Here is a 56,236-nt window from a genome sequence, read left to right as displayed (position 1 = left end):
AGATATCGGGCGGATCGGCGGCCAATACGGTCGCCGGCATCGCCGGGCTGGGCGGGCGGACGGCCTATGTCGGCAAGGTGCGGGATGACCAGCTCGGCGCGATCTTCGCCCACGATCTGCGGGCGCAGGGTGCCGATTACGACACGCCGCTCGCCCCCGCCGGTTCTCTGCAGGAGACGGGCCGCTGCATCGTGCTGGTGACGCCGGATGGCGAGCGGTCGATGAACACATACCTTGGCATGTCGGAATTCCTAACGCCTGCTGATATCGACCAAGGCCAGATGGCGGCGGCGGACTGGATCTATCTGGAAGGCTACCGTTTCGATGGGCCGGAGAGCATGGAAGCCTTCGCCAAGGCGATCCGGGCGACGAAAGGGGCGGGGGGCCGCGTGTCTCTGACCCTGTCGGACCCGTTCTGCGTGGATCGTCACCGCGATGCCTTCCGGCAGATGATCCGGGAGGATCTGGACCTGCTCTTTGCCAACCGGGCGGAGATCGTCTCCATGTATGGCGGCACGTTCGAGGAGGCGATGGCCGCGGCGGCGGCAGAGCTGGAGATCGCCGTGGTGACGGATTCGGAGAACGGCGCCCATGTGATGCAGGGCGGTCAGCACTGGCATGTTCCGGCGGTAAAAACCGCGATCGTGGATGCGACCGGCGCGGGAGATCTGTTTGCTGGCGCCTTCCTCTGGGGGCTGTCGGAGGGTTATGAGCCGGAAATCTGCGGCCGGATGGGCTGTCTGGCTGCGGCGGAGGTCATCTCGCATATCGGGGCGCGCCCGGAGCAGGATCTGCGCGCCCTGTTCGCGCGGAATGGGCTGGTCTGAGCGGGTGGAGGCGGGGGAGCACGCTCCCCCGCGCCCCCTGTCCGGTGGGCAGCGCCCCCGGAGCCCCCCGATCCGTCAGCGGCACCAGTCGATCGGCGTCTCTCCCCTTGCCGTTAGCCAGTCATTCGTCCGGCTGAAAGGACGCGAGCCGAAGAAGCCTCGGTAGGAAGAGAGCGGCGAAGGGTGGGGTGAGGCGATGACATGATGGCGGGAGAGGTCCACCGTCCTTGCCGCCAGCTTCTGTGCGGGCCCGCCCCAGAGGATGAACACGAGAGGCCGGAGCGCCGCCGCGCGCGCCAGCACTTCCGCCACGAGGGGTGCCCAGCCCAGCCGCGCATGGCCGTTCGCCTCTCCAACGGGAACAGTGAGGGCGGTGTTGAGAAGCAGCACGCCCTGCGCCGCCCAGCGACCGAGATCGCCGTCAGGCGGCGTGCAGCCGATATCATCGGCCATCTCGCGGTAGATATTGCGGAGCGAGGCGGGGAGCGGCCTGCCGGGTGGGACCGAAAAGGCCAGTCCATCGGCATTTCCCGCGGTCGGGTAGGGATCCTGGCCAAGGATCACCACGCGCGCCTTTTCCGGTGGACAGAGATCGAGCGCCCGGAACACCGCCTCCGGTCCGGGCTGGAGACTGCGCGGATCGGCGACGAGCCGGGCGCGGACATCCGGCCAGTCCTGGCCGAAGAACGGCAGGTCGGCCCAGGCGGCGGGCGGCGTCGCGGTCTGAAACGTCATGCGGCCTGCGTCAACGCGGCAAGGCGGTGCACCTTGTCGCGGGCGGCGCCGCTGTCGATGCTCTCGCGGGCAAGCTGCACGCCATCCTTCAGCGTCGCGACGCGTCCCGCCACGACGAGCGCCGCCGCGGCATTCAGCAGGACCGCGTCGCGATAGGCGCCCTCCGCACCATCCAGAAGCGCACGGAGCGCGGCGGCATTCTCCGCCGGGGTTCCGCCGAGGATCTGCTCGAAAGGATGGACGGGGAGGCCCGCTTCCTCCGGGTGGATCTCCCGCTCCGTCACCTGACCGTCTTTCAGTTCGGCGAGCTGCGTGGGCCCGGCGATGGAGATCTCATCCGTACCGTCGCCCCCGTGGACGATCCACGCGCGGTCCGATCCAAGGGCTGCCAGCGTCTCGGCCACCGGGCGGTTGAGATGCGCGGCATAGGTGCCGGTGAGCTGACGGCGCACCCCGGCGGGATTGGTGATCGGGCCCAGGATGTTGAAGATCGTGCGGGTGCCCAGTTCCGTCCGCGTGGCCATCACGTGCCGCATGGCGGGGTGATGGATCGCCGCCATCATGAACCCGATGCCGATCTCCGCGAGCGCCCGCTCCACGACGGGGGGGCCGACCATCACGTTGATGCCCAGTTCCCCCAGCGCATCGGCGGAGCCGGATTTGGAGGAGAGGTTGCGGTTCCCGTGTTTGGCCACGATCACCCCCGCTCCAGCCGCGACAAAGGCAGCGGCGGTGGAGATGTTGAGCGTGCCCTTGCCGTCGCCCCCTGTGCCTACGATGTCTATCGCGCCTTCGGGTGCGCGGACAGCGTTGCAGCGGGCGCGCATGGCGCTGGCGGCGGCGGCATACTCCTCCACCGTCTCGCCCCGCGTGCGGAGCGCCATTAGCAGGCCGCCCATCTGCGACGGCGTGGCCTCGCCCTCAAAGAAGGCGGCGAAGGCGGTCTCCGCCTCCGTGCGGGTGAGCGGCCGTTCCGCCGCAAGACCGATCAGCGGGCGGACGCGGTCGCTCATGCCGCCTCTCCCGTGGAGAGCGGGCGGGTTGCAATCCCTGCGCCTTCCAGGAAGGTCGCCAGCATCCGGTGGCCATGCTGGGAGGCGATGCTTTCCGGGTGGAACTGGACCCCCTCGATCGGCAGGTCGCGGTGCTTCAGCCCCATGATGGTCCCGTCAGCCAGCCATGCCGTCACTTCGAGACTGTCGGGCAACGTCTCCCGTTCCACGATCAGCGAATGGTAGCGGGTGGCCTCGAAGGGCGTGGGAAGGCCCGCGAAGACACCTGCACCCGCATGTTCGATCCGGCCCATCTTGCCATGCACGATCTCTCCCGCGCGGACGACACGTCCCCCGAAGGCCTGACCGATGGCCTGATGGCCAAGGCACACGCCGAAGAGCGGCGTCCGGGTTTCTGCCGCCGCTTCCGTGAGAGCGAGGCAGATGCCCGCCTGTGCAGGGTCGCAGGGTCCGGGGGAAAGCAGGATGGCGGCGGGGTTCATCGCCATGGCCTCCTGCACGTTCAGGGCATCGTTGCGCCGCACGACGACATCCGCGCCGAGTTCGCCCAGATAGTGCACGAGGTTATAGGTGAAGCTGTCGTAGTTGTCGATCAGCAGGAGCATGGCGCGGCCCTCCGTCGTATGTCTGGCGCTTGTTCGTGACCGGTCCACCGGCCCGTCGCCCGAGTGCCTTTGGGGGTGAACCCGCGCCGGACGGCGGCTATAGATGTTCAGGTCGCAGCGTCCGGGTCAAGGCCTCCGGGGGCTGCGGGAACTGTTTTGCGGGGAGTGGACGAGTGGCGAACGGGTTGTTGAAAGGAGTACTGTCAGGAATGGCGGTCGGTGTGATCGTTGCCGCCGGTGTTTCGGTCCTTTCCATCCCACGTCAGGATGCCGCCCCCGCGGTGCCGCTGCCGCGGGTAAGTTCCGACTCCGCCGGCGCGGAGGAGACCCCGCCGCCCCCGCCGGAAGCTCCTGCACCGCAGGCTCCCACCGGAGAGATACCCGCCGGAGAGATATCTGCTGCGGAGACGCCCGGCGGAGAGACGCGGGACGGCCGGACCCCAGCCGACCAGACACCAGCCGGGCAGACAGCCGCCGGGCAGAGTTCAGCCAACCGGAACGGCGAGGAAGCAACGCCACCCGCGGCACCGGCGACAACAGCTCCTGCGGCGGAACCTGCGCCGGAGCCTCCGCCATTTGAGCCCCCGCCGCCGCCCGAAACCGAACCCCCGGCGGAAATTCAGCCCGCTCCCTCTGTGCCCGCAGCGGGCAGCGACGCGCCCGCGCAGGACATGGCCGTTCCCCCCGCCGCGCCGCCCGCCCCGGAGGAAGCCTCTGCGGTGGAGCCGATCCCGGTCGAGCCGCGGCCAGCCCAGACGCCGGAGGCTCACGGCCCGCGGCTCGCAATCCTGCTGCTCGATGATCCCGAAGTGCCTGACCTGGCAGAGCGCATCGGCGCGGTGTCGTTTCCGGTGAGCATTGCGCTTGATCCCCGCAACTCCGGGGACGCTGCTCGTTTCGCGGCTGCGGGAGTGGAACTGGTGGCGGTGGAACGGGAAGAGGAGCCCACACCGCTGGCCGGAGCCACGGCCCGGCTGCGTCTGGACGGAGAGGGCGGGCACCTGCTCCGTCAGGATGGCGGGGCCTTGACCCTTCCTCTCGTCGCATCCGCAAGCGAGGAGCCGGTGTCCCGGCCGCTGGATCGTGCGCTTTACCGGGCGGCGCAGTCCGGTTCGGCTGTGCTGCTGCTGCAGCCGACCGAGGAAAATCTCCGTGCGCTTGGCGCCTGGCTCTCTCACTCCGATGTGGAGGTCGTGCCGCTCTCGACGCTTGAGAACTAGCTGATCGGCTTTCCCGCCACATAGACCGCACGGATGGCGCGATCATCGCCCATCATCACGGTGGCGAAGATCTGCTCCCAGACAGTCTCGGCTCGTGCGGAGCGTTGTGCGATTGCGGGAGTGGAGGAGAGATCCACCGCGATCATGTCCGCCTCCATCCCCACGCGGATCGCCCCGATCCTGTCGCCCAGATGCAGCGCTTCCGCGGAGCCTGCGGTGGCCAGCCACCAGAGCGCTGCCGGATGGGTGGGCGCATGGCGGAGCTGCCCGACTTCATAGGCCGCAGCCATGGTTCGCAGCATTGAGAAGGAGGAGCCGCCCCCCGTATCCGTCGCCAGGCCGACAAGCTGCCCTTCAGCCTTCAGCCCCGCCATGTCGAACAGGCCGGACCCGATGAATGTGTTGGACGTGGGACAGTGCACAAGGCTCGCACCGACCTCCAGCAGGCGTGAGCGCTCCCGCGCGGTAAGGTGGATCGCATGGCCGTAGATGGCGCGCTCTCCCAGCAGGCCCTGCGTTTCATAGGTGTCGAGATAATCGCGTGCCTGCGGATGCAGCGCCTTCACCCAGTCGATCTCATCGGTCTGCTCGGACAGATGTGTCTGCATCAGGCAGTCCGGGTGTTCCTTCCAGAGCTGCCCGACCATGTGCAACTGCTCCGGGGTGGAGGTGGGCGAGAAACGCGGCGTGATGACATAGGACAGCCGCCCGCGCCCATGCCACTTCTCCAGCAGCCGCTTTGAATCGTCATAGGCGGATTGGGGCGTATCCCGCAGCCCGTCCGGCGCGTTCCTGTCCATGCAGACCTTGCCGGTGAGGGCCCGGAGACTACGCGCCTCCGCCGCCTCGAAGAAGGCGTCCACGCTTTCGGGGTGGATGGTGGCGTAGCTGCAGACGGTGGTGGTCCCGTTGGAAAGCGTGAGGTCGAAATACCGCTCCGCGATCCGGCGGGCATAGGCCGGATCGGAGAACCGCATCTCCTCCGGGAAGGTATAGCTGTTCAACCAGTCGATGAGCCGTTTTCCCCAGCTCGCGATGATGGCCGTCTGGGGGTAGTGTACGTGGGCATCGACGAAGCCGGGAGAGATCAGGGCCTCGCCGTGGTCGATGATCTGTGCCTGCGGTGCCTCCCGCGCAAGACGTTCGCGCGGACCGACGGCGGCGATGCGGCCGTTTTCCACCAGAACCGCCCCATGGCTGTCGATGCGAACGGCTTCCGGCCCGTCGCGGAACGGATCCCCGTCAAAGGTCATCACCTGTCCCGCGATCAGCGTCTGCATGTTCGTCTCCCTGCTTCGGTCGGGGCCACCCTATGACGGCGGCCGTGCTGGGTAAATGCGTCGCGGGACCGGGTAGGGGTGTGCGGCGGGGTGCAGGGTGCTCTCGCCCGTCGCGCTCCCGGCAGCGTGTTGATTTCCTGCGCCGCCGCCCCTGTTCCGCAGCGGCGGTTGCCGTTAAGGTCCGCCGCGAGTCCAGCCAGCCAGCCACGGAGTCGCCATGACCGAGCCCGAAACCTCCCGGCGCGAGGAAGATGCCCATGCGCTGGATCCAGATCGCGTGGAGGCCATTGTCGAGGCGGTGGAGGCGGAGGATGCGCCGCTGCTCGATGCGCTCATGGAGCCTCTGCACGCCGCCGACATCGCCGACCTTCTGGAGCAGATCGGCCCCGGCGAGCGGCGGGCGCTGATCCGGCTCTGGCCGGGCGGGATCGACGGCGACATTCTCTCCGAACTGGGAGAGGGCGTCCGGGAAGAAGTCATCGAGGCGCTGCCGCAGGACGTGCTGGCCAATGCCGTCCGGGAACTCGATTCCGACGATGTCGTGGACATCATCGAGGATCTGGAGGAGCCGCAGCAGCGCCAGGTTCTCGATGCGCTGGACGATGCCGACAGGGTGGCGGTGGAGCAGGCGCTCTCCTATCCCGAGTACACGGCGGGCCGTCTCATGCAGCGGGAGGTGGTGACCGCGCCCGAGGACTGGACGGTGGGGCATGCCATCGACTTCCTGCGGAACGAGGAATGGCTGCCGGACCAGTTCTATCACGTCGTGCTGATCGATCCGCGTCACCGGCCCACGGGCTATGTGGCCCTGGGCAAGATGCTCTCCTCCCGCAGGGACAGGAAGCTCTCCGAGATCACGGAGGACAGTTACCGGACAATCCCCGCCACCCAGAGCCAGGAGGATGTGGCCTATGCCTTCAACCAGTACCACCTCATCTCCGCGCCGGTGGTGGATGCCGACGGGCGGCTGGTCGGCGTCATTACCATCGACGACGCGATGAGCGTGCTTGAGGACGAGGCCGAAGAGGACATCCTGCTTCTGGGCGGGGTGGGCGACGAAAGCCTGTCGGACGGGGTGCTGGAAACCGTGCGCCTGCGGTTCCCCTGGCTTTTCGTCAATCTCATCGCGACGAACCTGTCGGCACTGGTGATCGGACATTTCGAGGGAGCCATCGCCCAGATCGTGGCGCTGGCCGCGATCATGCCGATCATCGCCTCCATGGGGGGGAACACGGGGACGCAGACACTGACCATCGCCGTCCGCTCGCTCGCCACGAAAGACCTCACCTCCTCCAACGCCTGGCGCGTCGTGCGACGGGAGCTGATGGTCGGCATGACGAACGGGATCATCTTTGCCACGCTCATGGCCTCTGTCGGGTGGCTGGGTTATGGATCGGCGTTGCTCGGCGGGGTGATCGCGGCGGCCATGGTCATCAACCTGATCGTCGCGGCCATCGCGGGGACGCTGATCCCGCTCACACTCAACCGGCTGGGGCTGGATCCGGCGCTGGCGTCGGGCACCTTTGTCACCATGACGACGGATGCGGTGGGGTTCTTCTCCTTTCTCGCGCTGGCCTCGGCGGTGCTGCTGTGAGCGGGGGGGAGATCGCGCGCGTGAAGTCCGCGGCGCGGCAACTGGCGCGGCAGCGCCGGGACGGCGCGGACAGGGGGCTGGGCCTGCGCGCGGCGGAGCGGCTCAGGGCAGAGATAGGCCCTCCCGATGGCCACCCCATCGCCGCCTATCTGCCCATCGGAAGCGAGATCGACCCCCTTCCCGCACTGAGCGGATGGCCTGTTTGCCTGCCGGTCGTGGAGGGCAGGGGCCAGCCGCTGCGCTTCCGGCTCTGGGAGGAAGGCGCGCCGCTTGCCCCCGGCCCCTTCGGCACAAGCCACCCCGAACGGGGAGAATGGGTGCAGCCCAGGTATCTGGTCGTGCCGCTGCTCGCCTTTGACCGGGGCTGCATGCGGCTGGGATATGGCGGCGGGTTCTATGACAGGACGCTCGCCATGCTCCGCGCACTGCACCCCGTGCGTGCTATCGGCTTTGCCTTCGCGGTGCAGGAGGTGCCGGTTGTGCCTGTGGAGGATACAGATGCGCCGCTGGATGCCGTCGTGACCGAGCGCGAGACGATCCGGAGACGGTGATCAACCATCCGGCGGCGCGGGGGACGCCCCCCGCGACCCCCGGCGTCATCCTTGCACGCGGGCACGGGCGTTCCTCGGCCGGGGAGGATGCGCCGCGCGCGTTAAAAACGGTGTGCGCTCCAGCGCGGCAGACGCTATGATCCGCTTATGTCGATCTGGAGCCGCATAAGGGATGCGCTGTCCGCGCTTGCACAGGGGGAGAGCCTCTCCGCCGTGTTCGAACGGCTGCGCGCGCCGCCCGAACGCTCCGTCGCCTTCACCATCGCCGTGATCGCGCTGGGCGCCAAGATGGCAAAGGCCGATGGCGAGGTCACGCGGAGCGAAGTCGCCGCCTTTCGCGAGGTGTTCCACATCCCGGAGGAGGAGGAACCGAACGCTGCCCGCGTCTATAACCTCGCCCGGCAGGATGTGGCGGGCTACGAGGCTTATGCCCGCAAGATCGCCGGCATGTTCCGGGCGGAGAGCGATCCGGTGCTCATCGACCTGATGGACGGGCTGTTCCGAATTGCAGTGGCCGACGGCGGCTTTCACGAGATGGAAGAGGCGTTCCTGAAGGACGTGGCGGAGATCTTCGGGCTCTCCGACCGCTGTTACCGGTCACTACGCGCGCGCCATGTTCCCGATACCGAGCCAGACCCCTACGAGGTGCTGGGCGTTTCGCCCGATGCACCGATGAAGGAGGTGCGCAACGCGTGGCGCAGCGCGGTGCGCGACTCGCATCCCGACCGGATGCAGGCAAGGGGCGTGCCGCAGGAGGCGGTGCGGCTGGCGGAGCGGCGTCTTGTCGCCATCAACCGCGCCTGGGAGACCATCGGGCGCGAGCGCGCGGCCTGACCCGGCCCATGCGGATCGCCACCTATAATGTCGAATGGTTCAACTCCCTGTTCGATGATGCGGGCCGGCTCCTGGAGGACGACGGCTGGTCCGGGCGCCACGGCGTGCGGCGCGCCGCACAGATCACGGCCCTGGGCACGGTATTCCGCGCGGTGGATGCGGATGCTATCATGGTCATCGAGGCCCCCGACGATTCCCGCCATCGCGCCACGCATGTGGCTTTGGAGAGTTTTGCCGCGCGATTCGGGCTGCGGACCACTACCGCACTGCTGGGATTCAGGAATGACACGCAGCAGGAGATCGCGCTGCTTTATGATCCGGCGCGGCTGACGGCGCGGCACGATCCGATGGGAACTTTCACCGGGCGGCGGGGGAGCCATCCTTTGCCGCGGTTCGACGGAACCTACCGCATCGACCTCGACATCGACGGGATGGAGGATGTCGTCACCTTCAGTAAACCGCCGCTGGAGGTGGCGGCGGTATCGGCATCGGGGCGCGCCTTTCGCATGATCGGCGTGCATATCAAGTCCAAAGCCCCGCATGGCGCGGTGGACGAGGATGAGGTGATGCGCCTGTCGATCCAGAACCGGCGCAAGCAGCTCGCGCAGGCCATCTGGCTGCGGGAGCGGGTGCTCGCGCACCTTGCGCGAGGCGACTCGCTCATGGTTATGGGGGATTTCAACGACGGGCCAGGGCTGGACGAATACGAGAAGCTCTTCGGCCGCTCTGCGGTCGAGATCGTCATGGGCTGGAACGCGCCGAAACCGGAGCGGCTCTATGATGCCAATGCCCGGCGCGCGCTTGCCCAGCGGATCGCAGCGCAGCCTGCGAGCGCACGCTTCTGGCTGCCTGACGAGGGGAGCGGCCACTACCTGTCGGCACTGCTGGATTACATCATGGTATCGCCGGACCTCCGCGCCCTGCAACCGCGCTGGCGGATCTGGCATCCGTTCGACGACCCCGCCTGTTATGGCGATCCGGTGCTGCGGGAGGCGCTGCTCACCGCCTCCGACCACTTCCCGGTTTCGATCGACCTGCCGCTCTGAGGCGCGGGACGGGTTGAGCGAATGCGGGTATGCGCTAGATGAGTGGGGCTGCAGGGAACCTTCGTCATGATCCGTTCACACCATCGAATCCCGTTTCTTCTGGCCGCCGCATTGGCGATGACGGCGGGGGCGATGACGGCGGGCGGCGGCTTCGCGCAGACGAACCCGCCCGATCCGCCCCCCAGCCTTTCCGATCCGGGCACGGCCCCGAACGAGGTGGAGCGCGGCTTCGACATGTTCCGCGAGGGAGCGGACGCGATGTTGCGGGGGATTTTCGGCGAAGTCGGCCCCGCGCTTCGGGCGCTTGCCGACCGGATCGGCGATCTGAGGAATTATGAGTCGCCCGAGGTGCAGGAGAACGGCGACATCCTCATCCGGCGCAAGCCAGATGCCCCGCCCTATGTGCCGCCGCCGGCAGACCCCGCCGCGCCGACGAAGCCGGGAGTGGACCTGTGATCACTCCTCGGCCGGCGAAGCGGCCATCTGCCGCGCCACGCGAACCGCCGTTTCCACCTGCAGCCCTGCACCGAGCGCCTTGAACCGGGCTGCGGCGACCTCTCCGTACAGGCCCTCCATCTCCGGCTGAAGGATGAGTTCGAGCTTCTTCTTCTTCGGGTAGTACTTCAGCTTCCCGCCCATTTCCGGCGTCTCGACGAAGAACATCGCCCCGAAACGCATCGCGCGCCCGAGCACTTCCGCGTCCTGAATTTCCTTGTCGCTCAACAGTTGCAAAAGCGGCTCAAGCCGGCTGCCGGAACGGGAGTTCTTGTAGCGATGCAGCAGCGCCAGCCCCAGAAACACACGGCCCGGATGATCCAGCCCGCCGAGATTGGCGCGTGTGGCGTTGTCGAAACAGACTTCCGCCCGGTAGTCGGGATGGGCGCGCCATGTCGTATCGTGCAGCAGGCAGGCGGCCTTGATGAGCCGGAGACGGTCGGGCGGGGCGTTCTTGTATATGGGCGACAGGAAGTCGAAAAGTTTCTTGCCGAAGCCGGGCATACGCGCGCTGGAGGCTTCGGTGAAGCGCGCGGCTTCGATCAGCGGGTCGCGCCGCCGCAACTTCTCCGGCATCTGCTCATAGAGCAGCCCCTCCCTGATACCGTAGGAGGACACGTCGATCTCCCGCGGGCGGAAGATGGTCACGAGCTGTTCCAGCACATCGGCCGCCAGGGGCACCAGCGCCATCCGGTCGCTGGAGACCCCCGTTTGCAGGCGCAGCCAGTTGAGATCGGAACGCCGGATCCAGCCGACCGTGTCCAATACGGACTGCCGGCTCATCCGGTATTCGTGCAGGACCGTCAGCGGGTAGGCTTTCCGCTCCATGTCAAGCCGGGCAATGGCGCGCCACGACCCGCCGACGAGGTAGATGCGCTCATGCTTGGCGCCGATCAGTTCCTTCGCTTCGATCAGGATGCGGCGGATATGCTTCCGCAGGGCGACGGCATCCCCCTCCACCTGCTGAAGGCGGAACGGTCCGAGCGGCAAGGAGACGCGCTTGCCAATCGCTCCCTTGCTGACAAGGGCGAGTTCCATCGAGTTGCCGCCGATATCGCAGACGATGCCCTCCGCATCCGGCCAGCCCAGCAGAACGCCCTGCGCCGAAAGCCGCGCCTCCTCCGAGCCGTCGATGATGTGAAGGCGGAGCCCGGTCTTTTCGAGCACCTCGGCCGAGAATTCCGGCCCGTCCTCCGCCTCGCGCACCGCAGCGGTGGCAACGACGGAAAGACGCATGATATCCATGCCCTTGGCGATCAGGGCGAACCGCTCCAGCGCTGACAACGCACGGGCGCGACCCTTCGGGTTGAGCCGGCCCGTCGCAACGAGGCCTTCTCCCAGACCTGCCATGATCTTTTCGTTGTAGAAATAGGCCGGAGACCGTGCCGCCCCATCGAATACGACCATCCGCACGGAGTTTGATCCCACGTCGATCACGCCTACGCGGGACAAGGCCCGCACGGACGGATCCTCAAAGAGCGGCGGCCCGAACGGGCCCCAGCCGTCGGCAGGGGGGGTGGATGTGGCGTCCATCTTCTGCGGCTCCTCTCGGCTCAACCCCCGAATAGCCTTTCCGGTTGCCAATGGTCAATCAACTGGGGCCTGCAACTGGGGCCTGAGGACCCGGCGTCAATCCACCGAGAGCGCGAGCACCGGCGCATCCGCCGCACCCGCCGTCCCCCGCCCGGAGAGCGAGGGGTTCTCCATGAAGAACCGATGGCAGTTGAAGGCCTCTGTCCCGAGCGGCGGAAGATAGCGCTGATAGTGACCGTCGGGCGCCAATACCCAGCTTTGCTCCACATCGGCGAGGTTCGCCGCCATGATCTGGCTGAGGATCTGCGTCCGCACCGTGCTGTTGACGATCTCGATCAGTGTTTCCACCCGTCGGTTGAGGTTCCGCCCCATCCAGTCGGCGGAGGAGATGAACACCCGCGCCCGCTGCGACGGCAGGCCGTGGCCATTGCCGAAGCAGACGATGCGGCTGTGTTCGAGGAACCGGCCGACGATGGACTTGACCCGGATGGTTTCCGACAGGCCCTTCACGCCGGGGCGAAGGCCGCAGATGCCCCGGATGACCAGCGTGATCTTCACCCCCGCCTGGCTGGCGGCATAGAGCGCGTCGATCACTTCCGGGTCGATGAGAGAGTTCATCTTGGCCCAGATCTCGGCGCGGCGCCCGGCGCGGGCGAACTCGGCCTCCCGCGCGATCATGGCCAGGAGGTTGGGTTTCAGCGTCAGCGGAGAGATGGAGAGGTTCTCCAGTATCTCCGGTTGCGCGTAGCCTGAGAGATAGTTGAACACTTTCGTCGCGTCGCGCCCGAGCGCCGGATTGCAGGTGAACAGACTGAGGTCGGTATAGATGCGGGCGGTGATCGGGTGATAGTTGCCGGTGCCAAAATGGGTATAGGTCACGAGGTTGTCCCCCTCGCGCCGCACGACGGTGGAGATCTTGGCGTGCGTCTTGTAGTTGATGAACCCATAGACGACATGCGCGCCCGACCGTTCCAGCCGCCGCGACTGACGGATATTCGCGGCTTCGTCGAACCGGGCCTTCAGCTCCACCAGCGCCGTCACCGATTTGCCCGATTCCGCGGCCTCGCACAGCGCGCCGACGATGGGGCTCTCGCGGGAGGTGCGGTAGAGCGTCTGCTTGATCGCCAGCACGTTGGGATCCCGTGCCGCCTGCTCGAGGAAGCGGATCACCATGTCGAAGGTCTCGTAGGGGTGGTGAAGGAGCATGTCCTTCTGCCGGATGGCGGCGAAGATGTCGCCGTCATGGTCCTGCACCCGCTCGGGCACGCGGGGCGTGAAGGGGGGCCAGAGGAGGTCGCGCCGGTTGTCGAGGATCAGTTCCTTCAGGTCGGCGATGCCGACGATGCCGCGACCTTCCGCCACCTCGTCCGGCGTGACGCCCAGCTCCTCCATGATGAGGCTTTGCAGCTCCGGCGGGGCGCCGGCGGAAATCTGCATGTGGATGACTTCACCCCGGCGGCGGCGCTTCAGGGCGACCTCGAACTCCCGCACCAGATCCTCGGCCTCGTCCTCCACTTCGATGTCGCTGTCGCGCAGCACGCGGAAGGAGCAGGAGCCTACCGCCTTATAGCCGGGAAAGATGGAATGGAGGTGCAGCATCAGCACCTCCTCCAGCGGCAGGAATCGCGCCTCGCCGTCCTTGCCGGGCAGCCGGACGAATCGGGAGATCTGCTGCGGGATCGGGAGAAGCGCGTGCAGAATCCGGTTGTCCGTCTCCCGGTGCAGTTCGAGCGCGAGGCAGTAGCCCATGTTGGGGATGAAGGGAAACGGATGCGCGGGGTCGATCGCCAGCGGCGAGAGCACGGGAAAGACCTGCGCCAGAAAGTATTCGTCAAGGAACCGTTCGTCCCGCCGCGTGAGCTTGGAGGGGGTGAGCAGGGTGATCCGCTCCTTCTCCATCTCGCGGCGGAGCTTGTTCCAAGTGGTCTGCTGGGTCTGCATGAGCCGCCGTGCATCGGCATGGATCAGTACGAGTTGCTCCGCAGGCGTGCGACCGTCGTCGGACAGGCTGGTCTTGCCCGCCTTCGCCAGCTCCATCAGCCCGGCGACGCGGACGGTGTAGAACTCGTCCAGATTGGTGGCGGAGATGGTCAGGAACCGCAGCCGCTCCAGCAGCGGTACACGCGGATTCTTTGCCTCCTCCAGCACACGCCAGTTGAAGTCGAGCCAGGAAAGTTCCCGGTTGAAGAACCGGGACGGCCCATCGGCTTCGCCCGAGGGGAGGGTGACAGGTGCGGGAAATCCGCAGTTGAGGAAATCGGATGGAGATGTCATGCCGCGCTTATCATTCACACTTGTAACCCGCAGATGACAGCCGCCCCGGTCTCTGCTGTGAATACAGTATCTGCCCTTCCTTCTGCCGCTGTCCAGAGCGACTTGGGGGGAGGATCACGCGTCGGCGGGGATCAGGCTTGCAAGAACGACCTGCGCCAAAGGGCGGGTGACAGCACGCCCCTCCGCCAGCGCCGCGCGGTCCAATGCTGCCACGAGCCTGCGGGCGAAGGCCAGCGAACGATCCATCCGCGTCACGAGCCAGTCCACGACCTGCGGTTGCACGGCGATCTGGCGGTCGGCGAACTGCTTGGTGAGCACGGCGGTCAAAAGCTCGTCATCGGGGCGGGAGAGACGGGCGACGGGCAGGGTGGCGAGACGGCTCGCCAGATCGGGGAGCAGGAAGGGCCAGCGCGCGGGCTCGTCAGAGGCCGTGAGCAGAAGCCGCCCGCCGTCTTCGCCCAGCACGTTGTAGAGGTGGAGGAGCGCCGTCTCCCCCTCACGCTGACCGGCGATCTGCTCGGCATCCTCTATGACGATCCGCCCCCAGGCGGCGAGCGCGAAGGGCGAGGTTTCCACCAGGTCCGCCGGGTGTAGGATCACGGCCCCGGCCTCGGCTGCCCAGATGGAGGCGAGATGCGTCTTGCCCGCCCCGGGCGGGGCGATGACGGCGAGTTTGCCCTCCGGCCAGTCGCGCCAGCCGTCAACCATCGCCACGGCCGTTGCGTTGGCGGGTGAAACGAAGAAATCCCGCCGCCCCATCGCCTCCGGCAGCGGCAGGTCGAGCGGGAGCTGCCGGCCGGGCAGGTCCGACTCCATCGTCCGCCCGTCAGAGATCGTCGACATCGAGAGGACGAGGCGCTCCGCGATAGAGCCGGCTGTCCTTATAGCGCTCCACGAGGAAGCGGCAGATGACACCGATGGCGGCAGAGACCGGCACCGCCACGAGCATCCCCACGAAGCCGAACAGCGCCCCGAAGGCGGAAAGCGCGAACAGCAGCCAGACCGGATGAAGCCCGACCGATTCGCCCACCAGCTTCGGCGTGAGATAATTTCCCTCGACCATCTGGCCGATGACGAAGATGCCGACCACGACGAAGATCCAGAACGGATCATTCCAATACTGGTAAAGCGCCACTCCGATGGAGGTCACGCCGCCCACGAAGGTGCCGAGATAGGGGATGAAGGCGATCATGCCCGCGAATACCCCGATGAACAGCCCGTATTGCAGACCCACCCCCATGAGCGCGAGGCCATACCACGCGCCGAGGATGATGCAGACGGTGAGCTGCCCCCGGATGAACCCCGCGAGGGCGAGGTTGATCTCTCCCGCAAGGCGATAGATCGTGGGCGCGTGTTCGCGCGGCAGGAGGCTGCGGACGCGGGCGACCATCCTGTCCCAGTCCAGCAGCATGTAAAAGGCCACCACCGGGACGACGACGATGAAGATCGCCGCGTTGATGACGCCGAACAGCGATTGGACGACCGTATCGGCAAAGATGCTCGCCCTGTCCTGCACGGCGGCGGCCACGGTATTGAGCGTCTGGCGCATGGTGCTTTGCTCGTCCAGAAGCTGGGGATAGTGGATGTCGATGTAGCGCTGGAAGGCGTCCACATAGCTCGGGGCGGCCTCGATCAGGCTCGCCCCCTGCTGGATGACCATTGGCAGCACCAGCAGCAACAGCAGGCTGAACACCATCAGCGCGGCCAGCGAGATGATGACGGTCGCCATCAGCCGCGACAGCCCGATCCGCTCCAGCCGGTCCGCCAGCGGGTCCAGAAAATAGGCGATCGCGCCCCCTATGAGAAAGGGCAGGATCACATCGCCCAGCACCCAGAGCAGCACCAGAAAGACCAGCGCGGCGATGCTCCAGTATTTCACCTGTTCCTTGACGGTCAGTTCCATGTCGCTCTGTTCCCACGCATCCGATAGCCCCGCCCAAACGTGGCTCATCGCCTGACCGTTTCATCTATGCAAGCCGTCCCCGCATCATCCGTGGCGCGGCTTGCCTGTGACATTGGGATGGCTTAGCAGGGGCGGCAACGTCTTTCTTCTGATCCCGGAGCGCGCGCGATGAGAATGTCCCGCTATTTCCTGCCCGTCCTGCGGGAAAACCCGGCTGACGCCCAGATCGTCAGCCATCGCTACATGCTGCGCGCGGGGATGATCCGGCAGCAGGCGGCAGGCATCTATTCCTGGCTGCCCCTTGGCTTCAAGGTGCTCTCGCGGATCGAGCAGATCGTGCATGAGGAGCAGCAGCGCGCAGGCCATATCCCCTTGCTGATGCCCACGCTTCAGCCCGCCGACCTGTGGCGCGAATCCGGCCGCTACGACGCCTATGGGGAGGAGATGCTGCGCATCACCGACCGCCACAAGCGCGAGATGCTCTATGGCCCGACGAACGAGGAGATGATCACCGATATCTTCCGGTCGGCTGTCGGCAGCTACAAGGACCTGCCGCTCACCCTCTATCATGTCCAGTGGAAGTTCCGCGACGAGATCCGCCCGCGTTTCGGCGTGATGCGGGGGCGCGAGTTCCTGATGAAGGACGGCTACAACTTCGATCTGGACTATGAGGGCGCCATCGCCTCCTACAACCGCCATGTGGTGAGCTACCTGCGCACCTACGAGCGGATGGGCCTGACCGCGATCCCCATGCGGGCCGATTCCGGCCCCATCGGCGGCGACGACACCCATGAATTCCTCGTGCTGGCGGAAACCGGCGAGTCGGAAGTGTTCTACGACGAGGCGATCACCAAGCTGAAGCTCGGCGACCGGAAGGTGGACTACTACGATCCCGCCGAAACGGCCGCCATCGTCAAGGAATGGACGACCCCCTACGCCCGGACCGACGAAACCCACGATGCCGCCGTGTTCGATGCGGAAGTCCCCGAGGAGCGCCGCCGCGTCTCCCGCGGGATCGAGGTGGGGCAGGTGTTCTACTTCGGTACCAAGTATTCGGAGCCGATGAAGGCGCTCGTCGTCAATGACAAGGGCGAGCGGGTTCCGGTGCACATGGGCTCCCACGGGATCGGCGTGTCGCGTCTGGTGGGTGCGATCATCGAGGCCAGCCATGACGAGAAGGGCATCATCTGGCCGGAAGGCGTCACGCCCTTCCACGTGGTCATCGTGAACGTCAAGCAGGGCGACACCTCCACCGACAGCGCGTGCGAGGCGCTCTATTCGGCGCTGAAGGCCAAGGGCCTCGACCCGCTCTATGACGACCGGGAGGACCGCGCCGGGGCCAAGTTCGCCACCGCCGATCTGATCGGCATTCCGTGGCGGATCACCGTGGGGCCGCGTGGCGTCGCCTCCAACCTCGTCGAACTGACGAGCCGCCGGACGGGTGAAAGCGTCGAGACGAAGCCCGAAGCCGCCGTCTCGCGCATTGCGGAAATCTACGCGGGCCTCTGATCCCCTCGCGGCCCGCGCACGACTGCGTGTGGCCGCTTGACCTTCCGGGAGCAGGCGGCCACGGTCCCGCCCCGCGAGACCCAACCCGACGGACCCCATGCGCACCAAGCCCTTCGCCGCCTTCGAATGGATGATCGCCTGGCGCTACCTCCGCGCCCGGCGCGAGGAGGGGGGCGTCAGCGTGATGACCTGGATCAGCCTGATCGGCATCACCCTGGCCGTCTTTGCGCTGATCGCGACGCTCGCCGTGCGCTCGGGCTTCCGGGAGGAGTTCGTGAACACCATCCTCGGCGCCAATGCCCATGTGACGGTGTTCGCCGACCGGATCGACGATGCGGGCCGCATCGACAGAACGATCCCGGACTATCTTCCGCTGGCCCAGCGGATCGCCGCCGTGCCGGGCGTGATCCATGCCTCCCCCCAGATCCGGGGGCAGGTCATGGCCAACGCAAACGGGCGCAATGCCGGGGTGGAAGTGCTGGGCGTCAGCCATGACGACCTGAAGGCCATCCCCGGCATCCAGCCCGGGCCCCGCAGCGCGGGCGACATCGACGCCTTCGATCAGGGCATCGCCATTGGGGCGGGGGTGGCGCGCTCTCTGGGCGTGGGGGTCGGAGACAGGGTGCGCCTCATCTCGCCCGACGGGGTGCAGACGCCGTTCGGAACCTCGCCGCGGGTCAACGCCTACGAGGTCGTCTATATCTTCTCCGCCGGGCGCTACGACATTGACGAGACACGCATCTACATGCCGCTCGCCGAGGCGCAGAGCTACTTCAACCGCGAGACGCTGGTGGATGAGATCGCCGTCACGGTCCAGCGCCCCGAGGAAGTGGAACGCTTGCTCCCCGCGCTGCTGCAGGCGGCAGGCCCCTCTACCAGCTTCTGGACATGGCGGGACAGCGCCGGGAGCTTCCTCCGCGCGCTGGAGGTGGAGGACAACGTGATGTTCGTCATCCTCTCCATCCTCGTGCTGATCGCGGCGATGAATATTGTCTCCGGTCTCATCATGCTGGTGAAGAACAAGGGGCGCGACATCGGCATCCTGCGCACGATGGGGCTGACGGAGGGGTCCATCCTGCGGGTGTTCTTCATCTGCGGGGCCTCGGTCGGGTTGATCGGCACGCTGGCGGGTGTGATCCTCGGCTGCCTGTTCGCGATCTACATCGACCCCATCTTCTCCTTCGTGAACTACGTCATGGGGGGCGGAGTCTGGGATCCGTCGATCCGCGGCATCTACGCGCTCCCCGCCAGGCTGGAGGCGAAGGACGTGCTTTCCGCCGTGGTCCTGTCGCTCGTCCTGTCCTTCGTCGTCACCCTGTTCCCGGCACGGCGGGCGGCGCGGATGAACCCAGTGGAGGCGTTGCGGTATGAGTGAAGTCCTGCGGCTCGACGGCATCCGGCGCACCTATGGTGGAGATACAGCGGCCCCGGTGGAGGTGCTCCGTGGGGTCAGCCTCACTCTCATGGCGGGGGAGGCGGTGGCGCTGGTCGCTCCCTCCGGCGCGGGCAAATCGACGCTTCTCCATATCGCGGGCCTGCTGGACACCCCCGATGAGGGGCGCGTCTTCATGAGTGGGCGCGAGATGACCGGGCTTTCTGACCGTGAGCAGACGGACGCCCGGCGGTCGGAGGTTGGTTTCGTCTATCAGTTCCATCACCTGCTGCCGGAGTTCTCGGCGCTGGAGAATATCGTGCTGCCGCAACTGGCCGATGGCCGTCCCTGGCGCGAGGCGGTTGACCGGGCGGAGAGCCTGCTGGGCCGAGTGGGTGTCAGGCCGCGCGCCGCGCACAGGCCCGCGGCTCTTTCCGGGGGGGAGCAGCAGCGCGTGGCCTTCTGCCGTGCTCTGGCGAACCGGCCGCGGCTCCTGCTCGCGGATGAGCCGACGGGAAATCTCGACCCTGAAACATCCTCGCTGGTTTTCGACACGCTGATCGAGCTGGTGCGGGAGACGGGGCTTGCCACGCTCATCGCGACCCACAACCTCGATCTCGCCGCCCGGATGGACAGGGTCGTCCGGCTGGAGGCAGGCAGGCTCGTCTGATCAGGCGGACTTCTTCATGGCAAGGGCCAGCGCCGTATAGGTCACACCCTGTGTCAGCAGATCAACAGCAAGAAAGATGCCCAACACCCAGACGCTGTTACCCGGCCAGCCGGCCACGATGACCACCCCGGCGAGTGCGGTGATGATGCCGCCGATCACCACCCATCCCCATCCCTCCGTCGTGCGTTCCTGCAGGCCGATCACCAGCCGCACCAGCCCCACGACGATGAGCAGCAGCCCCACGGTAATGGTGATCGCCGCTGTCGCCACCGCCGGGTTGACGAAGACGAAAATTCCCGCGACCGCGTAGAGCAGACCCGCGAGAACTCCCAGAATCGTGCTTCCCCAGGTGCGGACGCTGAAGGCATGAACGATCGCCAGGACGCCGCCCGCGATCATCATGATCCCCACCCAGAAGACGGATGCGACTGTCGCGACCAGCAGGTTCGCCGCCGCGATCAGCCCGAAGGCAAGAAGAAGAAGGCCAAGGGCCAGAAACCAGCCCCATTTCTGGCGAAGCTCGGCGCGAATGGCATTGTCGGACGTCACGGACATGGGCAAACCTGACAGGGGAGCGTTCAGGATCAGCTAGCGCAACATGGACATGGTCAAAGGCCCGACAGGAGCTCTGCCGGGCCAAAAAGTCTCATTTCCGACGACGCGCCGCGAATGCCAGCCCACCCATGGCCGCAAAAAGGAGCGGCGCGGTGGCCGGCAGCGGCACGGGCGCGACGGTAGCCCCGAAATAAATCCTGTCCAGCGAGGCATCCACAGCCGGGCGGGTGCCGATCAGAGTGAAGGAAATTGCATTCACCTGTGTGAAATCCGCGCTCCCGCTGAAGTCGGAGAAGCGGAAGATCACCTCGGCCGGGTCGCTGAATTCCTCGACGAGAAGGGTATTGAAGGTTGAGACGCGGCCCTGCGTATCGGTTATGGAAAACGCCATCGCGATATCGGCATCCGCAAAGACTACGCTGAAGAACACCGCATCATTGGTGCCGCCATCGGTCACGTCCAACCCGCGCAGGCCGGTCGAATTCTGGCCGTCCCAAGTGATCGTGCCGGTCCCGCTGGTGCGGGAGGCGTTGTTGAAGTCGAGATATCCGTCGCCGGTTTCAAGCGACGTGCCGTTCAGTCGGCTCGTGCTGTTCGTCACCGACATGTCGCGATATCCGCCGACTGCGACCGTGCTGGGCGCGCGGATCTCGGACCGCGCGAAATTCCCGCTCGGCGCCCTTGCGACGACGTATTGCGGCGCAACGAATTCATCAATGACGATGGTGGCGGCGTTCCCTGCATCGGCAGCGGTAACGGCGGCTGCAGCAAGGATCGCGGCGAGCGCATGTTTTTTCGACATGGATGTAGATCCTTCTGGCTTTGGCTTGACGGGGCGTTTGATTGTCAGGGGGCAGCGTGATGCATCGATAGTAACTCAAAATTGAGCTATATCCAATCAATACACGCATAGATAGAAATTTTCGCGAGGAAAAAACTGTTTCTAGCTTTCGCCCAGAAGGCTCCCACCGCTTTCATCCTTGAGCGCGATGCCCGTCAGTCGTCGCGACAGGGCCTCCCCCACAAGCCACGAGATCAACTCCACCGCCCTTTCGTGGCTCAGCCCGCCCAGATCGTGGATGTTGGAGACGCAGTTGCGCTCACTGTCCTGACGTCCGGGACAGGGGTCGTAGGTGATGTAGGCGCCAAGGCTTTCCGCAACGGACAGCCCCGGCCGCTCTCCGATGAGGACGAGCGACAGCCGTGCCCGCAGGCCCGCGCCGATATCGTCGCCGATGGCCACCCGGGCCTCGCTCGCCAGCACAACGGGCGCAAAGCTTACACGGGGCAGGGCGTCCATGACGCCTGCCGCGATGGCTGCGGCATGGCGGTTGACGGCGAGCGCCGACAGCCCGTCGGCAATGACAATGGCCACGTCGCTGCCCGCGTCCTGCATTCGCTCGAGATCCGCCGCCCGCACGCGGCGGCCAAGATCGGGGCGCCGGAGGTAGGTCTCCCGATCCCCCGCGCGGCTTTGCACGGAAAGGGTTGCGTGGGGAGCAAGCGCTGCGGCGATGGCTTCCCATTCCACGGGTGCGCGGATCGCATCGCGGGCGCGGGCATGGCTCGCCTGAAAGTCCAGCACGGCAGACAGCGGCGCTGCCCCGCCCCGGGGATCCAGCCGCAGCCGTGCGGGGGTGAGGCGGCGGAGGCGGGCAAGCGTCGGATCTGTCGGAGCGGTCATGCGGGAAGTCCCATCCGACGGGCAAGTCCGTCCACATCCGGCAGCGCGCGTGGCCCTGCTCCCCACCCGGCGAGACCCGTCTTCTCCAGCCAGGCTGCGAATTCCGGCGCCGGGCTGCGGTCGAAGACACGGCGGAGCCAGGCAGCATCCTCAAACGCGAGGCTCTGGTAGCTGAGCATCACGTCATCCGAACCGGGCACGCAGATCACGAAGGTCACACCCGCGGCACCCAACAGCGTCATCAGCGTATCCATGTCGTCCTGATCCGCCTCGACATGGTTGGTGTAGCAGACATCCACCCCCATCGGCAGGCCGAGGATCTTGCCGCAGAAATGATCCTCCAGCCCTGCGCGCATGATCTGTTTGCCATCGTAAAGATATTCCGGGCCGATGAAGCCCACGACCGTATTCACCAGGAGCGGGGAGAAGGCCCGCGCCACGCCATAGGCACGTGCCTCCAGCGTCTGTTGATCGACCCCGTGATGCGCGCCCGCCGACAGCGGTGCGCCCTGGCCCGTCTCGAAATACATCACGTTCTGCCCGACGGTGCCGCGGTTCAGCCCCCGTGCGGCGGCATCGGCCTCCGCCAGCACCGCCAGATCGACGCCGAAGCCGCGGTTCGCGTCCTCCGTCCCAGCGATCGACTGAAAGACGAGATCGACCGGCCCGCCTGCTTCCATGATGCGCAGGGTGTTCGTCACATGGGTAAGAACGCAGCTTTGCGTGGGGATGGCGAAGTCCTGCCGCAACCGGTCCAGCGCGTGAAGGATCTCGGTGCAGTTGCGCAGGTTGTCGGAGGCGGGATTGATGCCGATGACCGCATCACCCGCACCCTGCAGCAGACCGTCCAATACCGCCGCAGCAATGCCCCGCAGATCGTCGGCCGGGTGGTTGGGCTGCAGCCGCGTGGAGATCCGTCCCGCCAGTCCGATGGTGTTGCGAAAGGCCGTCACCACCTCCACCTTCCGCGCGACGGCGATCAGATCCTGGTTGCGCATGAGCTTGGAGACGGCAGCGACCATTTCCGGCGTGAGCGCGGGACGCGCGGCCTCAAGCGTTCGCGGCGTGGCGGCTTCCGACAGCAGCCAATCCCGCAGATCACCGACCGTCATTGCGGCAAACGGGGCAAAGGCGGCAGCGTCGTGGCTGTCGATGATGAGGCGGGTGACCTCATCCCTCTCATAGGGCACCAACGCTTCGTTCAGGAACGTGGCAAGCGGCAGATCGGCCAAAGCATAGCGCGCGGCGACCCGCTGGGCCTCCGTCCCGGCCGCGATCCCGGCAAGCGCATCGCCGGACCGGGCAGGCGTCGCAGCGGCGAGCAGGGCGGCAAGCCCGTCGAAGGCGAAACGCTCCCCACCAAGGGTTGAGCGATAGACAGGCATGGCATTCCTCCGTCAGCGCGGTGATGATCGCCTGTAAGCCACCGCCTTTCCAGCCCTAGAGATAGGAATGGATCGGCAAATGACCGACAATCCACGACAATGCCCGTCGCGCAGGCGACGCCTTGGGTTCATACCAGATTTCGGGCAGTTGCGAGGCGTCCTGACCCTCCAGCGACTGATCCCATCGGATCCAGCGGCCATGGAGCGACAGGTGAAAGGCATTCTGCGGGGCCATCGCCGCGTCCTGCCAATCGCAGAGCGCCCCGACCAGTTCGGGGGCCTCGAATACGACGCCGACCTCCGTATTGAGAAAGGCAGAGCGGAGGTCGTAGTTGAAGGAGCCGATGAATGCCGTCCGCCGGTCGATCACGAAGGTCTTGGCGTGCAGCATGCGGCCCCGCCGCGCGCCTTCGTCCGTCGGGGCATACTCATGGAGTTCCACGCCGTCCGTCAGCAACGGCACCCGGTAGCGGCGATAGGCGCCGTGGACGATAGAGTGGTCGGTCGTGGCCAGCGCATTGGTCAGCAGTCTCACCTCCACCCCGCGCTCCCGCAATTCTCCGAGTTGCGCCATCCCCGGCTTTCCGGGAACGAGATAGGGCGTAATCATCTCGAACCGTTGTTCCGCCTGGTTGATAAGCCGGCCGAGATGGGTAGGCAGCCACTCCTCCCGCTTTTCGCCCCGTGCCTTTTCGGGCGGATCGGTGACGATGCGGAAGGTATCGGACCAGACGAGCCTGTCCAGCCCGGGCAGAGCATCATCGCCCTTGAGCGCGCGGGAGAGGTACTCGCGCCCGCGCCGGTGACGGCGAAGTGCGCCGATGCGGCGGCGGAAGCTCACGAGGTCGTTGATCCGCTCGGACCACAGCGCAGAAAGCGGCAGGGCGAGATCGCTGTTCCAGTAGGCATCGAACATCGTCTCCACCTCGGCGACCACGGGGCCGGCGAGCAGCATGTCGGCATCCAGCGAATTCCGCCTGCGCCTGCGCGCGGCGTCGAAATAGCTGTCGCCGATGTTCCGCCCGCCGATGATCGAAATCCGACCGTCCACCGTCCACGACTTGGTGTGCATCCGCCGGTTGTAGCGGACGAGCGCCAGCGCCATCTCGATCCCCCGGCGGAGCGCGCTCTGCCGGTTGACGATCGGGTTGAAGATCCGCATCTCCACCCGGGGATGTCCATTGAGGTTCAGCCATTTCGGGTCGATCCCGAGGACGTTCACATCGTCCAGCAGGATACGGATGCGGACCCCCCTGTCAGCGGCGGTCAGCAGTTCTCCCGCCAGCAGGTTGCCGGTGATGTCATCCTTCCAGATATAGTATTGCAGGTCGATCGAGCGGGTGGCGCGGCGGATGCTCTCGAACCGCGCGGCAAAGGCATCCTGCCCGCAGAACAGCAGGGCGCCGCCGCTCATCCCGGGATGCGCCGTCTCCAGCGGGTCGAGAACCGTGTCGAAGGGACTTGAGCGGACGGTCCGCGGCAGTGCGTGACTATCGGGCCCGCTCGCCCTCCGGGCGAAACGCCCGAAAGACCAGAGCGCGAAAAGCGACGCCCCGACAGCGACAGCGACAATCAGGGAAAGCCAGATAAGCCAATGCATGGAGCGGCGTCAGAGACTTGGCGGCGCATCGACGCCCAGCCTGATCCGCGCGGTAAGCGGCAGGTGGTCCGAAGCGATACGGGACAGCGGTGTCTGATGCGCATGCAGATCAATGAGTTCCGCGTTCTGGCAGGTGTAGATGCGGTCAAGCGGAAGGAAGGGTCGTCGCGCGGGGTAGGTCGGCACGCTCCGCCCGTCGCCGCCCAGATTGCGCAGCGGCGCCAACGCGCCGAAAGGCGCCCGCCGCCATTCGTTCAGATCCCCCATGAGCACGGTGGGCCGACCCTCCGCTTCATCCTGCAACCGGCTCAGAAGCTGGGTCTGGAGCAGACGGGAGGAGCGCAGCAGCCCCAGATGCGCGGCGATCAGCCGGAGCGGCTGGCCATTCAGCCGAGCATCCACCATGACCGCCCCCCGCGGCTCCAGCCCCGGCAGGTGCACGGGACGGACATCCTCCAACTCCGCGTTCCGCATGAGGACGAGATTGCCGTGCCAGCCGTGCGCCGCGCGCCCCAGTCGGTCAGTCAGTGGAATCGGCTCCAGCCCCGTGCGCTCGCGGATTTCCCCCAGATCGAGCACCCCCGTCCGCGCCCCGAAGCGGCGGTCTGCCTCCTGCAGCGCGATGGCATCCGGCGCGATCTCTGCGATCACCCGCGCCGTGCGGGAGGGATCCCGCTTCATGTCCAGCCCCACGCCCTTGTGGACGTTGTAGGAGGCGAACAGCAGCGGATCGGGCTTCACCGCAGAGGATGCGGTCTCCGGCGCATGGGGCTTCGGCACAGGTGGCTTTGACATAGCGGGCTTCGGCTCGGCGGGCTTCAAACCGGGGTTCAGCTCGGGCTTCAACTGGGGCTTCGGCTGGGCCGGAGGGGGAGGGGTGTCGTGATCCATCCGCAAGATGTGGTGCGGGAGCGGGCCTCTGGCAAGCGGCATCTGCGCGGCTCGCGGCTGGCGAAGCCGGGGCGGATCGGTTAAGCGGCGACAACGCCATCAGCGAAGGTGCCCCGGATGCATGTCGCCACTCTACTTGTCTCTCCCGAACGGGGCGGATTGACCGCCGGAATCGTGGATGCTCTCGCCCGGGACTGGGGCGGAGGAGACACGCGCTGGCTCGCCCCGGCCATCGCGGCGGAATTCGATCTTGCGGGCAGGCCCGCCGATCTCTGGACGCGGTGGGAGCTGTTGCAGGCACAGGGGGTCGATCTCGTTGTGCAGCCAGCGGCGGGGCGGCGCAAGCGCATGCTGCTGGCCGACATGGACTCCACGATGATCCAGCAGGAGTGCATCGACGAGCTGGCCGATGAGGCCGGTGTCGGTCCTCGCGTGGCCGAGATCACCCGCCGCGCCATGAACGGAGAGCTGGATTTCGAGGGCGCGCTGCGGGAGCGGGTCGGTCTTCTAAAGGGGCTTCCCGTCTCCGTCATCGGCAAGGTGCTGGCGGAGCGGATCACCTATACCCCCGGCGGTCGGGAGCTGATCGCCACGATGCACGCGAATGGCGGCCATGCCGTGCTTGTCTCGGGCGGGTTCACCTCCTTCACCGGGCCGGTGGCGGCGCATCTCGGTTTTGACGAAAACCGGGCGAATACCCTGCTGTCGGCGGAGGGTGCGCTGACGGGAGAGGTGGCGGAGCCGATCCTCGGGCGTGCCGCCAAGGTCGCGGCGCTGGAGGAGATTTCCGCCCGTCTCGGCATCGCGGAGGCGGATGTCATCGCCGTCGGCGACGGGGCGAACGACCTTGGAATGCTGGAGCGGGCGGGCACCGGCGTGGCACTCCATGCGAAACCCGCAGTGGCCGCTCAATGCGACGTGCGGGTGAATTTCGGCGATCTCACCGCGCTGCTCTACATTCAGGGCTATGCGCGCGAGGAGTTCGCTGCCTGACAGGCGAGGGACCGGTTGCGCCTCGCCGGCCGGGTGCTCCCGGCCGAGCCTGAGGATCAGGCGGGAAATCCGGGCGCGGCGGTGACGATACCTGTCTCAAACCCGCGCCAGTTGCTCTGGATGGCATTCAGCCGCTTCCGCGCGGCGGGATGGTCGCCGTCCAGCACTCCCAGATGCACAAGGAGGGCGGTGATTGCCGCTTCCGAGCCGCGCGTGCCGCCATCCACGATCTTCAGCGCCACGCCAAGCCGCTGCTCCGGCAGAATCGCGACGAAGACGGCCTCCGCCCCGGTCTTGATCGCGACGCGTCCGCCCATCGCACGCATCAGTTCCGTGCAGGCGCGGCCCTCTCCGGCGACCAGTTCCGGGTGCGCGGCCATGGCCCGGTGCAGACGCGCCGCCGCCCGTTCCCGCAGCGACCCTTCCGGGTTGGCACCCGCGAAGAAGGCCATCGCGCGGGCGAGGCCGGTGACGGTGGTGGCGAAGTTCGGCGCGGAGCAGCCGTCGATCCCGTAGCCGGGAGAGGAAAGGCCCGTTGTCGCCTCGAACGCCTCCTTCACCGCCTGCTGAACGGGGTGATCCGGATCAACATACTCCGGCCCGCCGCCAAGATGCCTGTTGAGCGTCAGGAACCCCGAATGCTTGCCCGAGCAGTTGTTGTGGATCTGGCAGGGCTGCCTCTCCGCGCGGATCAGGCCGTTCCGGGCCGCCTCATCCCCCGGCATGTGGCATCCGCAGCGCAGGTCCTCCTCCCGCAGTCCGAGCGCGGCGAGCCACGTCTCCACCATGTCGGTATGGAGCCGCGCGCCGCTGTGGCTTGCACAGGCAAGCGCCAACTGCGCCTCCGTCAATCCGGCGGCCTCTGCGGCTCCGCTTTCGAGAAGCGGCAGCGCCTGAATCATCTTGCAGGAGGAGCGGGGATAGATGAGCGTCTCCGGCTCTCCCCAGCTTGCGATGACGCCATCCTCCGCATGGACGATCACCGCATGGCCGACATGCCGGCTTTCCAGCCTTCCGCCCCGCCAAAGTTCCGCCATGGGAATCGCGTCTGTCATGTTGCCTCTCACAGAAATGCGAACTTTGTCCGACGGGGGTTTCGTCCGGCGACGGCTTTGCGCTAAGAACTAAGCACTTGAAACAGCGTCCGCCACACCAAAAGACCGCGAAAAGCGGTGGCAGGCGGGGGACAGAGGCAGAGAGACGGAGGCTGTGAGCCAATGACACCACGCATCCTGTGCGCCATCGCCGGCATGACCGCAGTCATGGGACTGGCCACGGCCGCATCGGCGCAACAGACGACTGCCTCCGGGCAGAAGGACGACTGGAGCTATTTCGCATCGCAAAGCCCGAAGGAATGCTGGGCGGTGACGAGCCCGAAATCCTCCACCGCCTCGCGCGATGGCAAGCGGGCAGAGGTCTCGCGGGGGGATATCCGGCTCTATATCACCTATCGCGGCGGTCAGCCGGAGGTCTCCTTCGCGGGCGGCTATCCCTTCGCCGCGAATTCCACGGTTTCGGTGGATGTGGGCGGCTCCAAGTTCGAGATGTTCACGGATGGCGACTGGGCCTGGCCCGGCACTCCCGCTGATGACCAGCGTCTCGTCGCCGCGCTCAGGGGCGGGGCCGAAGCGGTTATCACGGGGCACTCGCAGCGGGGAACGGATACACGTGACGTATTCTCGCTGAAAGGCGTGACGGCGGCGGTTGACGAGGCGGCGAAGCTCTGCCGCTGAGGCTGATTGCTGTCAAAATCCGGTAACAATGCGCGGGGGAGTTTCGCTTTCCCGCAAGATGGGCTATATGGGTGGCCTGCCCAGAAGCCGGATAGTCGAAATGAACGCCCCCGCCAGACCCGTTGTCACGCCCGATGCTCCCGATCCGGCGCCGCAAACCGGCGCTTCCGCTCCCATCACGCAGGACGTGCTGACCATTCCGCGCAAGCTGCCGGAGACGGGGCGGACGAACCTTGTCGGCCTGACACGCGAGCAGCTTCGCGATGCCCTGATCGCCGCCGGCACCCCGGAGGGGCAGGCAAAGATGCGCGTCGGTCAGGTCTGGCAGTGGATCTACCAGAAGGGCGTGCGCGATTTCGCGGCGATGACCAATCTCGCCAAGGATTACCGGGCGCTTCTGTCGGAGAACTTCACCGTCGATGTCCCCGAGCTTGTCTCCCGGCAGATCTCGGCGGATGGCACGCGGAAATACCTTGTCCGCATCGCGGGCGGGCATGAGGTGGAGACGGTTTACATCCCGGAGGAGGGGCGCGGCACGCTCTGCGTCTCCTCGCAGGTGGGCTGTACGCTGACCTGCACCTTCTGCCACACCGGTACGCAGAAACTCGTTCGCAACCTGACCCCGGGGGAGATCGTGGGGCAGGTTCTGCTTGCACGGGACGATCTGGGGGAATGGCCTGCGCCCGGACGTGCCCCGAAGGATGAGACGCGGCTGCTCTCCAACATCGTGCTGATGGGCATGGGCGAGCCGCTCTACAATTTCGATGCCGTGCGTGACGCCATGAAGATCGCCATGGACCCGGAGGGCATTTCGCTCTCCCGCCGCCGGATCACGCTTTCGACCTCAGGCGTCGTGCCCATGATCGCCCGCACGGCGGAGGAGATCGGCTGTCAACTCGCCATTTCCTTCCACGCCACCACGGATGAGGTGCGCGACAAACTGGTGCCGATCAACAAGAAATGGCCGCTGAAGGAGCTGCTGGAGGCGCTTCGGACCTATCCGAAGCTGTCCAATTCCGAGCGGATCACCTTTGAATACGTCATGCTGAAAGGCGTGAACGACAGCGACGACGACGCGCGCCGGCTGGTGAAGCTGATCCGTGGCATACCGGCCAAGATCAACCTGATCCCCTTCAACGAATGGCCGGGGGCCCCTTACCAGCGGTCCGACTGGGAGCGGATCGAGAGCTTTGCCGAGATCGTCTATCGCGCGGGCTATGCCTCTCCCATCCGCACGCCGCGGGGCGAGGACATCATGGCCGCCTGCGGCCAGCTCAAATCCGCGACCGAGCGGGCGCGGAAAAGCCGGGCGGAGATCGCGGCCGAAACCGCGCGCTGAGCCGGGCTATCCAAGCAGCAGATCGCGGAGCACGACCGCTTCGTTGTGCTCCGTATCCCGCGCGCCGTAGAGGAGGGTGACGACCTCCCCCTCCGCCTCCGTGCGAAGCTGGTTCAGGGCCGTGTCCTGTGCCTTCAACTCCTCCAGATAGCGCGCCCGGAATTCCGGCCATTTCGCCGGATCATGGGCGAACCACCGGCGAAGCCCGTCGCTCGGCGCGAGGTCTTTGCGCCAGTCGTCGAGCGCCGCCCGCTCCCGCGTCATGCCGCGTGGCCAGAGCCTGTCCACCAGAATGCGCTTCCCGTCGGCCGGATCGGGCGGATCATAGACCCGTTTCAGGCGGAGATGGCTGGCGAGGGATGGCATGGCGGCTCCCGCTCCTTCCACCTTGTCACATGCCGCACAATCTCCCATCTCCAAGGCTGGATGCGCGGCTTTCTTGCCGGGAGCGATGGACAGACGCTGCCGGGAGGGATAGTCGTGTGCGCAATGGACGGGGCGGGAGGCCCCGGTCTTCCCCCCGTGACGAGGCACCCGATGGCCAGCCTGAACGATATCCGATCGACCTATCTCGACTTCTTCCGCCGCAACGGACATGCAGTCGTGGAAAGCTCTCCGCTCGTTCCGCGGAACGACCCGACGCTGATGTTCACGAACTCCGGCATGGTGCAGTTCAAGAACGTGTTCACCGGTGTGGAGCATCGCGATTACACTCGCGCCACCACCGCGCAGAAATGCGTCCGCGCGGGCGGCAAGCACAACGACCTCGACAACGTGGGCTATACCGCGCGGCACCACACCTTCTTCGAGATGCTGGGCAACTTCTCCTTCGGGGATTACTTCAAGGAGCAGGCGATCCCCTTCGCATGGGAACTGCTGACGAAGGATTTCGGCATCGACGGTAAGCGTCTGCTGGTCACGGTCTATCACACGGATGACGAGGCGGCGGCGATCTGGAAGAAGGTCGCAGGGCTGCCGGACGAGCGGATCATCCGCATCCCGACCGATGACAACTTCTGGCGCATGGGGCCGACCGGCCCCTGCGGCCCCTGCACGGAGATCTTCTTCGATCACGGCGAGCATATCCCCGGCGGCCCGCCCGGCAGCCCGGATGAGGACGGCGACCGGTTCATCGAGATCTGGAACAACGTCTTCATGCAGTACGAGCAGTTCGCCGACGGCACGATGCGCGATCTGGAGTCGCAGTCCATCGACACCGGCATGGGGCTGGAGCGGATCGGCGCGCTGCTTCAGGGCAAGCACGACAACTACGACACCGACCTGATGCGCCATCTGATCGAGGCGTCGGCGCATGCGTCCTCCACCGATCCCGACGGGCCGGGCAAGATCCACCACCGGGTCATCGCGGACCATCTGCGCTCCACCTCCTTCCTGATCGCCGACGGGGTCATGCCCTCGAACGAAGGGCGGGGCTACGTGCTGCGCCGCATCATGCGGCGGGCGATGCGGCATGCGCATCAGCTGGGCGTGGCGGAGCCGCTGATGTACCGCCTCGTGCCCGCGCTGGTGCGCGAGATGGGTGCAGCCTATCCCGAACTGCCGCGCGCGCAGGCGATGATCGAGGAGACGCTGCGGCTGGAGGAAACCCGCTTCCGCCAGACCCTCGACCGCGGCCTTCGGCTGCTGGACGACGAGTTGTCCAGAATCGGCGCCGGCCAGCCGCTGCCCGGCGCCGCGGCCTTCAAGCTTTACGATACCTACGGCTTCCCGCTGGATCTCACGCAGGATGCGCTGCGCGAGCAGGGGCGGACGGTCGATGTCTCGGGCTTCGATGCCGCCATGGCGGAGCAGAAGGCCAAGGCCCGCGCCTCCTGGGCCGGGTCGGGAGAGACGAAGGACGCCGCGATCTGGTTCGATCTGGCGGAGAAGAACGGCTCCACCGAATTCCTCGGCTACGATACCGAGAAGGCGGAGGGCGAGATACTCTCTCTGGTCCGGGACGGGGCCGAGGTCGGAAATGCCGGCGTCGGCGAAAGCGTGCAGATCGTGGTGAACCAGACGCCGTTCTATGCAGAATCCGGTGGTCAGGTCGGCGATGCCGGTCTGCTCAAGACCGATACCGGCGCCGCCCGCGTCACGGATACGAAGAAATCGCAGGGCGTCTATATCCATATCGCGGAAGTCACGCTGGGCGAAATCGTGGCCGGGCAGGGTGCGGAACTGAGCGTCGATCACAACCGGCGGCAGGCGATCCGGGCCAACCATTCGGCCACGCATCTGCTGAACGAGGCGCTGCGCCGGACGCTGGGAGATCACGTCGCGCAGCGCGGCTCGCTCAACGCCGATGACCGGCTGCGCTTCGACTTCTCCCATGGCAAGGGCCTGACGGCGGAAGAGCTGAAACAGGTCGAGCATGAAGTGAACCACCACATCCGCCAGAACGGCGCAGTGGAGACCCGCGTGATGACGCCGGATGAGGCGCGCGGCCTCGGCGCGCAGGCGCTTTTCGGCGAGAAATACGGCGATGAGGTGCGCGTCGTCTCCATGGGGCTGCTCGACGGTTCCGGCAAAGGGGCAGACGGCAAGACCTACTCGCTGGAGCTTTGCGGCGGAACACATGTGGGGCGGCTGGGCGAGATCGGCCTGTTCGTCCTGCTGTCGGACAGCGCCTCCTCGGCCGGTGTGCGGCGGATCGAAGCGCTGACGGGGGAGGCCGCCCTGGCCTACCTCGAAGAGCAGGTCGGCCGTCTGGGCGAGGTCGCCTCCGTTCTGAAGGCCGGGCCGGGTGAGGTCGTCGATCGCGTGAAGGCTCTGGTCGATGAACGTCGCGCGCTTCAGAACGAAGTGGCGCAGTTGCGCCGCGAACTGGCGATGGGCGGCGGCGCACAGGGCGGCGCGGATGCAAAGGACATCGGTGGCGTCAAGTTTCTGGCGCAGGTCGTTTCCGGTGTTTCCGGCAAAGATCTGCCCGCGCTGATCGACGAGATGAAGGCCCGTGTCGGTTCTGGTGCGGTGCTGCTGGTGGCCGATACGGGCGGCAAGGCGGCCGTGGCCGCTGGCGTGACAGCCGATCTGACGGCGCGCCTGTCGGCGGTCGATCTGGTGAAGGCGGCGGCGCAGGCGCTTGGTGGCAAGGGCGGCGGTGGCCGACCTGACATGGCACAGGCCGGGGGCGCGGATGCGTCCAAGGCGGAAGAGGCGATCCGCGCTGCGGAAGCTGTTATTGCGGGGTAAGGAATGAGCGCTCTCTGGATAGCCCATGTCGAAGTGACGGACGCGGAGGCCTATGGCAAATACGCCAAGCTCGCCGGTCCCGCGCTGGCGAAGTTCGGCGGCGTGTTCCTCGCCCGCGGCGGACGCTATGTTCAGCTCGAAGGCAATGAGCGGACGCGGAATGTCGTGGCCCGCTTTCCTTCGGTGGAAGCCGCGGTGGAGGCCTACAACAGCCCCGACTATCAGGAGGCCCTGTCGCACGCGAAAGACGCCTCCATCCGCGATCTCGTGGTGGTCGAAGAAACCGCCTGATCTTTGCGAAACACACTTCAGACGCCTCCTTCGGGGGGCGTTTTGCGTTTAGAAGGGGGGAAGTGCAGGCTTCTGTTGCCAGGTGCCTGCGAACCCCGCCTTACAGTGCTACCTGCAAGGACTTAGTTTCGGTACTCGAACTGCTTACGCAGCCAGAGCGACCGGAGCACGGTTGTTGTTGGCAACTGTACTTTTGGACCGGTAACGGTGGTACCTCACCGAGCGAAAGCAATCACCTTTACACGTTCGTCGATCCTGTTTCGGCCCCCTCCGCCCCCAACAAGGGTGTTTGGTGGAGCCGCCGGGTACCGCCCCCGGGTCCGATCCGCTTATTCCGTGCGCGTTTATCGCCATAGTCCGAAGCAAGCCCCGGACAGGGAAGGATATAGACCGCTCCGTGGCTGCGATCAATGGGCGGAGCGGCGGGATGCGGGTTTTCTCTCGGAGCCTGAATATAATGTCATGGGACCAGCCACCCCCTCCTGCACGGCGGCCCGCATGATTTCGGGAGGCACACCGGCAATGATGTTTCGCCGCTGGCAAGGATAAAACCTGTTGCGGCATCGCCTTATCTGGTCTCAGTCTCAGTCTCAGTCTCAGTCTCAGTCTCAGTCTCAGTCTCAGTCTCAGTCTCAGTCTCAGTCTCAGTCTCAGTCTCAGTCTCAGTCTCAGTCTCAGTCTCAGTCTCAGTCTCAGTCTCAGTCTCAGTCTCAGTCTCAGTCTCAGTCTCAGTCTCAGTCTCAGTCTCAGTCTCAGTCTCAGTCTCAGTCTCAGTCTCAGTCTCGGGCGAAACGCTCAGGATATCCTGTTCACCCCGTTGCAACGCCCCGGAGACGGGTGAACCCCGATGTGAAGAAAGGGGCATCTTCTGCAGGGCCAGCGCGGGGACCAGCGGGGGAAGAGGGTAGCCGTTCGCCGGCTACCCCGTGGCTGCGGCTCAGAAGCCGGCCTTGATCTTCTCGAACTCCTGCACCATCCGGTCGCGAAGCGATTGTTCCAGCGGCTTTTGCGTCAGCACCGGGACCGTGACGGGGCCAAGACCGGCCTCCTTCAGCTTCTCCGGATCCATCGCATCCATGGCGGTCTTGTTGGAGGAGCCGTAGCCGAACACGTCCACCAGATATTCGGCGGACGACGGCTGGAGCCAGGCATTCATGAAATCATAGGCCTGATCTTCCGATCCGGGCCCGTTCTTGAAGTTCACGAAGCCGCAGACGAAGGCCGAGGAGCCTTCTTTCGCCTCACGCTGGAAGCCGACGGGATAGTCGTCCGCAACAAGCTGTGTCACGCCCTCGGGCCAGGACCAGGCGATCAGCACCTCTCCCGTCGCCATGAGCTGGCCCATCTCTGACGGATCGGCCCAGTAGGCGCGGACGTTCGGATGCACCTCGCGGAGCCAGTCGGCGGCGGCCTTGAACTGATCGTCCGTCACATGGGTCCAGTCGTGCACGCCGGTTGCCAGAAAGGCGAGCGGCCAGATATCGTCCACCGAGTTCGGCAGCGAGATGCGGCCGGCGTATTTCGGATCCTTGAACACCTGAAGGGTCGAGACATCCTCCGCCGGTACCTTCTCCGTGTTCCAGGCAATGGCGGTGGAGGCCCAGTCCGTCGGCAGGAACCACAGCCCGCCGTCATCCTTGAAGATGGGGGAATCAAGCAGCTCCGGATCCAGATCCTTGAAGGCCGTCAGCTTGGAGGTATCCCACGGCTCGATCAGGCCAGCATCGCGGTATTTGGAGATCATCTGTGAGCAGGGATGGGCGATGTCCGGCTTGAAGCCGGAGACGACCTTCTGGAACGCCTCGTCGTCATCCGCGTAAAAGCTGTACTGCGGACTTGCGCCATATTTGTCGATATAAGCCTGATGAAGCCCCGGATCCTCGAAGCCGGCCCAGTCGAAAACGAGCAAATTCGGCGATTGCGCCCATGCGGCCTGCGCGACAAGCGTCGCAGCGGCCGTGCCAAGAAGCCAGGTCCTGATGGCCATTCTCGATCCTCTGTTGGAGAGCTGTTTCTCCCGAGGCTAGAGGACAGCGCCCGACGCCTCAAGCGGCGATTGTATTAGGTCGATCAAGATTTTGCGGGAGCGTCCGATCCACCCGGCAGAGAGAGGGGACATGCCGCCCAAGCAGTACGGAAACCGAACAATCAGCATCTTTAACAATATGGTATAGAACGATGCTATCAGAAGTGTTTAACGGTTTTAAGCTACCCAATGGCGACAGGTCAGCATGTTGACCGTGCACCGGCGGCGGTAACGACGGGGGATGGGGTTGCGCCCCCGTCGCCATCGGGCAACTGTGCCGGCGATCTTCCCGGAGACGGATATGACGGACTTCTTCTTCTACGGCACGCTGCGTCACCCCCCCGTATTGGAGGCCGTATTGGGCCATCCCGTTAGCGGCCGCGCGGCGCGGCTGTCCGGGCAGCGGGTGGTGGCGGGCGATACAGGCCCGGTGCTTGTCGCGGCGGAGGCGGCGCTCGCGCCCGGCTTGCTGGTTACCGGGCTGAGCGAGGCGGATCGCGCGCGGCTCGATCACTATGAGGCGGGTGAGGCCATGCCCATGACGCTCGAAACCGAGCGTGGGCGCGTCAAGGCGCTGGTCTATCCCGGTGCGGCGGGCAGCGATCAGGACTGGTCCTTCGATGACTGGGTGGACGATTGGGGCAATATCACCGCAGAAACCGCTCGCGACATCATGCGCGGCTTCGGGATCAACCCGCCGACGGCTCATCTTGCCCGCCTCCCCATGTTGCTGGGCCGGGCTCATTCCCGCATCCGTGCGGCCAATGACATGCCCCGGGAGGCGCGTGGCGTGGCCGAGGCAGGCGATGTGGAGGTCATCGCGGCGCGGGAGCCCTACGCCCATTTCTTCTCCGTTGAGGAATATGATCTGCGCTTTCGCCGTTTCGACGGGACGATGAGCCCGGTCGTCAATCGTGCGGTCTTCGTCTCCGGCGACGCCGCGACGCTGGTCCCCTATGATCCGGTGCGGGACAGGGTGCTCGTCATCGAGCAGTTTCGCCCCGGACCTTTCGCACGGGGCGACCGGCAGCCGTGGCTGATCGAGCCGATCGCAGGACGGATCGATGCGGGCGAAGACCCGCGCTCCACGGTGGTGCGGGAGGCAGTGGAGGAGGCGGGCCTGAACGTCACCGACGTGCGGGAGATCATGCGCTATTACTCCAGTCCCGGCACGATGACCGAATTTCTTTACTGCTTCGTCGCTCTCTGCGACCTGCCGGATGACGTGGCGCAGACGGGCGGGCTGGCGGAGGAGGCGGAGGACATTCGCGGCCTTCTCATGAGCCTTGATGATCTGCTGAAACTCGTCAATTCCGGCGAAGGGGCGAACGGCCCGCTTGTCGTGACGGCGCAGTGGCTGGCGATGAACCGTGACGCGCTCCGCGGGTAAACGGGAAACTGAACCGAAACGGTGCGGGTTGAGTTCGTCTGACGGCGGCCCTATCACCGAAGCGATCCTGAAGAGGGAGAAGGAAATGCCCGTTTACGGCGATCTCATGGCCTCCATCGGTCATACCCCGCTCATCCGGCTGCGCAAGGCCAGCGAGATGACCGGCTGCGACATCTACGGCAAGGCCGAGTTCATGAACCCCGGTCAGTCGGTGAAGGACCGCGCAGCGCTCTATATCATCAAGGACGCCGTTGCACGGGGAGAGCTTGCTCCGGGTGGCACGATCGTGGAGGGGACGGCGGGCAACACCGGTATTGGCCTTGCGCTTGTGGGCGCAGCCATGGGCTTTCGCACCGTGATCGTCATTCCAGAGACGCAGAGCCAGGAGAAGAAGGACATGATCCGCCTTGCCGGGGCGGAACTGGTGGAGGTGCCTGCGGCACCCTATGCCAACCCGAACAACTATGTGCGCTATTCGAGCCGCCTTGCCGCGGAACTCGCCAAGACAGAGCCGAACGGCGCGATCTGGGCCAACCAGTTCGACAACACCGCCAACCGGCTTGCGCATGTTGAGACGACCGGCCCCGAGATCTGGGAGGAAACGGGCGGCAAGGTGGATGGTTTCGTGGCCTCCGTCGGGTCGGGCGGCACTTTCGCGGGTGTCGGCATGGCTCTGCAACCGAAGGGCGTGAAGATCGCGCTGGCGGATCCAGAGGGGTCGGCGCTATACGAATACTACGCGCACGGAACCCTGAAATCCGAGGGCAATTCGATCACCGAAGGTATCGGGCAGGGCCGTATCACCGCCAATCTGGAAGGTTTCACGCCCGACTTCGCCTATCGCATCCCGGATGGCGAAGCTCTGCCGCTGATCTTTGACCTGCTGTCGGAGGAGGGGCTTTGCGTGGGCGGTTCTTCCGGCATCAACATCGCAGGGGCGATCCGGCTTGCCCGCGACCTGGGTCCGGGCAAGACCATCGTGACCGTGCTGTGCGATTACGGCACCCGGTACCAGACAAAGCTGTTCAATCCGGCCTTTCTGCGGACGAAGAACCTACCCGTGCCGGAATGGCTGGCCACGCCCGCTCAACCCCTCCCTTCGGTGCTCGAGGGCTGATCCATGCAGCGTCTGACCGGTATCCTGATCGCGCTGATCTTTGCGCTCCTGCCCGTCTCCGGTGTGCCAACCGGGGTTTTCGTCACGCCCGTCCACGCGCAGGAACCCGCGCAGACCACGCCTGATTTCGCCGCATGGGAGAAAACGGCGAGCGAGATAGAGGGCGAGGTCGCGGACCCGGAGGTTACGGATCAGCAACTCGACACGCGTCGTGCCCAACTGGTCCCCCTCCGGGCCGAGTTTCAGACGGCGCAGGGCGCGAACAATAGCCGGATCGACACGCTGAAGGGCCAACTCGCCGCGCTGGGTGCGCCCCCGGAGGACGGCACGACCGAAGTCCCGGAGATCACGGCGCGCCGCTCGGAGCTTCAAACCCAGATTTCCGAAGCCGAGGCGCCCGGCAAGGCGGCGGTCGAGGCCTATACGCGGGCCGACAATCTCATCAAGCAGATCGATGCAATCCTGCGCGACCGGCAGACAAATGCCCTTCTGGAGTTGTCGCCGTCGCCGCTGAATCCGGCCAACTGGACGGTTGCAGCGGGGGCCCTTCTGGACGCGGGCAAGGGGATCGTGGCGGAGGTGAACCGCAACGTCGCGTCTGATTTCCGGCGTCAGAACCTCGTTTCCAACCTGCCGATCATCCTGCTCCACCTTGTCGTCGCGGCGGTGATCCTTCTCCGCGGCCGGGTGTGGATGGAGCGGCTTGTCCGCAATATCAGCGGGCGGAGTTCACTCCGCGGCGCCAAGGTCATCGCGAAGCTGGTCTCGCTCGGTCAGGTGGTGATCCCGGTCCTGGGGCTGGTGCTGGTGAGCCGGGCGTTGCAGCTTTCGGGGATGGTGGGTGTCCGCACTCTTCCGATCGTCGAAACTCTGCCATGGGCCGGTTTTCTTGTCTTCGCGGCGCTCTGGCTCGCCGGCCGGCTCTTTCCCGACGACGCAGGAGACAGCCCGTTTCAACTTGCGCCCGAGCGGCGGCGCGAGGCCCGCGTTCATATGGTGGCGTTCGGCATCCTCCTCGCCATTCGCAGCCTGCTCTGGCAGATCGTCCCGAACCCCGAACCGCAGGTCTTTTCCGTTCTGGCCTTCCCGCTTCTGGTCGTGGGCGGGATCCTGCTCTTTCGCTTCGGACAGCTCATCCGCGCCCATGCGGTGAATGCGACGGCGGCAAGTGCCGAGGTATTGTTCCGTCACCGGCTCATTAGCTACGTGGCCTATGTCACCGTTGCCATCGGGGCGTTGGCTCCGCTTCTCGCGGCGGTCGGCTATGTTTCCGCAGCAACGGCGCTGATCTATCCGGCGGCCATGACGCTTGCGCTCATCGGCATGGTGATGTTCCTGCAGGGCCTCTGCGCCGACATCTACGTGCTGGCGATCAAGGGGGACGAGGCCAATCGCGGTGACCTCGTGCCGGTTTTGCTCGGCTTCGTGCTCTGCGCGCTGGCGATCCCTTTCCTGCTGCTGATCTGGGGCGCGCGCGGCTCTGACTTGGCGGAGATGTGGATCAAGTTCCGCGACGGCTTCAACGTGGCAGGGGTGCAGATCTCTCCCACCATCTTCCTGACCTTCGTCGTCGTGTTCGTTATCGGCTACACGGTCACCAAGCTGCTGCAAGGTGCGCTCGGCGCCTCCATCCTCCCCAAGACCAAGCTGGACACCGGCGGGCAGCGGGCGGTGGTTCTGGGGGTTGGCTATGTCGGGGTCGTGCTGTCCGCGATCATCGCCATGACGGCGGCGGGCATCAACCTGTCATCGCTGGCGATCCTTGCCTCCGCGCTTTCCGTTGGTATCGGTTTCGGCCTGCAGAATATCGTTCAGAACTTTGTCTCCGGTATCATCCTTCTGATCGAACGTCCCGTGTCGGAAGGCGACTGGATCGAGGTTGCGGGCGTGCAGGGCCGCGTGCGCGCGATCTCTGTCCGTTCGACCCGGATCGAGACATTCGACCGCAACCACGTCATCGTGCCCAATGCCTCACTGATCTCTGGTCAGGTCACGAACATCACGCGTTTCAACCTGTCGGGGCGTGTGCTCCAGCAGGTTACCGTGTCGGGGGTCAATGACAGCGATCATGTGCAGAAGGTGCTGGAGGATATCGCCAAGGTGCCGCCCATGGTGATCTTGAACCCGCCGCCTTCCGTGGGGCTGGTCGGTATCGACGGCGGCAACCTGACGTTCGAGATGCGGCTCATCATCCGGGACGTGAACTTCAAGGGCGCAGTTCAGGACGAAGTGCTCCACCTCATCCATCGCCGCTTCAAGGAAGAGGGGATCGTCTTCGGTGTCATGGGGTCGAGCAAGACCATCATGGCCGATGGCGACGGCACGCCCTATGTCCTGCCCGGCGCGATCTTCGGCGAGAAGCCCGCCCCCGATCCGGTGGATGCGGAAGCGGCACGCGACGGCAAGGCCGAGGAGCAGGCAGAGGAAAACGATCAGCGCCGCGCCGGAAGCCCTACACGGTGAGGCCCACACGCTGGAACCGGGGCGGCGGTGCTTGACTCCAGCCGCCACTCCACGCATGATTCACCGAAGGGCGGTATGGACCGTTCAGTGCAACGGGCCATGCCCACAAGGTGAAAACGCCATGGCGATCCTTGCGGATCGAATGTGCATCGGGCCAGCACACCACTCCCGGATAGACAACCTCACATGACTGATACGCCCTCTTCCCGGCCAAGCTCCCCGGAACCGGTGGATGATGCGTCATCCCATGGATCACGGGGCCGCGAGGGCTTTCTGAAGCTCGCGCTCGGTTCCATCGGCGTTGTCTATGGGGATATCGGCACAAGCCCGCTCTATGCCATGCGGGAAGCGCTGCACCACGCGGCGAGCGACGGGCTGACGAATGAAGAAGTGCTGGGCGTCGTCTCCCTGCTCGTCTGGGCCTTGTTCCTGATCGTCACCGGCAAATACGTGGTGTTCCTTCTCCGCGTGGACAACCGGGGAGAGGGCGGTGTGCTCGCGCTGTTTTCTCTCGCCATGGCGGCGGTCGGGCGGCGTTCCGTTCCGGTCTTCATCCTTGGTATCATGGGGGCGGCGCTGTTTTTCGGCGATGCGATGATCACGCCCGCGGTTTCCGTCCTCTCGGCGGTGGAGGGGTTGGAGCTCATCACGCCGAGCTTTACCCCGTTCGTTCTGCCGATCACCATCATCATCCTGGTCGGCGTCTTCATGGTGCAGAGACACGGCACGGCGCGGATCGGCGCATGGTTCGGTCCGATCACGCTCATCTGGTTCTTCACCATGGGAGCAGCCGGTATCTGGCAGATCTCCGGCAATCCCCATGTGCTCACGGCGCTGAACCCGCATCATGCGGTGTTCTTCCTCACCGACCATGGCTTCACGGCCTTCCTCGTGCTGGGCGCGGTGTTTCTGGCGGTGACGGGGGCGGAGGCGCTCTATGCAGATCTGGGGCACTTCGGACGCGGGCCGATCCGCTTCGCCTGGCTCTGGGTGGTGCTGCCGGCGTTGGTGCTGAACTATCTCGGGCAGGGAGCGCTGGTCATTTCGCGGCCGGAGACGCTGGGTAATCCGTTCTTCCTCATGGTGCCGGACTGGGGGTTGATCCCGCTGGTGCTGCTGGCGACGGTGGCGACCGTCATCGCCTGTCAGGCCGTGATTTCCGGCGCTTTTTCCATGACGCGGCAAGCGGTGCAGCTTGGCCTGCTGCCGCGGTTCGAGATCCGCCATACGTCTGAGCAACAAAGCGGCCAGATCTACGTGCCCACGATGAACTGGCTGCTGCTCATCGCGGTGATCTGGCTTACGCTGGCGTTCGGCTCGTCAAGCAGCCTTGCCTCCGCCTATGGGATCGCGGTGACGGGGACGATGATCGTCACCACGGCGCTCGCGGTGGTGCTGGCGGTGAAGGGGTGGCGCAAGCCGCTATGGGTCGTGCTGCTGATCGCGGCGCCGGTTGCGGTGATCGAGCTTTCCTTCCTGACTTCCAACCTGCTGAAAATCCTTGATGGCGGCTATGTTCCGGTGCTGGCGGCGCTGGCGCTCATGCTGGTCATGTGGTCGTGGTGGCGGGGCTCTCAGCTGTCCTTCGAGCGGCAGCATCGGATGGCCGTGCCGCTGGAGAGTTTTGCCCATTCGATGTCGCATAGCTCCGTGCATATCGCTGATGGAGTCGCGGTCTTCCTGACCTCCGATCCGACCACGGCACCGCCTGCATTGTTGCATAACCTCAAGCACAACAAGGTGCTGCATCGCCGCAACCTCGTCACGACGGTGCTGGTGGCGGAAGAGCCGCGTGTCTCAGAGCACGACCGGCTGACCTACGAGAATCTCGACGACCGGTTTGCGCGCGTCACCCTTCGCTTCGGCTTCATGGAGACGCCGGATGTCAGCCGTGCCCTGTTCCGCTCGCGGATCGACGGGGTGAAGCTTGAGGTGATGCGCACCTCCTTCTTCCTCGGGCGCCGCCGCTATGTGCCGGGTGCGCGTATCGGCATGCCGCTCCTGCTGGACAGGATATATATCCTGCTGAACGGATTTTCCGCCGATCCGACGGTGTTCTATCACCTCCCGAGGGACCGGGTGGTGGAGATCGGCGCCCGGATCAGCGTCTGACTGTCCGGGGGGTAAGCGGAGCGGGATCGCCCGCGCCGAACATGCTGTCCGGTTGCCCGTCGCGCGACATGAGGACGGCGAGCGGCCGGAGCGGCGGAATATGGGAGCAGAGGATCATCGCCGCGACCATCATCGGCACCGCGAGAAACAACCCGGCGATTCCCCATATCGCGCCCCAGAAGGCCAGCGCCAGCACGATGCAGAAGGTGGAAAGCTGCAATGTCCGCCCCATGAAGATCGGCTCGATGATATTTCCGTTGCCGAACTGGATGGCGCACACGATGAGGGATACCGTCACGGTGACCCAGGGTTCCGGCATCTGGATGAAGACAGCGAGTATGGTGAGGATGGAGGCGACCAGCGAGCCGATGGTCGGAATGAAGTTCAGGATGACCGTCAGCATCCCCATGGCACCCGCAAATTCCAGCCCCGCCACGCGCATCACCAGATAGACCTCAAGCCCCGTCACAAGGCTGACTGCGCTTTTCACCAGAAGATAGCGGTTCACCCGGCGGATGATGGAGCGGCTGATGGCGGCGGCACGCGCCGCACGCTCCGGCGAGGCGAACAGGTTCAGCAGCTTTGCATGGAACCAGTGCTGCTCCGCGAACAGAAAGCCCACGACGAGGCTTGTCATCACCGCGATCGACACCAGCCCGGAAAGCTGAAACGCGATCGAGCGGAGGTAGGCGTTGAGGTTGATCGTCTGGATCGCGTTCTGAACCGCCGAGGTTGCCTCTGGCCCGAGCCAGGCGAACAGGCGGGCGACAGCATTGATGGCCGCATCGCTGTAAAGCAGCATGGTGGTGATCAGCCGGTTGACCTCATTCACCACCACAACGGCCAGCAGTATGAGGCAGAAGGTGAGCAGCGTCACCGCGAGCACCACTGCAATCCAGCGCGGGAAATAGAAGCGACCGAGCCTGAGTTGCGCGATCCGGTCGATGGTGGCGGTCGTCACGCTGAAAAGGATGATGCCGAAGGCGAGCGAGATGAGAATGGAACTGCCCACCCAGAGGAGAAACACCGCCACCCCGAAGGCGATGATGGTGAGCGCCCATGTCTGGATGCGGAGCCTGTCTTCAAGACTTGGGCGGTAGGGGGGGAAGACGCCGGTTTGATCCTCGGGCGGTGTCGTCTTGAGCATGGCGCGCGGAACCTCGGCGTGGGTCTGCGCCACTATGCGGGGTTGCAGGCCGAACGGCAACTCCGGCCTGCACGGGAAGGTGTTCAGCCTGTCGGTTCAGTGGCAAGTGCAGCCGCAGGCGGCGCGGTCACTTGGCTATCCGGGCCGGGGGAAGCGATTTCCTCCCGGCGCCAGTCATTCAGGATTTCCTGCTGCCGAATCATCACGGGGCGCGGATGCTGTTCCTCGGGCGTCATGAACAGCCGCAACCGACGGGCGGAGGCGCCCTCGCCGGAATCGGAGGACCAGGCGATGATCAGGGGTGCGATGAGCATCGGGCCGCCAACCGGAAGGAACCATATGAAAAGATTGGTAAACTTCCATGCCGCGAAGAGGATGACAGCGCCGGTGGCGGTGATCCACCAACTTGCCTTCCAGGCGGTTGAGAGCGGGATCGCCTGCGCCTCCCGATCTGCAACCGGCCAGCCGCCGTCTGCTCCGGTAAGGATCTCGATGACGGAGCGGGTCTGGAAGGCCAGCATGAGCGGGGCGATCAGGCTCGACCACAGGATTTCAATGATGACACTTGCCAGACACGCAACGGCACCGCCGAATTGCCGGGCGCGTCCATCGAAGATGGATCGAAGCGCGATGAGCAGCTTCGGCCCAAGAAGAAGCCCCAGGACAAGCAGCAGCAACAGAATGGCGCGGGTGGACTCACTGATCGGAAACTGCGGAACGCCGAGCGCCGAGTCAGGAAAGAACTCAAAGGGCGCGGCCAGAATCGGTGCCAGAATGGTCGCGATCAGGAATACGCCCCACAGGGAGGAGGCGAGGTAGGCCATGATGCCCTGAAAGAAGACGAACCGGCTCCACATCTTCAGGCCGGGCACGGCGAGCAGGCGCGAATGCTGAAGGTTGCCCTGTGCCCAGCGGCGGTCGCGCTTGGCGTAATCGAGGATGTTGTCGGGCGCTTCCTCATAGGAGCCGCCGATGTCGGGATCGACCCGCACGATCCAGCCCGCGCGCGCGAGAAGTGCGGCCTCCACATAGTCGTGGCTGAGGATATGGCCTCCGAACGGCGGCTTGCCCTTGAGCTCGGGCAGGCCGCAGCTTTCCGCGAATGCCGTGGTGCGCGTAATGGCATTGTGGCCCCAGAACGGCCCCTCGCGCCCCTGAAGCGCCGCGACGCCACGGGTGAAGATCGGCGAAAAGAACGCAGCGGAGAATTGCAGTACCCGGCCAAAGAACGACCGCGAGCGGATGATCTTCGGCAGGGTCTGAAGCAGCCCGAGCTTCGGCTCGGCCTCCATGCGTCGCACCATCTCGACCAGCGTCTCGCCTTCCATCAGGCTGTCCGCATCGAGAATGATGAGGAAATCGTACCGTCCGCCAAAGCGGCGGATGAACTCCGCGATGTTGCCCGCCTTCTTGCCGGTATTGTCTGTCCGGCGACGGTAATAGACCGGCAGGATATGCCCCCAGCCGCCGCGCAGCTTTTCGAACCACGCCTCTTCCTCCGCCCCTATCGCGGCGCGGGTGGTATCAGAGACGATCGCAAGTTCGAAAGCGCCATGAAGGCCGGTGGCCTCCAAGCTCTCGATCATCGCGGCCGCATGGGAAAAGGGCTTTTCAGGAGGTTCGTTGTAAACCGGAAGCAGGATCGCTGTGCGCGTGGTCAGCGGACCGGTCGTCCGCGCACGGCGGATATGACTGCTCATGAACACGCCGCTCATGCCGAGCATCGCGCCCCAGGCGATCCACCAGGTGGTCAGGCCGAGCAGGGCGATCCTGACATAATCCGTTCCGTCCCGCCCGTCGGCAAAAAAGACGTTGAGGCCAAGCCATACGGCTGTTCCGGCCAACACAAGGCTCGCCAGAAAGAGGACGGTCCGCAATATCATGGGGAGATCAGGTCAGTCGCCGGCCGCCAGACTGGGCGAACCTGGCGCGCAGCAGCCCGAACCAGGAGGAGGAGCGCTCCAGAACCTGCACCGGCATGATCATCGGCGCCGCCGGCGGCAACCGATCATCGAGCGCGAGCGTGCCAGCTGCGTCACTCACTTCCATGACCCTCGCAGCAGCGATGTCAGTGAGGCGATTCATCTCCAGGTCTCCACTGATAGCTCCAGGTTTCGGTCAGACGACGACCGCCAACGCTCAAATATACCGACAGTTCCACAGGATTGCTTGCCGTACTCTTCACGTCGGCAACGAACCGCCAGATGTCCTCTCCCGCGACTTTCTTCAAGTCCGTGTGGACAAATTCTCCATTAAAAATTGACGTGTTCGCGGCGACGGAATCGAGGTCGAGCAGGCGGTCCAGATAGGGGCCTTCGAAATCCACCACGAATTTCCGTTCTCCCGGTGTCGGATCGGAGCCGGATGTCCCGGAATGGCCTGAACTGAAGGTGATGACCCGCGCGAATCGCGTGCTCGATTCGGCGATGTCGCCCCACACCAGCCGGTAGCTGAACTCGACCGCCGAACCCGCGGTTGCGGGCGCTTCCGGCATCCAGAAACAGACGATGTTGTCGTTGACCTCCCGCTTTGTCGGGATCTCGATCAGGCAGATGTGGCCCACGCCCCATTGCCCGGACGGCTCCACCAGAACGGAGGGGCGCTTTTCGTAATGCGCCTCCGCATCGGCATAATCCTCGAAACGACGGCTGCGCTGCATGAGGCCGAAGGCGCGGGGGTTCTCCTCCTTGTAGAAGGAAGCCGCCAATTGCGCCGGATTGTTCAGGTTGCGCCAGACTTCCTCTCCGCTGGCACGGATGATCTTCAATCCCTCGCTGTCATGCACACGCTCGCGATAATCGTCAAAAGCGGCACGATTCGGCCCGCCGTAGAGGAACATCGAGGTGAGCGGCGCGATGCCCAGCCGCGAGACGTCGCGCCGCACGAAGATGCGCGCGGTCACGTCCATGGTCGTGTCCTTGCCGGGGCGGGTGATGAAGCGATACGCGCCGGTGACGCTTGGCCCTTCGAGTTGGGCGTAGATGGTGATCGACGAATCGAACTGGCCGGGCGGGACGACGTAGAACCGGGTGAAGCGAGGAAACTCCTCCGGCTTGCCCGCTGCCGTGTCGATGGCAATGCCGCGCGCCGAGGTGCCATAGGACGACCCTTGTCCCAGCGCGCGGAAGTAGCTGGCCCCCAGAAACGTCAGCAACTCATCCCAGATTTCGGGAGAATTCAGCGGGTAGTTGATCTTCAGTCCGGCGATACCGGGGAAGGGGTTCACTGCATCGAAAGGCGCCCGGTCGAGCGGCGCGTGATAGAGGAAGTCCTGCGAGGTGAAGGAAAGCTCCCGCCGCTCCCCGCCTTCAAGCAGGGCAATCGTCACCGGCTCATCATAAAGCCAGCCGAGAGAGAAGGCGTTCAGCGTGAACAGGGCCTGACCCGCCCAGATGGCTCGCGCGGGATCCGCCTGCACCTGACGATAGCCGTCATATCCGAGCGTCGAGAACGGCTCGGGCAACGTAAGTTCGTTCCGCTGATAGGGCTGGTTAACGAGCGCCTGCATTTCCTGCGTCAACGCGTCGAAGAAGTCGGCCGTCTGCGCGGAAATGCGGAGCGGAGCAATGGCGGCAAGGGCGCTTACGGAAAGACCGGTAAGAAGAAATTGCCTGCGCCGCATGACCCACCTTCGATTAGACGATCCATGCTATTTAGAGGAAGTTTGCCGAAGGAAAAGCGGCATTTCTACGCAGACCAAGGGACTTGCGGTGAAGTGATGATTATGCGCCTCACCCTGAGCGGGGAACCGCAATACTCTGTTCAGACCCCCTTGCCCCCGACCAAAACCCGCGTTAGGAAGCCCGCCACGGAGAGGTGGCCGAGTGGTCGAAGGCGCACGCCTGGAAAGTGTGTAGGCGGGGAACCGTCTCGAGGGTTCGAATCCCTCTCTCTCCGCCATCAACCAACTGAAATGATGTGAGCTTATCGCGTCCTGCGCGGGATTTGCCTGCGCGATGCCGCAGGGCGATGTCTCATAGCCGTCGCAGGGACATCCTACATCGCGACGTAGCGATCACGGCGGTGGTTGATGGCGATGACAAGATTGACCACGACGACACCCAAGACCGACCAGATCAGCCGGTCGAGCGGCACCCACCACAGGGCGACGGCGAAAAGCGCCACGTCGAAACCCATCTGGACCCAGCCCGCGCGGACACCCGTGCTGTCCTGCAGATAGAGCGCGACCACCCCCACGCCACCAAGGCTGGAGCCGTGACGGAAAAGCGCCAGCAGTCCTGCGCCGGTGGTGCAGCCGAAGAGAACCGCCGCCAGCGGCTCCGACAGCATCTCGAAGCTGAGATAGTGCGGGAAGAGCGCGGCAAGCACGGACATGAGCGCGACCGAAGCAAAGCTCTTCAACGTGAACGACAGCCCGATTCTACGGTATCCGAGCCAATAGAACGGCAGGTTTATCAAAAAGAAAACCGGCCCGAACCCCCAGCCTGTCGCATAGCTTATGAGTAGGGCAAGACCCGCGGTCTGACCGGTCATGAAACCGTGGAAGGCCAGAAACTGAATGCCCAGGGCACACATCATGGTGCCGAAGACGATCCCTTGCGCGTCCTCGAAGCCGGTGTGGCGGGTCGGTTTGTCGGTTTGGCTCATGGCGCAGTGATGCCGCGACGGCGAAAGGCTTTCCAGCGCTAATTTCGTGGCCTCCTGCGTTGCGGATTGCAGGAGGGAAGACAATCAATGCAGGGGATGCACCGGCAATGCGGGGGCGCACCGGTTCCTGTATTGCCAAGCGAAGGCTATCTCGCGCCTCATGACGCGTGGCTGTTCAGCTGCGGAAACCAATCTGCCGGCAACCGTTTTGGGGCGGGGCGGGGCGGTTCGGCAGGGAGGAAGGTGTGTCGGCTCTGACCCGCAGGGGAGACGTGACCGGGCCACGGCCTTGCGAAGCGGGGGGAGCGAACCGACATAGGGTGGGTCAAGGAGACCCACCATGGAAATGCCCGAAGGGGAAGTCTTTATCGCCACCTCGTTGGATGGCTACATCGCCCGACCCGATGGAGATGTTTCGTGGTTAACGAGCTGCCCGCTCCCGGAGGGAGAGGATTTCGGCTATTCCGAGCTCATGGCGCGGGTTGACGCGCTTGTTCTGGGCCGCAAGAGCTACGAGAAGGTTCTGAGCTTCGGCGCGTGGCCCTACGATAAGCCGGTGACGGTGCTGAGCCGCACGCTGCCCCCTTGCCGCGCCTGCGATACGGGCGGAAGAGTGGCGATACGGGACCGGGATCCCCTTACTGTCATGGAGGAACTCGGCCGGCAGGGGGCAAGGCGCGTCTATGTGGACGGGGGGGCGGTCGTCTCGGCCTTTCTGCGAGCGGGGCTGATCGAGCAGATGACCATTACCCGGCTGCCGATCCTGCTTGGAGATGGCATCCCGCTTTTCTGCGATACCGGAGAGATCGCGCTTCGGCATGAAGCCACGAGAAGCTGGCCGAACGGCTTCGTGCAATCCGTTTACAGTGTTGGGTAATTTTTTGAAATCATTGTATTATTTGGTTGATCTGCCCCTTGATTCCGCCGCAGCTACCCGTGCGGCGCGACCGCTTGCACGACGGGCGACGCGGGCACGGATCGCGTCCAGATCGGTGACCGGCGTGGCGGCGAACAGCTCTTTCGTATAGGCGTGTTTCGGGTTGGAGAAAATTTCATCCCTGCTGGCCTGTTCCACAGCCTCCCCCTTGTAGAGCACCATCACATCGTCGGCGATGTAATTCACCACCGAGAGGTCGTGGCTGATGAGGACGTAGGTCAGCTCGAACTCCTCCTGCAGATCGGCAAGCAGGTTCAGCACCTGTGCCTGAACAGAGAGATCGAGTGCGGAAACAGGCTCATCCAGCACCAGCAGCGAAGGCTTCAGCATGAGCGCCCGCGCGATGGCGATCCGCTGACGCTGTCCGCCCGAAAACATATGCGGATAGCGGTTGAAATGCTCGGGTGCCAGGCCGACCTTCAGCAGCATCTGTTCGGCCAGCTCCCGCCGTTCGGCAGCAGGGATGGAAGTGTTGAGCTGCAGCGGCTCCATGAGCACATCGCCGACCTTCTGGCGCGGATTGAGCGAGCCATAGGGGTTCTGAAATACCATCTGCACCTTTGAGCGCATCTCATGCGTCAGGCGGGTCTTGCCGATGTTCACGCTCTTGCCGGCGATCTTAAGATCGCCGCCCGATTGCGGATCGATGAGCGCGATGATCCGGGCAAGCGTAGATTTGCCGGAGCCGGATTCTCCGACGATCGCCAGCGTCTTGCCCTTTCCGACCGCAAAATCCACGCCCTTCACCGCACGGAACGTTCCCCTTTTGGAGAACAGTCCACCCGGAAGATCGTAGTCCTGCGTGATCCCATGGCCTTCGACAACGATCATTGGTTCGCCTCCCCGGCCATGAAATCGGCCACCGTGGGCAGCCGGTCACCCGTCGCATTTTCTGGCAGAGCAGAGAGGAGGGCGCGCGTATAGGGGGTTTTCGGCGCTTCGAAGAGGGTCAGCACATCGGCCTCCTCCATCTTCCGGCCCTTGTATTGCACGATCACCCGATCCGCCGTTTCCGCCACCACGCCCATGTCGTGAGTGATCATGATGAGCGCCATGCCGTATTTCTCCTGCAGTTCCATGACCAGATCGAGGATCTGTTTCTGGATCGTCACATCCAGCGCGGTCGTGGGTTCGTCCGCTATGAGCAGGCGCGGATTGGAGGCGATGGCGATGGCGATCATCACCCGCTGGCACTGCCCGCCCGACATCTGATGCGGATAGGCCTTGAGCTTGCCCTCCGGGTCCGGCAGACCCACCGCCCGGAACAGCTCCAGGGCGCGAGCCCGCGCGGCGGAGCGCGACAGGCCGAGGTTCAGCCGCAGCACCTCCTCGATCTGGAAGCCGGCGGTGAAGGAGGGATTGAGCGAGGCGATCGGTTCCTGGAAGATCATCGTGATCTCGCGTCCGATGATCCTGCGCCGCTCCCTCGGCGTCATTGTCAGCATGTCCCGTCCGTCGAAGCGCATGGCGTCCGCCGTGACGGTCGCGCTGTCCGGGAGCAGTCCCATGACGGCCAGCATGGAAACCGATTTGCCGGAGCCGGACTCACCGACGATGGCCAGCACCTCGCCCGCATCCACCGACACATCCACCCCGTCCACGGCGGTGAAGGGGCCTGTCGCGGTGGCGAAGCGCACGGTGAGGTTCTTGATCTCGAGCAGCGGCATCTCAGCCCCTCTTCAGCTTGGGGTCCAGCGCGTCGCGCAGCCCGTCGCCCATGACGTTGATGGCGAGCACGGTGATGAGGATGGCGAGGCCGGGGAAGGTCACCACCCACCACGCCCGCAGGATGAACTCCCGCGCCTCGGCCAGCATGGTGCCCCATTCCGGGGTCGGCGGTTGAGCACCCATACCGAGAAAGCCGAGCGCCGCCGCATCCAGCACCGCGTTGGAGAAGGAGAGCGTGCCCTGCACGATCAGCGGGGCGAGGCAGTTGGGCAGGATCGTCCTGAACATCAGCCGCAGGTTGCCCGCGCCGGACACCCGGGCGGCGGTGACATATTCGCGCCGCTTCTCGCCCATGACCGCCGCACGGGTGAGGCGGGCGAAATGCGGCTGATAGACGATGGCGATGGCGATCATCGCGTTGACCAGTCCCGGCCCCAGCACCGCCACCAGCACGAGCGCCAGCAAAAGCGAGGGGAAGGCAAGGATCACGTCCATCACCCGCATGATGACCGTATCCACCCAGCCGCCGAAGTATCCGGCGACCAGGCCGATGATGATGCCGCCGATCAGGGCGACGGCCACCACGACGATACCGATGAAGAGCGAATACTGCGCGCCATAGATCAGGCGGGAGAGAATGTCCCGCCCGACCGCATCGGTGCCCAGAAGGAACCCGGATTTACCGCCCTCCTGCCAGATCGGCGGGACGAGGAGGGAGTCGCGATATTGCATCGCCGGATCATGCGGCGCGATCAATGATGCGAATATCGCCACGAGGACGAGCAGGACAAAGATCGCCAGCCCTACGACGGCACCCCGGTTCTCGCTGAAATAAAACCAGAAATCCGCGAACATGCGCCGCCGGATGGCAGCGTCGGAAAGTTTTGCCGGAGCGGTGGAGGAGGTATCGGTCATGCGCGCCTCACTGATGCCGGATGCGGGGATTGATGAGGCCGTAGGTCAGGTCCACGATCAGGTTCACGATCATGACCACGGCCGCGATGAGGAGCAGACCGCTCTGCACCACGGGATAGTCCCGGCGGGAGATGGAATCGATCATCCACTTGCCGATGCCCGGCCAGGAGAAGATCGTCTCCGTCAGGATCGCGCCAGCCAGGAGTACGCCGATCTGCAGGCCGATGGTGGTGACGACCGGGATCATCGCGTTGCGCAGCGCATGAACCCCCACGACGCGCCCCTCTGACAGGCCCTTGGCCTTGGCGGTGCGGACGTAATCCTCGCCCATTACCTCCAGCATGGCGGAGCGGGTCTGACGGGCAATGACCGCAAGCGGGATCGTCGCCAGGACGACGGAGGGCAGGATCAGGTGCGAGACGGCGGAGGCGAAAGCGCCCTTCTGGCCCGAGAGCAGGCTGTCGATCAGCATGAAGCCTGTCACCTGCGGAAAGAAATACATCAGGGAGATGCGCCCGGAAACCGGCGTCCAGCCCAGAGTGCCCGAGAACAGGATGATGAGCAGCAGCCCCCACCAGAAGATCGGCATGGAAAAACCGACAAGCGCCGTCGTCATGGCGAGCTGGTCGAACCAGGAGCCGCGCTTGATTGCCGCGATCACACCCACAGGAACGCCCACCAGCGTTGCGATCAGAATGGCACACAGGCCAAGTTCGATCGTGGCCGGAAAGAGCGCGAGAAACTCAGTCAGAACGGGTTTCTTCGTGACGATGGAATTGCCGAAATCGCCGTGCAGCAGCCGCCACAGGAAATCCAGATACTGTTGCCACATCGGCTTGTCGTAGCCGAGTTGATGGGAAAGCTGCGCATAGCGCTCCGGCGAGATACCGCGCTCACCCGCCATCAGCAGCACCGGATCGCCCGGCAGGATGCGGACGAAACCGAAAGCCACGATCGTGATGCCGAGAAAGGTGGGGATCAGGTAGAGAAGCTTGCCGAGGATGAACCGGATCATGTTTCGCGCTTCTTCCGAGAAGAATAAGGAGCCGGTGCGACGCCTGCCGCACCGGCCTTTCAGACATCGGCCCGCCGGTCAGTCGGCCAGTTCGACGCCATCGAAGGTGTGATCGCCAAGCGCGCTCATCACATAGCCTTTGACCTTGCTCGACATCGGCATGAAGACGGTCGAGTGGTCCAGCGTCGCCCAGGGGGCCTGATCCTTGAAGATCACCTGAGCCTGTTCATAGAGCTTGGTCCGTTCGGCCATGTCGGACGTTGCCTTGGCCTTGGCCAGCAGGTCCGAGAACTCCTCGTTGCACCAGAAGGCGCGGTTGGCCCCGCCCGGTTGCGCGGAGGCGCAGGACAGCAGGACGCTGAGGAAGTTGTCCGGGTCGCCATTGTCGCCGGTCCAGCCGAGGATCACCGCGCCGTCGCGGCCCTCCTCCATCGATTTCTTCAGATATTCGCCCCATTCGTAGGAGACGATCTCCACCTTCACCCCGACCTTGTCGAAGTCCGACTGGATCAGCTCCGCCGTGCGCCGGGCGTTGGGCATGTAGGGCCGCTGCACCGGCATTGCCCAGATCTTCATGGACAGACCCTTGACGCCCGCCTCGTCGAGCAGCTTCTTCGCCGCGGCCGGATCGTAGGGATCGTCCTTCACGGCGTTGTTGTAGGACCACATGGTCGGCGGGATCGGGTTCTTGGCCACCGCACCGGAGCCCTGGAACACGGCGTCGATGATCGCCTGCTTGTTCATCGCCATGTTCAGCGCCTTGCGGACGCTCGGGTTGTCGAACGGCGCCTGCTGGGTGTTGTAGGCGAGATAGCCGACGTTGAGGCCGGGAGCCTCCATCAGGGTGAGGTTCGAATCCGCCTTGATGCCCTGAATATCCGCAGGGGCGGGGTAGGGCATGATGTGGCACTCGCCCGCCTTCAGCTTCTGGAGCCGGACGGCAGCGTCGGGGGTGATCGCGAAGATCAGGTTCTCCACCTTCGGCTTTTCGCCCCAGTAGTCATCGTTCCGCTGGTAGCGGATCACCGCGTCCTTCTGGTAGGCGACGAACTTGAACGGCCCGGTGCCCACGGGAAGGTTGTTGAAGTCCTCCGGGTGGCCTGCCGCCATCAGCGTGTCGGCATATTCCTTGGAGGCGATGGAGGCAAAGGGCATGGCCAGGTTCGCCATGAACGGCGCTTCGGGCCGGTTCAGCACGAACTTGACGGTATGGTCGTCAACCTTCTGGATTTCCTTGATGAGACTGTCCATCTCCATCGAGGAGTAATATTCATAGGTGATACCCGCCACATAGTTGTGGAACGGATTGTCCGCCTTGCCCTGCCGCTCGAAGGAGAAGATCACGTCATCCGCGGTGAGCTCACGGCTGGGCGTAAAGCCTTGCGTGCTGTGGAATTTCACACCCGGACGCAGATGGAACGTGTATTCCAGCCCGTCATCGGACACATCCCAGCTCTCCGCGAGCGCCGGCTGCACCTCCGTGGTGCCCGGCTTGAACTGGACCAGACGGTTGTACACAGGATGCGCGCTGGCGTCGAAAGTCGTGCCGGCGGTATAGGGCGCGGGGTCGAAGCCCTCGGGCGAGCCCTCCGAGCAATAGACCAGTGTCTGTGCCTGAAGTGCGCCTGCCGACATCAGCGCGAGCGCTGAGGCGGCCAGAAGGCGTGTGCTGAACGGTTTCATGTCTTCTCCCTGAGGTTCGAAATTGCCCCTGCGCCATGGTGACGTGCCGGTCACGCCGGTCAAGCGGATTTCCGCTTTTGACAAGTGCAGTCAGGACGGGGGGATTTTTGCCGGCTGTTGGATGCCGGTTGGGGCAGCCCGCTTCGGGGCGCCGCGGGTCCGGCCGGCGGAAGGCTCCGCCAGCCGGAATTGGTGTCAGGCGAGGGCCCGGTTCAGGTATTCGTCAACCTTCTCGAGATAGCCCATCGTCGTGAGCCACTTCTGATCCGGGCCGACGAGCAGCGCGAGGTCCTTGGTCATGTAACCATCCTCAACCGCCTGCACGGTCACCTTCTCCAGCGTTTCGGCGAAGGACAGCAGCGCCTGGTTGTTGTCGAGCTTGGCGCGGTGCTTCAGGCCGCCGGTCCAAGCGTAGATCGAGGCGATGGAGTTGGTCGAGGTCTCCTTGCCTGCCTGATGCTGGCGATAGTGCCGGGTCACGGTGCCGTGGGCGGCTTCCGCTTCGACCGTCTTGCCATCGGGCGTCATCAGGACGGAGGTCATCAGGCCGAGGGAGCCGAAGCCCTGCGCCACGGTATCGGACTGCACGTCGCCGTCGTAGTTCTTGCAGGCCCAGACATAGCCGCCGGACCATTTCAGCGCCGAGGCCACCATATCGTCGATCAGGCGGTGCTCGTAGGTGATGCCCTTCTTCTTGAAGGCCTCCTCGAACTCTTCCTCATAGACCTTCTGGAACAGGTCCTTGAAGCGGCCGTCATAGGCTTTCAGGATCGTGTTCTTGGTGGAAAGATAAACCGGCCAGCCAAGGTTCAGACCGTAGTTCATCGAGGCACGGGCGAAGTCGATGATCGAATCGTCAAGGTTGTACATCGCCATCGTCACGCCGGAGCCGGGCGCATCGAAGACGTCACGCTCGATCGTCGTGCCATCTTCGCCCACGAACTTCAGCGTGAGCTTGCCCTTGCCGGGGAAGCGGAAGTCGGTGGCGCGATACTGGTCGCCGTAGGCATGACGCCCGACCACGATGGGCTGGGTCCAGCCGGGGACAAGACGGGGCACGTTCTTGCAGATGATCGGCTGACGGAAGATCACGCCGCCCAGGATGTTGCGGATCGTGCCGTTGGGCGACCGCCACATCTGCTTGAGGCCGAATTCCTCCACCCGCGCTTCATCGGGGGTGATCGTGGCGCATTTCACGCCGACGCCATACTGCTTGATCGCGTTGGCCGCATCGATGGTGATCTGGTCGTTGGTGCGGTCACGCTCCTCGATGCCCAGATCGTAGTACTTCAGGTCGAGGTCGAGGTAAGGCAGTATGAGCTTCTTCTTGATGAACTCCCAGATAATACGGGTCATCTCATCGCCGTCGAGTTCGACGACGGGATTGGCTACCTTGATCTTGGACACGGGCAGAAGCTCCTTTGCCGGAATCGTCAGCCTGCCTCTAGCGCAAATGTGCCTTGGGGGAAAGGGCGGTATCCAACGGCATACGATGCAAGATGCCCCGCAAGGGCAGCTTGAACCCGGCATGTGGCGCGAAGCCGCCCCGGCGCGCAATATGCGGGCGGCCCGCGACCGACCCGAGACATATCATGAGCGGCAGTTGCAGAGATCTGCGTTATTCCGTCGCACGATCTGCAGTAAGATGCCCCTCGGTGAGCGCGCGCACATGGTGCCACAGGTCGGGGGCCCCGCGCGCGATCTTGCTGCCCACGCGGCGCTCCAGGAGCTCCTCCGTGACGCCGAATTCCTGCCATGTCCCGCCGCCGAGGGCGATGTTGTGCATGACCGGCTGAACCCGGTCTATGGCCTTGGCGAAGATGGCGTCAGGGGTGCGCGCGGCTTCGAATTCTTCCCACAACGCCCGGAGGCTGGATGCTAGCTCCGACGGCAACAGGCCGAAAATCCGGTCTGCCGCACGCTGTTCACGCGCCGCGACATCCGCCGCATCGAACGTGCCGTGGATCGGGGTATCGCCCACGTCGATCTCCACCAGGTCGTGGATCAGCAGCATGCGGATGACGCGAT

At 64.9% G+C, this 56,236-nt stretch carries 49 protein-coding genes, 1 tRNA gene and 1 other RNA gene (2 of these 51 running past the window's edge); 21 read left to right on the top strand and 30 right to left on the bottom strand.

Going from position 1 to position 56,236, the window contains the following annotated elements:
- Nucleotides 1-827 carry the 3' portion of an adenosine kinase gene (locus CDV49_RS01635; protein ID WP_088213831.1) on the top strand. It extends 163 nt beyond the left edge of the window, so only the last 827 of its 990 coding nucleotides appear in the window; the start codon falls outside the window, past its left edge; the stop codon is at nucleotides 825-827.
- A gap of 75 nt (nucleotides 828-902) precedes the next feature.
- Here CDV49_RS01635 and CDV49_RS01630 read toward each other — a convergent pair whose 3' ends face one another.
- The 3 genes from CDV49_RS01630 to CDV49_RS01620 are packed head-to-tail and all read right to left on the bottom strand — an operon-like array spanning nucleotide 903 to nucleotide 3,180.
- The gene (locus tag CDV49_RS01630; protein WP_088213830.1) at nucleotides 903-1,562 is read right to left on the bottom strand and encodes a uracil-DNA glycosylase; all 660 of its coding nucleotides are present in this window, start codon (nucleotides 1,560-1,562) and stop codon (nucleotides 903-905) included.
- Nucleotides 1,559-2,575 carry an anthranilate phosphoribosyltransferase gene (gene trpD / locus CDV49_RS01625; RefSeq protein WP_088213829.1) on the bottom strand — a complete coding sequence of 339 codons (1,017 nt, stop codon included), beginning with the start codon at nucleotides 2,573-2,575 and terminating at the stop codon, nucleotides 1,559-1,561. The genes CDV49_RS01630 and trpD overlap by 4 nt, the downstream gene beginning before the upstream one ends.
- Nucleotides 2,572-3,180, bottom strand: a complete 609-nt coding sequence (locus CDV49_RS01620; protein WP_088213828.1) for an anthranilate synthase component II — start codon at nucleotides 3,178-3,180, stop codon at nucleotides 2,572-2,574. Before CDV49_RS01620 ends, trpD begins: the two co-directional genes overlap by 4 nt.
- A gap of 671 nt (nucleotides 3,181-3,851) precedes the next feature.
- Between CDV49_RS01620 and CDV49_RS01615 the strand changes: the two genes are divergently transcribed.
- Nucleotides 3,852-4,400: a hypothetical protein gene (locus tag CDV49_RS01615; RefSeq protein ID WP_143413106.1), complete on the top strand. Its 549-nt coding sequence runs from the start codon at nucleotides 3,852-3,854 to the stop codon at nucleotides 4,398-4,400.
- Here CDV49_RS01615 and guaD read toward each other — a convergent pair.
- Nucleotides 4,397-5,680, bottom strand: a complete 1,284-nt coding sequence (gene guaD / locus CDV49_RS01610) for a guanine deaminase (RefSeq protein WP_088213826.1) — start codon at nucleotides 5,678-5,680, stop codon at nucleotides 4,397-4,399. The genes CDV49_RS01615 and guaD overlap by 4 nt on opposite strands.
- Nucleotides 5,681-5,897: 217 nt before the next feature.
- Here guaD and mgtE point away from each other — a divergent pair, with 217 nt between their 5' ends.
- The 5 genes from mgtE (at nucleotide 5,898) to CDV49_RS01585 (ending at nucleotide 10,161) form a co-directional block, all read left to right on the top strand.
- Nucleotides 5,898-7,274 (top strand): magnesium transporter, encoded by a 1,377-nt coding sequence (gene mgtE / locus CDV49_RS01605; protein WP_088213825.1) that lies wholly within the window; start codon nucleotides 5,898-5,900, stop codon nucleotides 7,272-7,274.
- 11 nt (nucleotides 7,275-7,285) lie between these two features.
- Entirely contained in the window at nucleotides 7,286-7,825 is a 540-nt protein-coding gene (locus CDV49_RS01600) for a 5-formyltetrahydrofolate cyclo-ligase (protein ID WP_373447778.1), read from the top strand.
- 147 nt (nucleotides 7,826-7,972) lie between these two features.
- Nucleotides 7,973-8,659, top strand: coding sequence for a molecular chaperone DjiA (locus tag CDV49_RS01595; protein ID WP_088213823.1), 687 nt, complete (start codon nucleotides 7,973-7,975; stop codon nucleotides 8,657-8,659).
- Nucleotides 8,660-8,667: 8 nt separating this feature from the next.
- A complete protein-coding gene (locus tag CDV49_RS01590) occupies nucleotides 8,668-9,705 on the top strand; it encodes an endonuclease/exonuclease/phosphatase family protein (RefSeq protein ID WP_088213822.1) in 1,038 nt (345 codons plus the stop codon).
- Nucleotides 9,706-9,771: 66 nt separating this feature from the next.
- Entirely contained in the window at nucleotides 9,772-10,161 is a 390-nt protein-coding gene (locus CDV49_RS01585; protein ID WP_088213821.1) for an AAA+ family ATPase, read from the top strand.
- Here the strand turns inward: CDV49_RS01585 and CDV49_RS01580 are convergent, their stop codons facing one another.
- From CDV49_RS01580 to CDV49_RS01565, 4 genes are all read right to left on the bottom strand, one after another.
- Entirely contained in the window at nucleotides 10,162-11,733 is a 1,572-nt protein-coding gene (locus CDV49_RS01580; RefSeq protein ID WP_088213820.1) for a Ppx/GppA family phosphatase, read from the bottom strand. It lies immediately after the preceding gene.
- 96 nt (nucleotides 11,734-11,829) lie between these two features.
- Entirely contained in the window at nucleotides 11,830-14,007 is a 2,178-nt protein-coding gene (locus tag CDV49_RS01575) for an RNA degradosome polyphosphate kinase (protein ID WP_088213819.1), read from the bottom strand.
- A 114-nt stretch (nucleotides 14,008-14,121) separates the two neighbouring features.
- Nucleotides 14,122-14,850 carry an HdaA/DnaA family protein gene (locus CDV49_RS01570; RefSeq protein ID WP_256947193.1) on the bottom strand — a complete coding sequence of 243 codons (729 nt, stop codon included), beginning with the start codon at nucleotides 14,848-14,850 and terminating at the stop codon, nucleotides 14,122-14,124.
- Nucleotides 14,834-15,910, bottom strand: a complete 1,077-nt coding sequence (locus CDV49_RS01565) for an AI-2E family transporter (RefSeq protein ID WP_088213818.1) — start codon at nucleotides 15,908-15,910, stop codon at nucleotides 14,834-14,836. Before CDV49_RS01565 ends, CDV49_RS01570 begins: the two co-directional genes overlap by 17 nt.
- Nucleotides 15,911-16,078: 168 nt before the next feature.
- Here CDV49_RS01565 and proS point away from each other — a divergent pair, with 168 nt between their 5' ends.
- The 3 genes from proS to CDV49_RS01550 all read left to right on the top strand — a co-directional run bounded on the left by proS (nucleotide 16,079) and on the right by CDV49_RS01550 (nucleotide 19,461).
- Nucleotides 16,079-17,419, top strand: a complete 1,341-nt coding sequence (gene proS, locus CDV49_RS01560) for a proline--tRNA ligase (RefSeq protein ID WP_088213817.1) — start codon at nucleotides 16,079-16,081, stop codon at nucleotides 17,417-17,419.
- A gap of 97 nt (nucleotides 17,420-17,516) precedes the next feature.
- Complete coding sequence (locus tag CDV49_RS01555) at nucleotides 17,517-18,794, top strand: lipoprotein-releasing ABC transporter permease subunit (RefSeq protein ID WP_088213816.1); 1,278 nt, start codon at nucleotides 17,517-17,519, stop codon at nucleotides 18,792-18,794.
- Nucleotides 18,787-19,461 carry an ABC transporter ATP-binding protein gene (locus CDV49_RS01550; protein WP_088213815.1) on the top strand — a complete coding sequence of 225 codons (675 nt, stop codon included), beginning with the start codon at nucleotides 18,787-18,789 and terminating at the stop codon, nucleotides 19,459-19,461. The genes CDV49_RS01555 and CDV49_RS01550 overlap by 8 nt, the downstream gene beginning before the upstream one ends.
- Here the strand turns inward: CDV49_RS01550 and CDV49_RS01545 are convergent, their stop codons facing one another.
- The 6 genes from CDV49_RS01545 to CDV49_RS01520 form a co-directional block, all read right to left on the bottom strand.
- Nucleotides 19,462-20,016: an HdeD family acid-resistance protein gene (locus tag CDV49_RS01545; protein ID WP_088213814.1), complete on the bottom strand. Its 555-nt coding sequence runs from the start codon at nucleotides 20,014-20,016 to the stop codon at nucleotides 19,462-19,464.
- Nucleotides 20,017-20,107: 91 nt separating this feature from the next.
- On the bottom strand, nucleotides 20,108-20,818 hold the full coding sequence (locus CDV49_RS01540) for a VPLPA-CTERM sorting domain-containing protein (protein ID WP_088213813.1): 711 nt from the start codon (nucleotides 20,816-20,818) through the stop codon (nucleotides 20,108-20,110).
- A gap of 141 nt (nucleotides 20,819-20,959) precedes the next feature.
- A complete protein-coding gene (gene eutC, locus CDV49_RS01535) occupies nucleotides 20,960-21,700 on the bottom strand; it encodes an ethanolamine ammonia-lyase subunit EutC (RefSeq protein WP_088213812.1) in 741 nt (246 codons plus the stop codon).
- Nucleotides 21,697-23,085, bottom strand: coding sequence for an ethanolamine ammonia-lyase subunit EutB (locus CDV49_RS01530; RefSeq protein WP_088213811.1), 1,389 nt, complete (start codon nucleotides 23,083-23,085; stop codon nucleotides 21,697-21,699). The genes eutC and CDV49_RS01530 overlap by 4 nt, the downstream gene beginning before the upstream one ends.
- 55 nt (nucleotides 23,086-23,140) lie before the next feature.
- Nucleotides 23,141-24,685: a phospholipase D-like domain-containing protein gene (locus CDV49_RS01525; protein ID WP_088213810.1), complete on the bottom strand. Its 1,545-nt coding sequence runs from the start codon at nucleotides 24,683-24,685 to the stop codon at nucleotides 23,141-23,143.
- 9 nt (nucleotides 24,686-24,694) lie between these two features.
- Complete coding sequence (locus CDV49_RS01520; RefSeq protein WP_143413105.1) at nucleotides 24,695-25,480, bottom strand: endonuclease/exonuclease/phosphatase family protein; 786 nt, start codon at nucleotides 25,478-25,480, stop codon at nucleotides 24,695-24,697.
- A 213-nt stretch (nucleotides 25,481-25,693) separates the two neighbouring features.
- On the opposite strand from CDV49_RS01520, the gene serB reads away from it, so the two are divergent.
- The gene (gene serB / locus CDV49_RS01515; protein WP_088213809.1) at nucleotides 25,694-26,569 is read left to right on the top strand and encodes a phosphoserine phosphatase SerB; all 876 of its coding nucleotides are present in this window, start codon (nucleotides 25,694-25,696) and stop codon (nucleotides 26,567-26,569) included.
- 56 nt (nucleotides 26,570-26,625) lie between these two features.
- Here the strand turns inward: serB and CDV49_RS01510 are convergent, their stop codons facing one another.
- On the bottom strand, nucleotides 26,626-27,624 hold the full coding sequence (locus CDV49_RS01510; protein ID WP_088213808.1) for an asparaginase: 999 nt from the start codon (nucleotides 27,622-27,624) through the stop codon (nucleotides 26,626-26,628).
- A 162-nt stretch (nucleotides 27,625-27,786) separates the two neighbouring features.
- On the opposite strand from CDV49_RS01510, the gene CDV49_RS01505 reads away from it, so the two are divergent.
- Together CDV49_RS01505 and rlmN are read left to right on the top strand one after the other, a co-directional pair.
- Entirely contained in the window at nucleotides 27,787-28,302 is a 516-nt protein-coding gene (locus tag CDV49_RS01505) for an invasion associated locus B family protein (protein ID WP_088213807.1), read from the top strand.
- 100 nt (nucleotides 28,303-28,402) lie between these two features.
- On the top strand, nucleotides 28,403-29,641 hold the full coding sequence (gene rlmN / locus CDV49_RS01500) for a 23S rRNA (adenine(2503)-C(2))-methyltransferase RlmN (protein ID WP_088213930.1): 1,239 nt from the start codon (nucleotides 28,403-28,405) through the stop codon (nucleotides 29,639-29,641).
- A 6-nt stretch (nucleotides 29,642-29,647) separates the two neighbouring features.
- Here rlmN and CDV49_RS01495 read toward each other — a convergent pair whose 3' ends face one another.
- The gene (locus CDV49_RS01495) at nucleotides 29,648-30,007 is read right to left on the bottom strand and encodes a DUF488 domain-containing protein (protein WP_088213806.1); all 360 of its coding nucleotides are present in this window, start codon (nucleotides 30,005-30,007) and stop codon (nucleotides 29,648-29,650) included.
- Nucleotides 30,008-30,178: 171 nt separating this feature from the next.
- Between CDV49_RS01495 and alaS the strand changes: the two genes are divergently transcribed.
- Together alaS and CDV49_RS01485 are read left to right on the top strand one after the other, a co-directional pair.
- Nucleotides 30,179-32,836, top strand: coding sequence for an alanine--tRNA ligase (gene alaS, locus CDV49_RS01490; protein WP_088213805.1), 2,658 nt, complete (start codon nucleotides 30,179-30,181; stop codon nucleotides 32,834-32,836).
- 3 nt (nucleotides 32,837-32,839) lie between these two features.
- The gene (locus CDV49_RS01485) at nucleotides 32,840-33,127 is read left to right on the top strand and encodes a DUF1330 domain-containing protein (protein ID WP_088213804.1); all 288 of its coding nucleotides are present in this window, start codon (nucleotides 32,840-32,842) and stop codon (nucleotides 33,125-33,127) included.
- Nucleotides 33,128-33,188: 61 nt separating this feature from the next.
- Here the strand turns inward: CDV49_RS01485 and ssrA are convergent.
- Together ssrA and CDV49_RS01470 are read right to left on the bottom strand one after the other, a co-directional pair.
- Nucleotides 33,189-33,542: a transfer-messenger RNA gene (gene ssrA, locus CDV49_RS01480) on the bottom strand.
- A 522-nt stretch (nucleotides 33,543-34,064) separates the two neighbouring features.
- Complete coding sequence (locus CDV49_RS01470) at nucleotides 34,065-35,114, bottom strand: extracellular solute-binding protein (RefSeq protein WP_088213802.1); 1,050 nt, start codon at nucleotides 35,112-35,114, stop codon at nucleotides 34,065-34,067.
- 340 nt (nucleotides 35,115-35,454) lie between these two features.
- On the opposite strand from CDV49_RS01470, the gene CDV49_RS01465 reads away from it, so the two are divergent.
- From CDV49_RS01465 to CDV49_RS01450, 4 genes are all read left to right on the top strand, one after another.
- Nucleotides 35,455-36,543, top strand: coding sequence for an NUDIX domain-containing protein (locus CDV49_RS01465; protein ID WP_179209090.1), 1,089 nt, complete (start codon nucleotides 35,455-35,457; stop codon nucleotides 36,541-36,543).
- Nucleotides 36,544-36,628: 85 nt separating this feature from the next.
- Nucleotides 36,629-37,660, top strand: coding sequence for a cysteine synthase A (locus CDV49_RS01460; RefSeq protein ID WP_088213800.1), 1,032 nt, complete (start codon nucleotides 36,629-36,631; stop codon nucleotides 37,658-37,660).
- A gap of 3 nt (nucleotides 37,661-37,663) precedes the next feature.
- Complete coding sequence (locus CDV49_RS01455; RefSeq protein ID WP_088213799.1) at nucleotides 37,664-40,123, top strand: DUF3772 domain-containing protein; 2,460 nt, start codon at nucleotides 37,664-37,666, stop codon at nucleotides 40,121-40,123.
- 186 nt (nucleotides 40,124-40,309) lie between these two features.
- Complete coding sequence (locus tag CDV49_RS01450; protein ID WP_088213798.1) at nucleotides 40,310-42,235, top strand: potassium transporter Kup; 1,926 nt, start codon at nucleotides 40,310-40,312, stop codon at nucleotides 42,233-42,235.
- Here CDV49_RS01450 and CDV49_RS01445 read toward each other — a convergent pair.
- The 4 genes from CDV49_RS01445 to CDV49_RS01435 all read right to left on the bottom strand — a co-directional run bounded on the left by CDV49_RS01445 (nucleotide 42,225) and on the right by CDV49_RS01435 (nucleotide 47,004).
- Entirely contained in the window at nucleotides 42,225-43,382 is a 1,158-nt protein-coding gene (locus CDV49_RS01445) for an AI-2E family transporter (RefSeq protein WP_143413104.1), read from the bottom strand. The genes CDV49_RS01450 and CDV49_RS01445 overlap by 11 nt on opposite strands.
- 83 nt (nucleotides 43,383-43,465) lie before the next feature.
- Nucleotides 43,466-45,265 carry a glucans biosynthesis glucosyltransferase MdoH gene (gene mdoH / locus CDV49_RS01440; RefSeq protein ID WP_088213796.1) on the bottom strand — a complete coding sequence of 600 codons (1,800 nt, stop codon included), beginning with the start codon at nucleotides 45,263-45,265 and terminating at the stop codon, nucleotides 43,466-43,468.
- A gap of 7 nt (nucleotides 45,266-45,272) precedes the next feature.
- Complete coding sequence (locus CDV49_RS20055; RefSeq protein ID WP_143413103.1) at nucleotides 45,273-45,467, bottom strand: hypothetical protein; 195 nt, start codon at nucleotides 45,465-45,467, stop codon at nucleotides 45,273-45,275.
- Nucleotides 45,451-47,004, bottom strand: a complete 1,554-nt coding sequence (locus CDV49_RS01435) for a glucan biosynthesis protein (protein WP_088213795.1) — start codon at nucleotides 47,002-47,004, stop codon at nucleotides 45,451-45,453. Before CDV49_RS01435 ends, CDV49_RS20055 begins: the two co-directional genes overlap by 17 nt.
- A gap of 188 nt (nucleotides 47,005-47,192) precedes the next feature.
- Between CDV49_RS01435 and CDV49_RS01430 the strand changes: the two genes are divergently transcribed.
- A tRNA-Ser gene (locus CDV49_RS01430) sits at nucleotides 47,193-47,282 on the top strand.
- Between the two features lie 96 nt (nucleotides 47,283-47,378).
- On the opposite strand, the gene CDV49_RS01425 is transcribed toward CDV49_RS01430, so the two are convergent.
- Nucleotides 47,379-47,990 carry a YitT family protein gene (locus tag CDV49_RS01425; RefSeq protein ID WP_088213794.1) on the bottom strand — a complete coding sequence of 204 codons (612 nt, stop codon included), beginning with the start codon at nucleotides 47,988-47,990 and terminating at the stop codon, nucleotides 47,379-47,381.
- Nucleotides 47,991-48,330: 340 nt separating this feature from the next.
- Here CDV49_RS01425 and CDV49_RS01420 point away from each other — a divergent pair, with 340 nt between their 5' ends.
- The gene (locus CDV49_RS01420) at nucleotides 48,331-48,867 is read left to right on the top strand and encodes a dihydrofolate reductase family protein (protein ID WP_218821864.1); all 537 of its coding nucleotides are present in this window, start codon (nucleotides 48,331-48,333) and stop codon (nucleotides 48,865-48,867) included.
- A gap of 18 nt (nucleotides 48,868-48,885) precedes the next feature.
- Here the strand turns inward: CDV49_RS01420 and CDV49_RS01415 are convergent, their stop codons facing one another.
- From CDV49_RS01415 to CDV49_RS01385, 7 genes are all read right to left on the bottom strand, one after another.
- Nucleotides 48,886-49,758, bottom strand: coding sequence for an ATP-binding cassette domain-containing protein (locus tag CDV49_RS01415; protein WP_088213793.1), 873 nt, complete (start codon nucleotides 49,756-49,758; stop codon nucleotides 48,886-48,888).
- Nucleotides 49,755-50,594, bottom strand: a complete 840-nt coding sequence (locus CDV49_RS01410) for an ABC transporter ATP-binding protein (RefSeq protein ID WP_088213792.1) — start codon at nucleotides 50,592-50,594, stop codon at nucleotides 49,755-49,757. The genes CDV49_RS01415 and CDV49_RS01410 overlap by 4 nt, the downstream gene beginning before the upstream one ends.
- A 1-nt stretch (nucleotide 50,595) precedes the next feature.
- Complete coding sequence (locus tag CDV49_RS01405) at nucleotides 50,596-51,510, bottom strand: ABC transporter permease subunit (protein ID WP_088213791.1); 915 nt, start codon at nucleotides 51,508-51,510, stop codon at nucleotides 50,596-50,598.
- Nucleotides 51,511-51,517: 7 nt separating this feature from the next.
- The gene (locus tag CDV49_RS01400; protein ID WP_088213790.1) at nucleotides 51,518-52,525 is read right to left on the bottom strand and encodes an ABC transporter permease subunit; all 1,008 of its coding nucleotides are present in this window, start codon (nucleotides 52,523-52,525) and stop codon (nucleotides 51,518-51,520) included.
- A 78-nt stretch (nucleotides 52,526-52,603) separates the two neighbouring features.
- Complete coding sequence (locus CDV49_RS01395) at nucleotides 52,604-54,208, bottom strand: ABC transporter substrate-binding protein (protein ID WP_088213789.1); 1,605 nt, start codon at nucleotides 54,206-54,208, stop codon at nucleotides 52,604-52,606.
- A gap of 195 nt (nucleotides 54,209-54,403) precedes the next feature.
- Nucleotides 54,404-55,615: an NADP-dependent isocitrate dehydrogenase gene (locus tag CDV49_RS01390; protein ID WP_088213788.1), complete on the bottom strand. Its 1,212-nt coding sequence runs from the start codon at nucleotides 55,613-55,615 to the stop codon at nucleotides 54,404-54,406.
- Between the two features lie 211 nt (nucleotides 55,616-55,826).
- Nucleotides 55,827-56,236, bottom strand: the 3' portion of a protein-coding gene (locus CDV49_RS01385; RefSeq protein ID WP_088213787.1) for an HD domain-containing protein. 199 nt of this gene lie beyond the right edge of the window; only the last 410 of its 609 coding nucleotides appear in the window; its start codon lies beyond the right edge, outside the window; its stop codon occupies nucleotides 55,827-55,829.

Source organism: Haematobacter genomosp. 1, from assembly GCF_002196855.1.
Classification (GTDB): Bacteria; Pseudomonadota; Alphaproteobacteria; order Rhodobacterales; family Rhodobacteraceae; genus Haematobacter.
Note: the sequence above shows the minus strand (reverse complement) of the source record. Positions and strands in the feature narration are given on the sequence as shown.

Excerpts from the sequence above, each read along its gene's own strand:
- CDV49_RS01450 (WP_088213798.1), top strand. The coding sequence starts at position 40,310 with ATGACTGATACGCCCTCTTCCCGGCCAAGCTCCCCGGAACCGGTGGAT.
- CDV49_RS01465 (WP_179209090.1), top strand. The coding sequence starts at position 35,455 with ATGACGGACTTCTTCTTCTACGGCACGCTGCGTCACCCCCCCGTATTG.
- CDV49_RS01425 (WP_088213794.1), bottom strand. The coding sequence starts at position 47,990 with ATGAGCCAAACCGACAAACCGACCCGCCACACCGGCTTCGAGGACGCG.
- alaS (WP_088213805.1), top strand. The coding sequence starts at position 30,179 with ATGGCCAGCCTGAACGATATCCGATCGACCTATCTCGACTTCTTCCGC.
- eutC (WP_088213812.1), bottom strand. The coding sequence starts at position 21,700 with ATGACCGCTCCGACAGATCCGACGCTTGCCCGCCTCCGCCGCCTCACC.
- CDV49_RS01630 (WP_088213830.1), bottom strand. The coding sequence starts at position 1,562 with ATGACGTTTCAGACCGCGACGCCGCCCGCCGCCTGGGCCGACCTGCCG.
- CDV49_RS01400 (WP_088213790.1), bottom strand. The coding sequence starts at position 52,525 with ATGATCCGGTTCATCCTCGGCAAGCTTCTCTACCTGATCCCCACCTTT.
- CDV49_RS01565 (WP_088213818.1), bottom strand. The coding sequence starts at position 15,910 with ATGGAACTGACCGTCAAGGAACAGGTGAAATACTGGAGCATCGCCGCG.
- trpD (WP_088213829.1), bottom strand. The coding sequence starts at position 2,575 with ATGAGCGACCGCGTCCGCCCGCTGATCGGTCTTGCGGCGGAACGGCCG.
- CDV49_RS01530 (WP_088213811.1), bottom strand. The coding sequence starts at position 23,085 with ATGCCTGTCTATCGCTCAACCCTTGGTGGGGAGCGTTTCGCCTTCGAC.
- CDV49_RS01615 (WP_143413106.1), top strand. The coding sequence starts at position 3,852 with ATGGCCGTTCCCCCCGCCGCGCCGCCCGCCCCGGAGGAAGCCTCTGCG.
- serB (WP_088213809.1), top strand. The coding sequence starts at position 25,694 with ATGCATGTCGCCACTCTACTTGTCTCTCCCGAACGGGGCGGATTGACC.
- CDV49_RS01570 (WP_256947193.1), bottom strand. The coding sequence starts at position 14,850 with ATGTCGACGATCTCTGACGGGCGGACGATGGAGTCGGACCTGCCCGGC.
- CDV49_RS01580 (WP_088213820.1), bottom strand. The coding sequence starts at position 11,733 with ATGGACGCCACATCCACCCCCCCTGCCGACGGCTGGGGCCCGTTCGGG.
- CDV49_RS01525 (WP_088213810.1), bottom strand. The coding sequence starts at position 24,685 with ATGCATTGGCTTATCTGGCTTTCCCTGATTGTCGCTGTCGCTGTCGGG.
- rlmN (WP_088213930.1), top strand. The coding sequence starts at position 28,403 with ATGAACGCCCCCGCCAGACCCGTTGTCACGCCCGATGCTCCCGATCCG.
- CDV49_RS01575 (WP_088213819.1), bottom strand. The coding sequence starts at position 14,007 with ATGACATCTCCATCCGATTTCCTCAACTGCGGATTTCCCGCACCTGTC.
- CDV49_RS01415 (WP_088213793.1), bottom strand. The coding sequence starts at position 49,758 with ATGATCGTTGTCGAAGGCCATGGGATCACGCAGGACTACGATCTTCCG.
- CDV49_RS01495 (WP_088213806.1), bottom strand. The coding sequence starts at position 30,007 with ATGCCATCCCTCGCCAGCCATCTCCGCCTGAAACGGGTCTATGATCCG.
- CDV49_RS01460 (WP_088213800.1), top strand. The coding sequence starts at position 36,629 with ATGCCCGTTTACGGCGATCTCATGGCCTCCATCGGTCATACCCCGCTC.
- guaD (WP_088213826.1), bottom strand. The coding sequence starts at position 5,680 with ATGCAGACGCTGATCGCGGGACAGGTGATGACCTTTGACGGGGATCCG.
- CDV49_RS01420 (WP_218821864.1), top strand. The coding sequence starts at position 48,331 with ATGGAAATGCCCGAAGGGGAAGTCTTTATCGCCACCTCGTTGGATGGC.
- CDV49_RS01550 (WP_088213815.1), top strand. The coding sequence starts at position 18,787 with ATGAGTGAAGTCCTGCGGCTCGACGGCATCCGGCGCACCTATGGTGGA.
- CDV49_RS01590 (WP_088213822.1), top strand. The coding sequence starts at position 8,668 with ATGCGGATCGCCACCTATAATGTCGAATGGTTCAACTCCCTGTTCGAT.
- CDV49_RS01520 (WP_143413105.1), bottom strand. The coding sequence starts at position 25,480 with ATGTCAAAGCCACCTGTGCCGAAGCCCCATGCGCCGGAGACCGCATCC.
- proS (WP_088213817.1), top strand. The coding sequence starts at position 16,079 with ATGAGAATGTCCCGCTATTTCCTGCCCGTCCTGCGGGAAAACCCGGCT.
- CDV49_RS01540 (WP_088213813.1), bottom strand. The coding sequence starts at position 20,818 with ATGTCGAAAAAACATGCGCTCGCCGCGATCCTTGCTGCAGCCGCCGTT.
- CDV49_RS01445 (WP_143413104.1), bottom strand. The coding sequence starts at position 43,382 with ATGCTCAAGACGACACCGCCCGAGGATCAAACCGGCGTCTTCCCCCCC.
- CDV49_RS20055 (WP_143413103.1), bottom strand. The coding sequence starts at position 45,467 with ATGAATCGCCTCACTGACATCGCTGCTGCGAGGGTCATGGAAGTGAGT.
- CDV49_RS01435 (WP_088213795.1), bottom strand. The coding sequence starts at position 47,004 with ATGCGGCGCAGGCAATTTCTTCTTACCGGTCTTTCCGTAAGCGCCCTT.
- CDV49_RS01585 (WP_088213821.1), top strand. The coding sequence starts at position 9,772 with ATGATCCGTTCACACCATCGAATCCCGTTTCTTCTGGCCGCCGCATTG.
- CDV49_RS01405 (WP_088213791.1), bottom strand. The coding sequence starts at position 51,510 with ATGACCGATACCTCCTCCACCGCTCCGGCAAAACTTTCCGACGCTGCC.
- CDV49_RS01555 (WP_088213816.1), top strand. The coding sequence starts at position 17,517 with ATGCGCACCAAGCCCTTCGCCGCCTTCGAATGGATGATCGCCTGGCGC.
- CDV49_RS01410 (WP_088213792.1), bottom strand. The coding sequence starts at position 50,594 with ATGCCGCTGCTCGAGATCAAGAACCTCACCGTGCGCTTCGCCACCGCG.
- mdoH (WP_088213796.1), bottom strand. The coding sequence starts at position 45,265 with ATGATATTGCGGACCGTCCTCTTTCTGGCGAGCCTTGTGTTGGCCGGA.
- CDV49_RS01595 (WP_088213823.1), top strand. The coding sequence starts at position 7,973 with ATGTCGATCTGGAGCCGCATAAGGGATGCGCTGTCCGCGCTTGCACAG.
- mgtE (WP_088213825.1), top strand. The coding sequence starts at position 5,898 with ATGACCGAGCCCGAAACCTCCCGGCGCGAGGAAGATGCCCATGCGCTG.
- CDV49_RS01455 (WP_088213799.1), top strand. The coding sequence starts at position 37,664 with ATGCAGCGTCTGACCGGTATCCTGATCGCGCTGATCTTTGCGCTCCTG.
- CDV49_RS01545 (WP_088213814.1), bottom strand. The coding sequence starts at position 20,016 with ATGTCCGTGACGTCCGACAATGCCATTCGCGCCGAGCTTCGCCAGAAA.
- CDV49_RS01485 (WP_088213804.1), top strand. The coding sequence starts at position 32,840 with ATGAGCGCTCTCTGGATAGCCCATGTCGAAGTGACGGACGCGGAGGCC.
- CDV49_RS01620 (WP_088213828.1), bottom strand. The coding sequence starts at position 3,180 with ATGCTCCTGCTGATCGACAACTACGACAGCTTCACCTATAACCTCGTG.
- CDV49_RS01510 (WP_088213808.1), bottom strand. The coding sequence starts at position 27,624 with ATGACAGACGCGATTCCCATGGCGGAACTTTGGCGGGGCGGAAGGCTG.
- CDV49_RS01505 (WP_088213807.1), top strand. The coding sequence starts at position 27,787 with ATGACACCACGCATCCTGTGCGCCATCGCCGGCATGACCGCAGTCATG.
- CDV49_RS01395 (WP_088213789.1), bottom strand. The coding sequence starts at position 54,208 with ATGAAACCGTTCAGCACACGCCTTCTGGCCGCCTCAGCGCTCGCGCTG.
- CDV49_RS01470 (WP_088213802.1), bottom strand. The coding sequence starts at position 35,114 with ATGGCCATCAGGACCTGGCTTCTTGGCACGGCCGCTGCGACGCTTGTC.